Origin of the sequence: Knoellia sp. p5-6-4, assembly GCF_029222705.1 — a bacterium.
GTDB lineage: Bacteria > Actinomycetota > Actinomycetes > Actinomycetales > Dermatophilaceae > Pedococcus_A.
Window position 1 is genome coordinate 1 of sequence record NZ_JARGZF010000002.1, and the last position, 55,601, is coordinate 55,601.

Genomic DNA, 55,601 nt, shown 5'->3' on the forward strand with positions numbered 1-55,601 from the left:
CGACCGGGCCGCCGACCTCCGCGACGCTCCGGTGAAGGAACTGGTCCAAGGAATCGCCGCACTCGCCGACACCTCCCTGCACGATGACGTGACCGTAATGGCCGCGCGACTGCGGTGACGGCCCTCCTCGGACAACGACGCGCTCATCGGTGCGGGTTCAGGCGGTCAACGCAACACCTCGGCCAGTGCTTGTGATGGTGTCTTGAAGCCCAGAGTCTGTCGAGGGCGTTCGTTGAGTTCTTCGGCGATGGCGTCGAGGTCGGCCTGGGTGAGGGTGCGGAAGTCGAGTCGTCTAGGGAGGTATTGGCGGAGCAGGCCGTTGGTGTTCTCGTTGCTGCCGCGCTGCCAGGGTGACTTGGGATCGCAGAAGTAGACCTGCATGCCGGTGGCGGTGGTGAACCGTCGGTGTTCGGCCATCTCATGGCCCTGGTCCCAGGTCAGGGACCGTGCGAGCTGGGTGGGCAGCGTGGTGACCGCTGCTGCCAGCGCCTCGGCCACCACATCGGCTTTGTGATTGCCGCCCGGCAGCGCGACGAGGATCAGGAACCGGGTGGAGCGTTCGACCAGCGTGGCGACCGGGCTCATGTTCTTGCCGAAGACCAGGTCGCCTTCCCAATGTCCGGGTACCGCGCGGTCTTCGGCCTCGGGGGGCCGTTCTGAGATGTGCAGGATGCCCGGGCGCCCACCGCGGCCATCGGGCAGCCGGACCCCGCGGGGACGACGGATCACCCGGCCCGTGCGCAGGTACGCGGTGAGTTCTCGACGCAGCGCGCCGCGGGACTGGACGTAGAGCGTGCGGTAGATGCTCTCGTGCGACACCTGCATCTCCGTGTCGTTGGGGTAGCTGAGCTTGAGCCAGCCGGCGATCTGCTGCGGCGACCAGCGGCGCCGCAGCTTCTCCTCCACGATTGCACGCAGCGCCGGGTTGGTCGCGAGCTTGCACGCCTTCGGACGACTCGCCCGCGACCATGCCTGCCGGCCTGACCCGTGCGCCCGATACCGTCGCCGGCCGCCATTCGCGGCGACCTCGCGGCTCACCGTGGAGGGGGCCCGGCCCAGCTGGGCTGCGATCGCCCGCAGCGACAGGCCCGCGGCAACTCCGCGGGAGATCTCCTCACGCTCCTCCAAGCTCAACCGGCCCTCGGTCCGGCGGCGCGGAACGGGACGGATTCCGCCACACCGCAACAGGTAGGTCCGCACCGTGCTGGTCGGCAATCCCAGCTGCCGAGCCGCGGGCTTGGCCGCATGACCAGCACTAAGCCGGACCCACACCTCATCAATCGCCTGCGGCGACAACCTCTGGTACCCACGCGCCACGACACCTCCTCGAGTCAAGGAAGTGTTGCGCTGACCCCTTGAGAGCGCCGGCACGACCGAGCGGATCGCGGCATGAGCGGACGGCCGCGGTGAAGCCCACGGCGCCCCCAGCAGCTCTAGGAACTGAATAGGGCCTCGGCCTGCGCCATGCCCTCGTGGGTGGCGGCCCTCTTGTTCCTATAGACCTGCGAGCAGACCACTGAGTCGCTTCCGCGCTCGGTCACAAGAACACGCCAGCGGCCTCTGCCCACCACGAGCCGCCACAGCCCGCCTGCTACGCCCGCCACGACTTCGGTCACCGGGGAGAGTCCGTATGGGTCGCCGCCGAATGATGGACCAAGTAGGTCGACCTTCCCCACTGGCTCGCACCGCACCCAAACCTGCTCTCGCTTGAGGGGCTCACCGCCCTGCTCGGGGTGCTGCACCGTCATGGCGCGCATCCTCCCACGAGCCGTCTGGCCGGAGGCTGTGGTCCACGCCGTCGTCTTGTCATCGGCAGTTGCGGTCTTCCTCAACGCGGCATCACCAGACGTCGCTCGCTCAGCGGGTGACCTAGTAGTCCGGACGATGGCGGCCACTATGCGGGCTGCGCCCAAGACGTCTACCTGAGAACACACACCCGGTCAGGCTGCTGTCTCGCTGCCTGCCGCGGTGGAGACGCGCACGGTGGAGCCGCTCTCGGTCTTGTGCACGGTCACCTGGCAGGGGATGCGGGTGCGCAGCTCGGCCACGTGGCTGACGACTCCGACGGCGCGGCCTCCCTCCTGCAGGCCGTCGAGCACACCCATCACATGCTCCAGGCTCTCGTCGTCGAGGGTGCCGAACCCCTCGTCGACGAACAGCGTCTGCAGGTCGAAACCGCCGGACTCCTCGCGCACCGCGTCGGCCAGGCCGAGCGCCAGGGCGAGGGAGGCCATGAACGCCTCGCCACCGGACAGCGTCGAGGTGTCGCGGGTCTGGCCCGTCCACAGGTCCTGCACCCTGAGGCCGAGGCCGCTGCGGGCGCCGCGAGCCGCGAGGTCGTCGGAGTGCTGGAGACGGTAGCGGCCGTCGCCCATGACGGCCAGCCGCTCGTTGGCGAGCTCGGCGACCTTCTCGAGGCGGGCGGCCAGCACGAAGGCCGACAGGCGCATCCGCAGGGCGTTGTTGCCGCCCGTGCCGGCGAAGGTGTCGGCGAGGTCGCGCACCAGCGCATGGCGCTCCGCCAGGGGGCCGAGCTCCTCGCACTGACGCACGAGGTCTGCTGCGAGCCGGGTGACGGCGGCTAGGGTGCGACGTGCCAGGGTCTCGGCGTCCTTGGCCTGGAGCAGCTCGCTGTGCGCCTGGGCGGCCAGCCCGCGCAGGGACTCGACGTCGGGCGGCTCGACCTCAGCGGCTGCCTGCACCGCGGGGTCGGCGAGCACGGCCTGGGCTTCGGTGCGGGCGCGGACGTAGTCGTCGCACAGTCGCTGCAGCCGGGTGGTCTCGTCGGCCGGGAGGGCGGCTGCCCGCGCTTCACCCGGGTCGGTGAACCCGTCTGCGGCCAGGGACGTCTCTGCCGCGTCGGACGCCGCCTGCCGGGACTCGGTGGCGGCAGCGAGCACCCGCAGCGCGTCCACGTGGCGTTGCGCGGCAAGCGTCGTCCTCCGGTGGGCGGCGAGGGCGACGGCGGCCTCGGCCTCGCCGACCTCGTCGGCACCCGGTGTGTCGGCCGTGGACGCGGCGCACGGGCAGAGTCGGGTGTGCGTCTCGAGCAGCGAACGCAGCGTCTCGAGCTCCTCGGTCTGCGCCCGCTCGAGCTCGTCGAGCGTGGCCCGAGCGCCGACCGCCTCGGACCGCAGCGCCTCCACCCGGCTTGCCAGCGACGCGCGCTCGGCGCGCGCCGATGACAGGGCCTCCTCGAGTGCGGTGGCCCGCCTCGCCAGCAGACCCATCTGCTCCACCTCCGAGCGGGTCACGGCCACTGCCTCGCGGAGGGTCTCGACCGACGGCGGCGGCGAGCCGAGCAGCTCGAGGCGGGCTGCAGCCGCCGTGTCGGCGGCCACCAGCTCCCGCTCGAGGGCGGCGTGCTGCCGCTGCGCTGCGGTCCAGGCCGCCTCCGCCACCGCGACGTCGTCGGGCGTGACCTCGACCGTGCGGACGGCCGGGCTCGGGTGCTCACCGGAGCCACACACCGGGCAGGGGTCGCCGGAGGAGAGGTGCTCGGCCAGCTCGCCGGCCATGTTGGCCAGCCGGGCCTCGCGCAGGTCGAGCAGGTGCTCGCGTCGCTCCTGCTCGTGCGTCCGGGTCAGGCTGACCCGCTCCGCCAGCCCGACGCGAGCAGCCGATGCCTCCTCGTGCTCGAGGCGGACGCGCAGCACGTGCTCGGCGTCGCGCAACCGCGACGCCAGGCCTTCGAGCGCTGCGGCCGCCGCCCTGGCCTCGGCGAGCCGGAGCTCGGCCTCGACACACGCCTGCTCCAGCCCAGCCTCGGTGCCGGCGAGCGTGGTCGCCGACGTCTCGGCCGCGATGGCCTTGGCCTCGAGACCCGACCGGCGCCGAGCTCGCTCGGCCACCGCACGCTCGAGGCGCACGGCCTCGGCGAGGCCGTCCTCCTGGGCGACGAGCCGGTCGGTCCAGGCGGCCACCCCGTCGAGACCGCGGTCGTTCAGCCCGAAGGGGGCAAGGGACACAGCGCTCTGCTCGGCCGCGGCTGCTGCGGAACACAGGGTGGAGTCGGCCCGCTCCAAGGCCCGCAGCTCTCCTCCCACCGCCGCCGCCCGCGCGGCGGCGGCCAGGGCGTCGCGGGCCTGCTGGTGCAGGGGACCGCCGGCGTCGAGCTCGGCGAGCCTCGCCGAGGCGGTGCAGGCGCGCTCCTGCAGGGCGATGGCCTGCTCGGCCTCCTGCAGGCGGGTGGTCGCCGCGGTCGCCGAGGTCGTCGCGGCGTCGAGGGCAGCGAGAGCCTGCGCGGCGTGGGCTTCGAGCACGGCCTGCAGGCGCGGGCACTGCTCGCCCACCTGGTGCGGCTCGAGCTCTCGCCAGTCGGGGAGGTCGGCCAGGGCCTCGACCGGCGCGTCGGCCACGGCGTCGGCGAGGCGCGCCAGGTCGGTGGCCAGCCCTCGCTGGTGGCCGGCCAGCTCATCGGCGGTGCGACGGCGCTCGGAGGCCAGCCAGTCCTCGACCGCGGCGTAGGACGAGACGTCGAAGAGGCGCTCGAGCACCTCGCGTCGAGCCTCCGGCGTGGCCCGCAGGAAGGCGGCGAACTCGCCCTGCGGCAGCAGCACCACCTTGCTGAACTGCTCGAGGCCCATGCCGAGCACCTCGCGCAGCACCGCGGCCACGTCGTCGTGGCGGTTGTCCTTGCCGACCCACGTGCCGTCGACCTGCTCGTGCAGCACCACCCGTGCGGGCGACTTCGTCTCGCCGTCGCCGCGCCGCTTGGGCCGCATGAACTCCGGTGAGCGGGTCACCCGGAACCGGCGACGGGAGGCCGTGAACTCCACGGTGACCTCGGGCACGACGTCCCGTGGCGCATGGTCGCTGCGCAGCGACCGGCCCGACGGGCGGGCGCCGGGGACGTCGGCGTACAGGGCGAAGCAGATCGCGTCGAGGATGCTGGTCTTGCCGGCCCCCGTGGCGCCCCGGATGAGGAACAGGCCGGCGGAGGAGATCTCGTCGAAGTCGATGTCGACCGTGCCGGCGAAGGGGCCGAAGGCGGTGACCGACAGCCGGTGCAGCCTCATGCCACGCCCTCCCCTCGCGCCCCGGCAGGCACGGCGGCAGCGCCCTCGTCGTCGTGGTCGGCGCGGGCGAGCCGGGCCGCCTCCACCGCGCCGGCGATGACCTCCCGCTCGGCCGCGGTCGCCGCGTGCCCGGACCGCACGTGGGCGAGGAAGTCGCAGCAGACGTCCACCTCCGAGCGGGCCGCGACGCGGGCGGCATACGAGCTCACCGGCACCGGGGCGCCCTGCGGGTCGAACTGCAGCGACAGCGTGTGGGGGAAGCGGCGCCGCACCTGCTCCATGGCGCCGAGCGGGCGCACCGCGTCGGTGAGGGTCACCTGGCACCAGGCCTTCTCGGCGTGGGCGTGCTCGGGCCGCTCGAGCAGGTCGGCGAGGTCGCCGCGCAGCAGGGCGAGGGGCCGCAGCACCGGCGCCTGGAGCTGCTCGCAGCGCACCCCTGAGGAGTCGAGGTCGACGACCCACGAGCCTTTGGTGTGCGACGCCTCGCTGAAGGACATGGCCACGGGGGAGCCCGAGTAGCGCACCGTCTCGTCGATCTGCTGCCGGCCGTGAAGGTGGCCCAGGGCGACGTAGTCGGCGCCGTCGAAGACGCGGGGGTGCACCATGGCCACGCCGCCGACGGTGATGTCGCGCTCGGAGTCGCTGGTGGCCCCGCCGCCCACGAACGCGTGGGCCATCACCACCGACGGTCCCGGCCGCTGGGCGAGGTCGGCGCGCACCCGCTCCATGGCGGCGGCGAGCACGCCGGCGTGCGTGCGCTCACCGGCCCCGAGGGGTTCGGCGGCGATGGAGGGCTCGAGGTAGGGGAGCGGGTAGATCGCGACGCCGTCGACGAGCACGGGTCGGCCGATGGAGCCGACCGACGAGCGGATGTGCAGACCCGACCGCTCGAGCAGCCGCGCGGCGAAGCCGAGCCGGATCGCCGAGTCGTGGTTGCCGCTGGAGAGCACCACCTGGGCGCCCGTGTCGATGAGCCGGGTGACCGCCTCGGACAGCAGCTCGACCGTGTCGGGGGCCGGCAGCGCCCGGTCGTAGACGTCGCCGGAGACCAGCACGGCGTCGACCGACTCGGCCCGCACCGTCTCGACGAGGTGGTCGATGAACGCCGCCTGGGCGTCGAGCAGCCCCACCTGGTGGAACGAGCGCCCCAGGTGCCAGTCGGAGGTGTGGATCAGGCGCACGACAGCGAGGTTAGGAGAGGGCGCCGACAGGGCCGCTGATTTCGCCGGGCGTGCCCCGGATCCGCCCGAGAGAATGAGCACACCGCGACCGCAGCGCAACCGGTGGCCGCGGTGCCACCGGTGTGGTTGGGTCGATGCAGCGAAGGCACGTCCGTCAGCGAAGGCACGTCGTCACGTCAGGGAGGTTCCCCTTGGGCGAAGAGGTCACCGCGCAGAGCTACACGCGCGAGCAGCGTCAGCGCTACCGCGAGAAGGTGCGCCAGAACCTGGACGTCTTCGAGCGGATGCTGTCCCACAGCCACTTCGAGTTCGACCGGCCGATGACCGGCCTGGAGATCGAGCTCAACCTCGTCGACGAGCACTTCCAGCCGAGGTTCGCCAACGCCGAGGTGCTCGAGGCCATCGCCGACCCCAACTACCAGACCGAGCTCGCGCGCTACAACATCGAGCTCAACGTGCGGCCCCGGCCGCTGCCCGGCGACGAGGCCCTGCACCTCGAGGAGGAGCTGCGGGGGTCGCTGAACCGCGCGGACGAGGCGGCCGCCCGGCACGATGCGCACATCGTGGCGGTCGGCATCCTGCCGACGATCATGCCGGAGCACTTCCAGGGCGAGTGGATCAGTGCCAACAACCGCTACACCGCGCTCAACGACTCGATCTTCGTCGCCCGCGGCGAGGACATCTACCTCGACATCGAGGGGCCGACGGGGGAACGAGTCGCGACCTACTGCGACACCATCGCGCCGGAGTCGGCCTGCACCAGCGTGCAGCTGCACCTGCAGGTGGCGCCGGGTGACTTCGCGGCCCACTGGAACGCCGCCCAGGCCCTCGTCGCCCCGCAGATCGCGCTGGCCGCCAACTCGCCGTTCTTCTTCGGGCAGCGGCTGCACGCCGAGACCCGCATCGAGCTGTTCAGCCAGGCGACCGACACCAGGAGCGTGGAGCTGAAGAACCAGGGTGTGCGGCCACGCGTCTTCTTCGGCGAGCGCTGGATCACCTCGATCTTCGACTTGTTCGAGGAGAACGTGCGCTACTTCCCGGCCCTGCTGGCCGAGGTCTCGGACGAGGACCCGGTGGCCAAGCTCGAGGCGGGCGAGGCGCCCTCGCTGGCGGAGCTGAGGCTGCACAACGGCACGGTCTACCGGTGGAACCGCCCCATCTACGACATCGTCCACGAGCGCCCCCACCTGCGCGTCGAGAACCGTGTGCTGCCGGCCGGCCCGACCATCGTCGACGTCATGGCCAACGCCGCCTTCTACTACGGCGTCATCCGCAAGCTCGCCGCCGACGACCGCCCGGTGTGGACCAAGATGAGCTTCGGGGTCGCGGAGCAGAACTTCCACAACGCGGCCCGCGACGGCATCGAGGCCACGCTCTACTGGCCGGGCTACGGCCAGGTCAGCGTCGACGAGCTCGTGCTGCGCCACCTGCTGCCGCTGGCCCACGAGGGTCTGAAGGAGTGGGGGGTGTCGGACCAGGTGCGCGAGCGCTACCTCACGGTCATCGAGGGCCGGTGCAAGACCGGCAGCAACGGCGCCACCTGGCAGACGCAGGCCGTCGAGCGCCTTCAGGCGCAGGGGCTCGACCGACAGGCCGCTCTGGGCCGCATGCTCGAGCTCTACCACGGCCACATGCACAGCAACGAGCCCGTGCACACCTGGCCGCTGCCCTGACGGGCAGGGCGCGTATGCCGGGGGCCTCAGGCGGGCCGGTTCCACATGCGCACGGCGGGCAGCCCGCGCTCGAACTCCAGCACGCTGAGCGCGCCGGCGTCGAGCAGCAGCTGCGCGCCGAAGCGGGGCTCCTTCTGGAGGAAGACGGCGGTGAGCACCCGGAGCAGGTGCCCGTGGGCGACGAGGACGACGTCACCGGCGGTCATGGCACTCGTGGCGCGGCGCACGACCCGTGAGGCCCGCGCAGCCACCTCCTCCACGGACTCGCCGGGCGTCTCGCCGGGGGCGACGCCATGCTCGAAGACGGTCCAGTCGTAGCCCAGGTGCTCACGGACCTGGGGCGTGGTCAGGCCCTCGTAGGCGCCGTAGTCCCACTCGACGAGGTCGTGGTCGAGCTCGGGCCGCAGGCCGGCCAGCTCGGCCGTCCGGCGGGCCCGCTCCAGGGGAGAGGACAGCACGAGCGTGAAGTCGAAGTCCTCCAGGGCCCCGGCGAGACCGCTGGCGGCCTCCTCCCCGGCCGGGGTGAGCGGCAGGTCGGTGACGCCGGTGTGCTGGCCGGTGCGAGACCACTCCGTCTCGCCGTGTCGCACGAGCACGAGCCTCCCCTCCGGCTGCCTCAGGGTCGTCGTCTGCTCGGTCTGCACCTCTGCGGTCTCCACCCGCGTCACCCTACGGTCTGCCACAGTGGGCCCATGAGGCTGCCGTTCCGCTTGCTGAATGTCTTCGCCAACGAAGGCGACCCGTTCTCGGGCAACCCCCTCTGTGTGTTCGAGGACGCTGCCGACCTCGACGAGGAGCAGATGCAGGGCCTGGCCCGGCAGTTCAACCTCTCCGAGACCACGTTCGTCATGCCGCCCGACGGCCACCACCACCCGAAGGCGGACGCGCGGGTGCGGATCTTCACGCCCCACTACGAGATGGCCTTCGCCGGGCACCCGACCCTCGGCACGGCCCACGTGGTCCGCGACCTGCTCGACACCGGGAACCGGGTGCGCCTGTCCATGGCGGCCGGGGTGGTCCCGGTGCGGGCGAACGGCAACGAGTGGGTCCTCACCGCCAACGAGGGCAGGGTCGAGCGCGACCTCGAGCCGGCCGAGATCGCCCGGACGGTCGGGCTGGCCGAGGGTGACCTCGTGGGTCCCGTCCAGCAGGTCAGCACCGGTAGCGGCCAGATCATCGCCCAGGCCTCCTCGGTGGAGGTCGTGCGGCGCGCGGTGGGGGAGGCCGCCCTCATGCGCCGGTATGCCGGCATGGGCACCCGGGGCGGGGAGACGCTGGTCTACCTCTGGGCGCCGACGGGGCCCGACACCGTCGAGGCGCGGGCGCTGTTCACCCAGGGCCCGGCCGTGGTCGAGGACCCGGCCACCGGTTCGGCCTGCTCCAACCTCGGGGCCTGGCTGGTCGCGCAGGGTCGCACGGGCGTGTCCTGGCGGATCAGCCAGGGCGCCCAGGTCGGCCGTCCGTCCACGCTCGACCTGAGCGTCTCCGAGGAGGGCGTCGTGCAGGTGGGCGGGCTGGTCGTCGAGGTCGGCGAGGGAGTCGTGCACCTCTGACATGCCCACCTACGTCGTCCTGCTGCGGGCCGTCAACGTCGGCAAGCGCATCCTCAAGATGGAACACGCCCGGAAAGTCTTGGAGGACAACGCTTTCCTGGACGTCGCCTCGCACATCCAGACCGGCAACATGCTCGTGACGACCCCGATGCGCAGCCTCGCGAAGGTGGAGCAGGCGGTGGGGGAGTGCCTCTCCGCTGCCGCAGGGTTCGACGTCGTCGCCATGGCCCGGAGGCCCGCAGAGCTGAGCCTGCTGGTGGAGGCCGCCGACGGCATACCGCCCTCCTTCGAGGGGGAGGTGCGACGCTACGTCGCGTTCTGCCAGCAGGACGTCGCCGAGGAGGCGGCGGCCCGGCTCGCGGCCTGGGAGGTGCCGGGGGAGCGGGCACACGTCATCGGCCGGGACGTGCTCGTCGAGCTCGGCCGGGCGTTCCACGAGGCGCGCCTCGGCAACGCGGAGGTGGAACGGATCACCGGGGCCGCCGCCACGACCCGTAACCTGACCGTCGTGCGCACACTGGCGCAGAAATGGGGAACCTGACATGACCGACATGGCCGAGGAGACCGGCGGCACCGGCACGGGGCACCGGTCGGTGACGCTGACCCGGGTCGAGAAGGGCGTCTTCGACGTGACCAACGAGCGGGGCGGCTCCATGCGGATCGGCGGGGGCGGCGAACAGTTCAGCCCGGTCGAGCTGCTGCTGGCGGCCATCGCAGGGTGCACGGCCATCGACGTCGACTACATCACGACCAAGCGGGTCGACCCCGAGACGTTCACCGTGGAGGCGTCGGGGGAGAAGCAGCGCGACGACAGCGGCAACCACATGGGCGACCTGCGGGTCGAGTTCACGGTGACCTTCCCCGAGGGGGCGGACGGCGACCAGGCCCGCGACCGCCTGCCCGGGGCCATCGCCCGCTCCCACGACCGGCTGTGCACGGTGAGCCGCACCGTCGAGCGGGGGACGCCGATCACGACGCGCGAGGCCGGCGCCGGCTCCTAGCGCAGGTCCCTCACCCCACGCGGTCACGCGCCGCCACGAAGGCGGCGACGCAGGCGCGCACGTCCTCCTCGGAGTGCGCCGCCGACAGCTGCACGCGGATGCGCGCCTTCCCCTTGGGCACCACGGGGTAGGAGAAGGCGATCACGTAGACGCCGTGGGTGAGCATCTCGTCGGCGATCTGGGCGGCGCGCCGGGCGCCGTCCTCGCCCGGGAACATCACGGGCGTGATCGGGTGGTTGCCGGGGAGCAGGTCGAAGCCCTCGGCCGCCATCAGCTCGCGGAACAGGGCGGTGTTGCGCCGCAGCGTCTCGCGGCCCTCGCCGGAGGCGCGGGCCAGCTCGATGGCCTTCAGGGAGCCGGCCGCGACCACCGGCGCGACCGCGTTGGAGAACAGGTAGGGGCGCGAGCGCTGGCGCAGCAGGTCGACGATCTCCTGGTGCGCGCTGACGTAGCCGCCGGAGGCGCCGCCGAGGGCCTTGCCCAGGGTGCCGGTGATGATGTCGACCCGGTCCATGACACCGAAGTGCTCGGGCGTCCCGCGGCCGCCGTCGCCGATGAAGCCCACGGCGTGCGAGTCGTCGACCATGACGAGGGCGCCGAACTCCTCGGCGAGGTCACAGATCTGGTCCAGCGGTGCGAGGTAGCCGTCCATGGAGAAGACGCCGTCGGTGACGACCACCGTCCGGTGCGCCCCCGCGGCCTTGGCGGCCTCGAGCTGGGCCCTCAGGTCGGCCATGTCGGCGTTGCGGTATCGGTAGCGGGCGGCCTTCGAGAGCCGGATGCCGTCGATGAGCGAGGCGTGGTTGAGCTCGTCGGAGATGATCGCGTCGCCCTCGCCGAAGAGCACCTCGAAGACACCGCCGTTGGCGTCGAAGCACGAGGAGTAGAGGATCGTGTCCTCCATCTGCAGGAAGTCCGAGATGGCGTGCTCGAGCGTCTTGTGCAGCGTCTGCGTGCCGCAGATGAACCGGACGCTGGCCATGCCGAAGCCCCAGTCCTGCAGCGCCTGGGTGGCGGCCGCGACCACGTCGGGGTGGTCGGCGAGCCCGAGGTAGTTGTTGGCGCAGAAGTTGATCGCCTCCGCCTTGGCGGTGGTGATGTGGGCGTGCTGGGGGGAGGTCAGCTCCCTCTCGTTCTTGGTCAGGCCGGCTGCCTCGATCTCCTCGAGGGTGGCGCGGATCTCGTCCTTCACGGTGCCGTACATGCGTGTCCTCTCAGCTCCAGTCCATGACGACCTTGCCGCACTGACCGGAGCGCGCGGCGTCGAAGGCGTCCTGCCACTTCTCGGCAGGGAAACGGTGGGTGATCACCGAGGCGACGCGCTCGCGCAGGACCGGTGAGGTCTGCAGCATCGAGCTCATCGCGTACCAGGTGTCGTACATCTCGCGGCCGTAGATACCCTTGATGGTGATCATGTGCGTGATGACCCGGCCCCAGTCGATGGGGAAGGGGTCCTTGGGCAGGCCCAGCATCGCGACGCGTCCGCCGTGGTTCATGTTGGCGAGCATGTCCTCGACGGCCGAGGGCACGCCCGACATCTCGAGCCCGATGTCGAAGCCCTCCTTCATGCCCAGCTCGGTCATGGCCTCGCGCAGGTTGCTGCGGGCGGCGTTGACGACGAGGTCGGCGCCGGCCCTTCTGGCCAGCTCGAGGCGGTAGTCGCTGACGTCGGTCACGACCACGTGCCGGGCTCCGACGTGGCGGGCGATGGCCGCGGCCATGACACCGATCGGACCTGCCCCCGTGATGACGACGTCCTCCCCGGCCATGGGGAACGACAGCGCGGTGTGGGTGGCATTGCCGAAGGGGTCGAACACCGCGCCGAGGTCGGGGTCGAGGTCGTCGGGCTGCACCCACACGTTGCTCGCCGGGATGACGACGTAGTCGGCGAACGCGCCGTCGCGGTTGACCCCGACACCCTTGGTGTGGATGCAGACGTGCCGCCGTCCGGCCCGGCAGTTGCGGCACGTCCCACAGACGATGTGGCCCTCGCCCGACGCGCGCTGCCCGACCTGGACGCTCGTGACGTCCTCACCCACCTCTGCGACCTCGCCGTAGAATTCGTGCCCGATGACCATCGGCGGCTTGACCGTCGAGGCTGCCCAGTCGTCCCACTGCTCCAGGTGCAGGTCGGTGCCGCACAGGCCTGCCCGCAGCACGCGGATCTTCACGTCGGTGGGGCCGACCTCCGGCTCGGGGACGTCCAGCATCTCCAGCCCGGGGCCGGCGGTGGTCTTCACGAGTGCTCGCACGCGCCCAACATAGTGGCACCGCCTACAGTCACTCCCATGGCCAGGTACTTCGACGTGCACCCCGTCGACCCCCAGCCGCGGTCGATCCAGCAGGCGGTGCAGATCCTCCGCGACGGCGGGGTGGTCGCCTACCCGACGGACTCCTGCTTCGCCCTCGGCTGCGCCCTCGGCAACGCGGAGGGCAAGGAGCGGATGCTGCGGATCCGCCAGCTCGACGACCGGCACCACTTCACGCTGGTGTGCCGTGACTTCGCCCAGATGGCGCACCTCGTGCACCTCGACAACCGGGTGTTCCGGGCCGTCAAGGCGGCGACGCCGGGGCAGTACACCTTCATCCTGCCCGCGACCAAGGAGGTGCCCCGCCGGCTCCTGCACCCGAAGAAGAAGACCGTGGGGGTGCGCATCCCCGACCACCCGGTCGTGCACGCGCTGCTGGCCGAGCTGGGGGAGCCGATCCTGTCCACGACGCTCCTGCTCCCGGGGGACGAGGAGCCGATGAGCCAGGGCTGGGAGATCAAGGACCGGCTCGACCACCAGGTCGACGCGGTGATCGACTCGGGCGAGTGCGGCCTGGAGCCGACGACGGTGGTGGACTTCTCGGAGGGCTACCCCGAGGTGGTCCGTCGTGGGGCCGGCGACGTCACGCCCTTCGAGTAGGCGGTCAGGGGCTCTCTCGCCGGAGCGCCTCCAGCACCCGGGCGTCGATGCCCGCGTCGGTCAGGCGCATCTCGAGGTTGCGCTCGCCGGCCCACGCGGCCAGCGCGGCGGCGGTGTCGTCGTCTCGGTGGCCGAGCCGACCGAGCCGCTGCGCCACCTCGCCGGCCAGGACGCCTTCGAGCGGCCGCACGTCCTCGGGGGCGCCGAAGACGAGCTCGTGCTCGTCGAGGAGCCTCGCCAGCTCACGCGTGGCGTCCGGGTGGTCGTCCACCCGCAGGTCGGCGAGCACCCCGGAGGCGTCGTACCCCGCACCGGGCGCCACGGCATACAGGGCGGCGCCCTGGCGGCCGCGCGAGTCGCCGCCGGACGCGTCGCCGGCGAGGAGCGTCTCCACCAGCCGGCGGGGGAGGGGGAGGCCAGCGCGGGCCAGCCACGTCTCCTGCATACGCTCGACGACCTCCGGCCCGGTGAGGATGTTGCCCTGGATCGCGTAGCCGCCGGTGTCGTCGCGGCCACTGGCCCCGCCGGCCCAGTGGAGGCAATCGTCGCCGGTGTGGCTGGCCTGGGTGTGCGCCGCCACGACCCCGAGCTGCCGGTGGGCCGCGCCCTCGTCGGCAGCCGTCACCCGCGCCACGGCGTCTGGTGCGCTCGCTCCCGACGCCAGCAGTTCGAGCACGTCCTCCTTGTAGGACACCTTCGCCATCGCCTGGGTCGCGACCGCACCGACCCCGACCCGGGCGGCCGGCACGACCGACCCGACGGCGATGAACCGGCTCGCGACCGCCACGCCGAAGGCGTCACCGACCTGGCCGACGACCGAGAACGTCATGAATCCATCCTCTCGATGAGTGACACCGCGTCGTGGGGCGCGTGGCCCTTGGCGTCGTTGTCGAAGTACACGTAGACGTCGTGGCCCTCGTCGCGCCAGTGGAGGCACTGCTCGGCCCACCGGTCGAGGGACTCGGGGGTGTAGCCGCTGGCGTAGAGCTCGGTGGCGCCGTGCAGCCGCACGTAGCGGAAGTCGGAGGTGCCGTCGCGCATCGCTGGCCACCGGCCCGCGCTGTCGGCGACGACCATGCAGACGTCGTGCGAGGCCAGCAGCGCGTGCGCCTCCGGGGTGTCGAAGCTGGTGTGCCGTGGCTCGAGGGCGTGCCGGATCGGCACGTCCTCCTCGGCGGTGGTGAGCACCCGGTCGTCGGTGAGCTTCTCGTCGTGCCGCTTGGCCAGCTCGCAGGCCTGGCCGGTGGTCCGTGGCAGGAGGTCGAAGAAGGCGGCCAGCTTCCCGGGCTCGAAGGGGACACGCTCCGGGAGCTGCCACAGGACGGGTCCCAGCTTGGGCCCCAGGGCGAGAACCCCCGAGGCGAAGAAGTTCGCCAGTGACGCCTCGACGCCGACCAGCCGCTTCATGTGCGTGATGAACCGGCCTCCCTTGACCGCGAAGACGAAGTCGTCAGGGGTCTGGGCCCGCCACGCGGCATACGAGGTCGGCCTCTGGAGGGAGTAGAAGGAGCCGTTGATCTCGACCGACGACATCCGCTCTGCCGCGTAGCGCAGCTCGTCGGCCTGGCGCAGGCCCCTGGGGTAGAAGTCGCCGCGCCACCCCGCGTAGCGCCACCCGGAGATCCCGACGCGCACCCTGGCCATGCCGCGAGCCTAAGGGTGCGCGTTGGCCCCCGCAGGCTGCGCGGCGGGTGTTCAATCGGCCCATGGGTCACTCGTCCCCCGGGCTCGCGCTCGCACAGGAGGCCGCCTGCCGCCGGCTCGGCAGCCTGTCGCAGGCGGAGCAGGAGACCTTCCTGCTGCGCCTCGAGCGGTGGTGGGCCGACCTCGTGGCCGGGCTCGAGGGTGCCTACGCGGGGGATGACACCAACGCGCTCGCGGTGCGCCTCGTGGAGCTCGCCGCGGATGCCTTCGCCGAGCGAGACCCCGACCTGCGACGGCTCGACCAGCGCAGGGTGCTGCGGCCCGACTGGCTGCAGGAGCCGTCCATGTTCGGCTACGCCTGCTACGCCGAACGGTTCGCGGGCAGCCTCCCCGGCGTCGTCGATCGCGTGGGCTACCTGCGCGAGCTGGGCGTGAGCTACCTGCACCTCATGCCCCTGCTGCGCCCACGCGACGGCGACAACGACGGCGGGTATGCCGTGCAGGACTACCGGGCCGTGCGTGCCGACCTCGGGTCGGTGGAGGACCTGCGTGAGCTGACCCGCGTGCTGCGGGGACAGGGCATCTCGCTCGTGCTGGACCTGGTGCTCAACCACGTGGCGCGCGAGCACGAGTGGGCCGTCCGTGCGAGGGCGGGGGAGGGGCGCTACCGCGACTACTTCCACGTCTTTCCCGACCGGGAGGTGCCCGACGCCTACGAGCGGACGCTGCCCGAGGTGTTCCCGGACTTCGCCCCCGGCAACTTCACCTGGGACGACGAGCTTCAGGGGTGGGTGTGGACGACCTTCAACGAGTGGCAGTGGGACGTCAACTGGTCTAACCCCGAGGTGCTCGTGGAGTACGCCGACATCGTGCTCTTCCTCGCCAACCTCGGCGTGGAGGTGCTGCGGCTCGATGCCATCGCCTTCACGTGGAAGCGGATGGGCACGAGCTGCCAGAACCAGCCCGAGGTGCAGGCGCTCACCCAGGTGCTGCGGGCCGTCGCGCGAATCGCTTGTCCCGCAACGGTCTTCAAGGCAGAGGCGATCGTCGGGCCCCGTGACTTGGTGCAGTACCTCGGGTTGGGGGAACACACGGGGCGGGTCAGTGACCTGGCCTACCACAACAGCCTCATGGTGCAGGTCTGGTCGATGCTGGCGGCCGGGAACACCGTGCTGGCCAGGCACGCGCTGGAGGCCCTGCCCGCGACGCCACCCAGCGGCACCTGGGTCTGCTACGTGCGCTGCCACGACGACATCGGCTGGGCGATCGACGACGACGATGCCCGCGCGGTCGGGCTCGACGGCTTCGCCCACCGACGCTTCCTGTCGGACTGGTACTCCGGCGACTTCCCCGGGTCATGGGCGAGGGGGCTGGTCTTCCAGCACAACGCGTCCACGGGGGACAAGCGCATCAGCGGGACGGCCGCGTCGTTGACCGGTCTCGCCGACGCCGTCACCGCCGGCGGCGAGAACACCGCGCTGGCGCGGATGTTCCTGGCGCACGCCGTCGTGGCGGGGTGGGGCGGCATACCGGTCGTGTGGAGTGGTGACGAGCTCGGGATGCCGAACGACCCGGCGTGGAACCACGAGCGCGGCCACGAGGACGACAACCGCTGGGCCCATCGGCCCCGGCTGGACCGGGTGCGTGCCGGGCAGCGCGGCGACCTCGGCACGGTTGCGGGCAAGGTCTTCCAGGGGTTGGACCACCTCGCCACGGTGCGGACCCGTCTGCCCCAGCTGCACGCGGGCGCCGACAGCACCGTGCTCCTCGACACCGACGACGGCGTCCTCGCCACGGTGCGGCAGCACCCGAGCGGGCCCATGGTGTGCGTCTACAACGTCACCGACACGTGGCGCCCCTTCCCGTTCTCCCGGTTCGCCGACGCCGGCATCGACGCACCACACAACGCGCTCGGTGACCACGACGTCTACGGCGGCGCCGACGGCCAGGTGCTCCTCAGCCCGTATGCCGCGTGGTGGGTCGTGGATGGACAGCGCTGAGGAGCTCTTCGCCGACCACGCCGACGGGCTCGCCGTCTACCACGCTGTAGCGAAAGCCATTGCTGCCTTGGGTGTTTCGAACATCCGCGTGTCCAGGAGCCAGATCGCGTTCCGCAGGCGTCGCGGCTTCGCCTACGTCTGGCGGCCGGGGCAGTACGTGACCTCCTCGGTGCCTGCGGTGCTGTCGATCGCGCTGCCCCGGCGGCTGGAGTCCGGCAGGTTCAAGGAGGTCGCGCACCCGGCGCCCACGGTGTGGATGCACCACCTCGAGCTGGGCGACCCGGGCGAGGTCGACGACGAGGTCGCCGGGTGGCTGGCGCAGGCGTGGGCAGCGGCAGGCTGACCTGTGGCGCGGAAGGCTCAGCCCCGCCGCTCGAGCAGGACCATGACCTCGTGGTGCGAGGTCTGGGGGAACATGTCGAACAGCCGGGCCGCCCTGACCCCGAGCCGGGGCATGGCGTCGAGGTCGGCGGCCAGCGACCGCGCGTTGCAGCTGGAGTAGACGACGTGCTGGACGTCGGACCTGTCCAGCCACGCAGCCAGGTCCTTCCCGATGCCGCGCCGTGGCGGGTTGACCACCACGGTCTCGGGCGCGTCCGTGGGTGCCAGCCCCACGGCATACGTCGTGGCGTCGCCGACGTGGAAGCTCGACCTGCCGGCGCCCGGGGTGACCGCGAGCTCGGACAGCGTCCGCCGCGCGCTGGCGACGGCCTCGGCCGACACCTCGATGCCCGTGACCTCCTGGGGTGGGTGGTCCGCGGCCACGGAGTGGAGGGCGAACCCGCCGACGCCGCAGTAGAGGTCCCACAGCGTCGTGGGCCGGACCCGGGAGAGCCACTGCTGGGCCTGGCGGTACAGCCCCGCTGCCACGGTGGTGTTGGTCTGGAAGAAGCTCCGGGGGCGCAGGTGCAGCGGGATGCCGTTGACGCGCATCAGGAGCGCCTGCTCGGTGGTGAGGACGTGCTCCACGTCGCCCTCGAGCAGGGCGGTGTGGTTGGGCAGGATGTTGGCGCTCACCACGCGCAGCCCGGGGAGCGCCGTCAGGAGGTCCGGCAAGCCGCGCTCGAGGCGCGCGAGCTGGCCGGTGGAGCGCAGCACGAACCGCACCATGAGCTCGTCGTCGGGGGAGTGCGTGACCAGCACGTGCTTGAGCTCGCCGGTGCGCCGTGGGACGTCGTAGGGAGTGAGCTCGAGTGCCCCGACGAGGTCGGGCAGCGCCAGGACGGCCCCGTGCAGGCCGGGTTCGTACAGGCCACAGTGCCGTAGGTCCACACCCGCGCCGGCGGCGTCGAGGATGCCGAGGGTCGGCGCGCCGCGGGTGCCGCCGACGACGAGCTTGGCCTTGTTGCGGAACGCGGACTCGGGGCCGGTGAACGGCTCGAGCCACACGTCAGCGGGTGCGTGGTCGGCGAGCAGGGCGCGAACGGCGGCGTCCTTGTCCGCCAGCTGCGCGGCATACGGCACTCCCATCAGGGCGCACGAGCGGCACCGCCCCGCATCGAAGTAGTCGCAATGCACCGGACAAGGCTAGAAGGGCGCCGGCGGCGCGTTGTCGGTGGTCCGGTCCAGGTGACACCGACGGGGGAAGTGGTCACGGCCAATGAGTTGACATAATGTCGATTATCGGCGTTGTGTACCACCCACGGCAGCCCACCGAAGAGGGGCTGACGCCCTCTTGCCTCACGGCTAGAGCGTCAGCCCCTCTTCGCTCTGCGTCAGGGGGCCGGGAACACCGAGCTCGACAGTGCCTCGCACGCCTCGTCGAGGCTGTTGGCGCGCACCATCGTCACGCTCGGCGACGCGACCTCGAGGTCCTCGGGCCAACCCGGGCCTCCGACGACGAGCTTCAGCGGCCGCTCCACCGACGACAGCGCGGCCCACAGCGGGTCGTTCGCCGGTCGGCCGATGGAGGCCCACAGGAACACGACGGGCGGTGAGGCGCGGCCCACGAGGTCGATCAGCGCCTCCACCGGCACGCGTGGGCCGAGGAACACGCAGCCGATGCCCTGCAGGGACAGCTCGGCCTCGATCGCCACGAGCGGCAGGTAGTGCTGCTCCTCGTCGGCGCTGGCCAGGACGACCTCTCGTCGACCGCCGACACGGGCCCGGTTGGCCCTGGTCAGCGACCGCAGCTCGGTGACCAGCAGCTCGCTCGCGAGGTGCTCGGAGTCGACTCCCAGGGAGCCGTCGCTCCAGCGCTCGCCGATCCGGCGCAGGGCCGGCGCGAGCACCGAGGTCCAGGCGGAGACCAGGTCGCTCTCGCGGGTCACCCGCTGGTAGATGCGGGCGAGCCCGTCGGCGTCGAGGGCGGCTGCCGATGACACGATCGCCTCCACGGCTGAGTTGGAGGCGCCCTGGCCGGCAGCCGGGAAGCCTGTGCCCGGGCCGAGTGCCGACGCCAGGCCGGCGGCGTCCACCGAGGTCGCCACGCGGGCTGCCGTCCCTGCGGGCACGCCGCGACCGGTCAGCTGCGCCATGAGCCGCACGCGTTGGATGTCCACCTCGTCGTAGCGGCGGTGCCCGCCCTCCGTGCGCTGGGACGGCCCGATGCCGTAGCGCCGGTCCCAGGTGCGCAGTGTCGACGGCGCGAGGTCGAGGCGCTCGGCGACTCCCCCGACGCTCCATGTGAGCGCCACTCTCGGTGCGTGCAGCTCGGGGCCCGTGCCGTCCGGGGAGTCCTTCGTGCCTCCAGCTCCCTCGTGAGCGGCGACCAGGTCCTCCGTGTGATCTCCCGAGCGGTCTTTGGTGTCCATGACATCCTCCTCCAGCTCGACCTTGGAACGTACACCTGCTTGCCGGAAAGAATAAACCTGTTCAACTCATCTTGCGCGATGAACAACATTCTGAATAGGTTGTGAACCAGTTCGGTGCCGGTGGGGCATCGACCCAGGGTTTGAGAGAGGTTCGCCATGGCTTACATCAAGCGTCTCCCGATGCCTGTGATCGAGAGCTACGAGTGGCAGTTCGAGGGAGCGTGCAACGACGCCGACCCGGAGACCTTCTTCTCTCCGCAGTCGGAGCGCGGAGCGCGCCGCCGGCAGCGGGAGGCCACCGCCAAGTCCTTCTGCGCGCGCTGCCCCGTCGTGGACGCGTGCCTGAAGCACGCGCTCGAGGTGCGCGAGAGCCACGGGGTCTGGGGCGGCCTCAACGCCGACGAGCGCCGGGCGCTGCTCAGCGAGGGCCCCGACACTGGCAGCATCGCCAGCTGATCCGGCCGGTGGTCAGGTGCGTGCCCTTGTAACCGACGAGGCTGCGACCTCGTAGCGGCTGGCCGCTGCACCGCCAGCCCTGAAGAACCGGCGGTGCAGGGAGCCTGACACCTCTGCCGCATCGCCGTCGTGGAGCCTCAGGGCGGCCCGCCTCGCGCGCAAGCCCCAGCACGCCACGTCGATGGTGTCGACCGACGGCCCCCTCGCCGCACCGCGCCCCGCCGCGGTGCGGCACACCGGGGACCGCCGCACCACCAGCCGGAGGAGCACCACAGCGTCCCCGCTCGGCAGGGACCGTTCCTCCGGCGCGCCGCTGACGCGGCCGACCAGGTGGACCTCGTTGACCCGGGCCGCCGCGTCACCTCCCGGGGCCGCCTCGTGGGCCTGTTCCTGTGCTTGCCGCGTTCGCTGCGCCTGTGCCACGTGGGCTCCTTCCCGCTGGTGCCGTGCCTGTGCCCGATCGTGGCGCGCGCTCGGGGGCCGTGGGCAGGTCCGCGAGCTGTCTGTGGACAGCGGGGGCGGAGCCGCCCGTCCTGTGGATGCCGGTGACGGGGCCGGGCCGGCGATGCTGGACAATGTCAGGCATGCGGCCCGCTCCCCCGAGCCCCACGTCCTCGCACCCCTCTCCCCTGCTGCGGCCCATCGCGGGCCGCGACGTCGACGACGTGCTGGCGCTCAACCAGGCCAATGTCGAGCTGCTCGCGCCCATGGACGAGGCGCGGCTCGACCAGCTGCGGGCCTGGTCGCTGCGAGCCGACGTGGTGCAGGTCGGCGGCGAGTTCGCCGGCTTCGTCATCACCATGGGCCCGGGAACCGCCTACGACTCCGCGAACTACCGGTGGTTCGCGCAGCGCTACGGAACCGGGTTCCACTACCTCGACCGCATCGTCCTCAGCGAGCGGTTCCGTCGCTGCGGCCTCGGCTCGGCCGTCTACGACGTCGTGGAGACCGACGCCGCCCGGGTCGGCCTGCTCACGCTCGAGGTCAACGCCGACCCGCCGAACCCGGCCTCGCTCGCCTTCCACGCCGGGCGCGGTTACTTCGAGGTCGGGCGCCTGGGGGCGCCCGGCAAGACGGTGGCAATGATGGCCAAGCACCTGACCCTGTGATGGCCGTTCGGGGGATTCGCCTCCGAGCTGCAGGATTTACCGTCTCTTTACCAGAGTCACCGGCGTGTCGTGCGCCGGTGGGGTGGACGACGGAAGCGGCGGGCGGAACGTGGTCAGAAGGGCAGGGGCGGTCTGCGCCGTGCTGTTGACCTGTGCCGTCCTCGGCGGCACGACGGCCACCGCTTCGTCCGCAAAGGGCCGCCCCTCCCCCGCGCCCGCCAGTCGCGCCCTCAGCGACGCCGGTGTCGACTCCTCGCTGGATCCCGCGCAGCTGCGGTCCCAGATCGCTGAGGCGAGCCGGCTGCGCGACGAGCTGACGGCCTCCAACGCGAAGATCGCGGCGGCCACCACCCGCCTCGAGCGACTCTCCCTGGAGGCCAACCAGCTGCTCCAGGAGTACGCCAGGGCCCGGACGGCCGAGCGGGAGGCCCGCGCCGAGGCCGACCGCAACCTCAAGCTGTTCGAGGAGATGAACGCCCAGGCCACCGACGACCGGCGGGCCGTGGGCGCGTGGGCTTTCCACGTCTACACCGGCGGCGGCTCGATTGCCGACCTGACGGCCATGTTCGAGGCGCTGAGCATGCCCGCTTCGGAGGCCAGCGACCCCGTGGCGCACCTGGCCTACCTCAGCGACCAGAAGGTGCACGCGCTCGAGCGCATCCAGAGCCTGGCAGCCGAGCAGCGTGGTGTGGCCCTCAAGGCGGTCGAGGCCCGCTCCGCCGCCACCGTGGCGGCCCTTGCTGCGGCCGACGCCCGCAAGAGGCTGGACGCGGTCATCGCGAGGCAGAGGCGCGAGCTGGAGTCCACGCGTGCGCTGCACGCGGAGCAGGTCCGGCGGGTGGGTCCGATCTCAGGGCTGTTGCTCGGCTCGGAGAACAGCCATGCGCTGGAGGTGACGCGCGAGCTGCGCAGGGCCCTGAAGCTGCCGGACGTGTTCGTCGACGGCTCGGCCAACGCCTGTGACGGGGACGAGCGGGACTACCCGAACGGCCACATCCCGGCCAGCGCGCTGTGCCCCCTCCAGGGAGCGCCGGGTCACAGCCTGCGCCCGGGTGCGGCGGCTGCGTTCAACGCCCTGAGCAGGGCGTACGAGAAGGACGCCGGGGTGCCGCTGTGCGTCACCGACTCCTACCGGTCGCTGGCGGAGCAGGTCTCCGTGAAGGCCAGCCGGGGCAAGTGGGCCGCAACTCCCGGCACCAGCGAGCACGGCCTCGGCATGGCGCTCGACCTGTGCGGTGGCATCCAGAGCTTCGGGAGCCCGGCGCACCTCTGGATGCGCCAGAACGCCCCCCTCTACGGCTGGTACCACCCCGCCTGGGCCGGGCCGGGCGGCTCGCTGCCAGAGCCGTGGCACTGGGAGTACGCGGGCTGAGCGGCCCGCGAGGCGAACACGCCGGAGACTGAGCACGCAGACGCATTCCTCCGCGGCCGCCGTGTGCCACTCTGCCCCCATGACGTCCTCCGAGGTCGCGGCGCCGGCCGACCCCTACGCGTACACGGCGCAGTACCGCAGGTCCTGGTACTGGTACGACTGGGCCAACTCCGCCTTCGTCACAACCACCGGCACGGTGCTGTTCGGCCCCTACATCACGGCCGTCGCGAAGGAGGCCGCGTGCCCCGGAGGGGACGGGAGCTGCACCGCGACCCTGGACGTGCTCGGGGTCCCCATCGCCCCCGGCTCGGTGGCCCCGTACACCGTCACGGTGGCCACGATCCTCGCCGCCGTGGTGCTGATGTTCGTCGGCGCCATCGCCGACCGGTCCCCCCGGCCCGCCCGGCTCCTCGGCGTGTTCGCCTGGACCGGTGCCGCGGCGGCCTGCGCGATGTTCCTCGTCGCCGGCGACAACTGGCAGCTCGGTGTCGTACTCATGGTCCTCGCCACCGTCGCCTTCGCCTCGTCCCAGGCGGTCTACGACTCCCTGCTGTGCCGGATAGCCAGTCCTGACGACCGTGACGCCGTCTCCTCGCGCGGGTGGGGCCTGGGCTACCTCGGGGGCGGCCTGCTGCTCGCGCTCAACCTCGGGTTCATCACCATGGGCGACTCGCTCGGCATCGACGCAGGCACGGCGGCCCGCATCAGCATGCTCTCGGCCGGCCTCTGGTGGGCGGTGTTCACCGTCATCCCGGTCGCCGGCATGTGGCGGCTGCGCGGCGTCGAACGGCCCGAGGTGGCCCGCGAAGCGGGGGCGGTCAGCGGCAGCCTGCGCCAGCTGCGCGACACCTTCAGCGACCTGCGACAGTACCCCCAGACCGTGCTGTTCCTGGCGGCCTACCTCTTCTTCAACGACGGCATCCAGACAGTCATCGGCTCCTCCAGCCTCTACGGCAGCGAGGAGCTGGGCTTCGAGACCGACCAGCTGATGATGCTCATCCTGCTGGTGCAGTTCGTGGCCTTCGGCGGTGCGCTGCTCTTCGGGCGCCTGGCCGGCCGCTTCGGCGCCTGGCGCACGATCCTGGCCTCACTGGTGCTGTGGTCGGGAGTGGTCGCGATCGCCTTCTTCGTCCCCCGGGGCGCCTTCTCGGCCTTCCTCGCCCTCGGGGTGCTGATCGGGGTGGTCCTGGGCGGCAGCCAGGCGCTGTCCCGCTCCCTCTACAGCCAGATGGTGCCGAAGAACCGGGAGGCGGAGTTCTTCAGCTTCTACCAGGCCATGGAGCGCGGCACGAGCTGGTTCGGCACCCTCATCTTCGGCCTGGTGCACCAGTTCACCCACTCCTACCGCTGGGCGATCATCGCCCTGCTGGTGTTCTTCGCGGTCGGGGGTTTCCTGCTCTCGCGGGTCAACGTCCGCCAGGGGATCCTCGACGCCGGCAACGAGCTGCCCCGCGTCGTGTGAGCGCATGCGCGAGGGCCGCGTCCCGGGTCGGACGCGGCCCTCGCGTGCCGGCGGTGTGCAGTGCTCAGGCTGAGCGCTTGCCGTTGCCCTTCTCGCCGCGCGAGGCGCGCAGCAGGGCGAGCCGCTCCTCGAGGAGCTCCTCGAGCTCGGGGATGGAGCGCCGCTCCAGCAGCATGTCCCAGTGCGTGCGCTGGTGCTTGACCTGCTTGGCCTCGGGCTCGGGGCCCTCGCCGACGAGGCGTGCCTCCGCGCCGCAGCGGCACTCCCACGTGGGAGGAATCTCCGCCTCGACCGAGAAGGGCAACTCGATCTTGTGCCCGTTGGGGCACTCGTAGGTGGTGATCTGGCGCTCGCTGGGCACGACGTGCTCGTCGGTCTCCAGGCTCAACGCGCCCAGACGGGTGCCTCGAAGTGATCGTTCTGCCATGGGGGTTCTCCCAACGTGGTGGATCCCGGGCGCGCCGACGCTCGTCGCGCGGGGTACACCTGTGCCAACGCGGCGGTGGGGCGTGTTGTTCCTGTCCCCCGAGCGCGCCGGGGACGTCGGGGGTTGTGTGATGTCTCACACCCTCGGCGTGTCGCAGCGCTAGAGGACCTCACCCTCGATGACGTCGCCCTCCCCCGGACCGCCGCGCCCTCCGGGGCCGCGCGGGGGGCCGAAGAACCCGCCCAGCAGGCGCCGTGCCACGACCCTCTCGAGCACACCCCGGGCCAGCGGTCGGGTCAGTGGGAGGATGAAGAAGAACCCCACGACGTCGGTGACGAACCCCGGCGTGAGGAGCAGCGTGCCGCCGACCAGCACCAGGGCCGCGTCGGCCAGCTCGCGACTGGGCATGCGCCCGGTGTTCAGGGCCGTCGTGAGGGCCGACCAGGCACGCGCGCCCTCCCGGCGCACCAGCCAGGCGCCCAGCAGCGACTCCAGCACGAGCAGCAGCAGGGTCTGCCAGCCACCGATGACCCGGCCCACGGCCACGATGACGGCGATCTCCAGCACCGGCACCACGAGGAGCAGGACGAAGACCACCGCGAGCCAGCGGGGGCGGCGGCGGGCGCGGGGCGCGCGTCCTACAGGCGGTGCCACTTCGGCTCCCGGCAGCCGAGCGACCGCAGCTGGCGGGCCCGGTGCTCCAAGCCCCAGACGGTGATCCGCTGCAGCGACTCGCGCATGATGTCCCTGCTCATCTTCGAGTCGCCGATCTCGCGCTCGACGAAGGTGATGGGCACCTCCACGACCCGCAGGCCCCTGCGCACCGCCCGGTTGGTGAGGTCGACCTGGAAGCAGTAGCCCTGGGAGGCGACGTCGGTCAGGCCGATCGCGCGCAGGGCCGAGGTGCGGTAGGCCCGGAAGCCGGCGGTTGCGTCGTTGACCCCCATGCCCAGCAGCACCCTCGTGTAGAGGTTGCCGCCGACGCTGAGCGCCTTGCGGTGCAGGGGCCAGTTGCGCACCGAGCCACCGGGAACCCAGCGCGAGCCGATGACGAGGTCGGCGTCGCCGAGGGCGGAGAGGAGCTCCGGCAGCTGCTCGGGCTGGTGGGAGCCGTCGGCGTCCATCTCGACGATCGCGTCGTAGTCGCGCCCGAGACCCCAGGCGAACCCGGCGAGGTAGGCGGCGCCGAGGCCCTCCTTGCCGGCGCGGTGCAGCACGTGCACGCGCGCGTCGTCGTCCGCGAGCTCGTCGGCGACCTTGCCGGTGCCGTCCGGGGAGTTGTCGTCGAGGACGAGGACGTCGGCGTCCGGCACCGACTCGCGCACCCGGCGCACCACGGTGGGCAGGTTGTCGCGCTCGTTGTAGGTCGGGATGCAGACGAGGACCCGGGTCACCGGTCCTCGGTGCGCGGTGGCCGCGGCGGCATGCTCAGACAACGACAGCTTCCTCTTCCTCTCGGTGCTCGGCCTGAACCCTAGCGGCACGCCCACCCCGGGCTCGGGAGGTGGCGGCCGCGGCGGTCACGAGGAGTGCCGCGAGCGCTGCGGCGGTGTACTCGGGCAGGTCGCCGATGCGGTCGGAGACGGTCAGTGAGGAGCGCACGACCGGCTCGCCGTGGGCGGCGACCCCCGTGAACAGGCGCGTCTTGTCCTCGTAGGAGCCGTCGGGGCGGATGAAGGCGCTGACCCCGACGGTGGAGACGTGCACCACCGAGCGTCCGTGCTCGATGGCGCGCAGCCGCGAGATGGCGAACTGCTGCTCGGACTCGGCGGTGTAGCCGAACGTGGCGTTGTTGGTCTGCACCACGAGCAGGCTGTCCCCACGGCCGGGCGCGAGCGTCGCCTCGCGCATCAGGTCGTCGTAGGCGACCTCGAAGCAGATGGTCGGGATGGCCGAGTACGAGCCGCCGGAGGCGACCGGAACCTCGAAGGCAGCGGGGTCCTCCCCGCCGGTGAAGTCGGCCGTGACCAGGTCGACCTTGTCGCTGAAGGTGCGAAAGAACGAGCGGTACGGGATGTACTCGGCGAACGGCACGGGGTGCTGCTTGACGTAGCGCTCCGGATCGCCGCCGCCGGGCCGGTACAGCAGGCTGACGTTGGACAGGTTCGGCGCCGGCTCGCGCAGCACCGCCCCGACGAGGACGGGCACACCAGCGGCCTCGACCGCCGACCGGATGGCGGCCTCGGCGTCGGCGTTGCGCAGGGGGTCGATGTCCGAGGCGTTCTCGGGCCAGACGACCAGGCTGGGCGCCTCGCCCTCTCCCGCGGCCAGGCCGCGCAGCGTCTGCTGCACGTGGTTGTCGAGCACCTGGCGGCGCTCCGCGTTGAAGTCCAGACCTGCCCGGGGCACGTTGCCCTGCACGAACATCACCGGCACGCCCCGGCCGCCCGTGGGCGCAGTGGCGGCGAGGGCAGCCATGGCCGGAACCACGGCGAGGAGCACCAGCGCCAAGGAGACGGCCCGGGCCGTCAGCGAGCCCGGCACGGCGGTGCGGCGGCCGGCCGGGCGCCGGATGCGCCCCAGGACGACCGCGACGGTGGCGTGGAGCAGCGCCCCGAGGGCGGCCACGGCTGCCGTGACGCCCGGGGCCCCCACGTATGCCGCCAAGGGCGCCAGTGGGCTGTCTGCCTGGCTGAACGCGAGGCGGGCCCACGGGAAGCCGCCGAACGGCGTGTGGGAGCGGGCGGTCTCCTGCAGCACCCAGAAGAGGGGGACGGCGGCATACGCCAGTGGTTGCAGGCGGGTGCCGAGCAGCGGGCGCTGGACGGCCGCGGTCACCCCGGCCATGACGGCGATGTAGAGCGCCTGCAGCACACAGAGGGCCACCCACGGCAGGGCGCCGACGTAGACCCCCGACCACGACAGAGTGGGCAGGAAGAAGGCCAGCCCGCCCGCCAGGCCCGAGCCGAAGGCCACCCGCCAGGAAGCCCCCAGCACGGCGGCCGACAGCAGCGCGACGGCCACCGGCGCGAGCCAGAAGTGGTCGTAGGTGGGAAAGGCCAGCACCAGGACCAGCCCGGAGGCGACGGCCAGCACGAGCCGGTGGCCGGCTCGCAGCGTCTGGCCGCGTACGGCGTGGTCGGTGGGCACGCCACCACGGTAGGACACAGCACGGCCCGCGCTGCCGTTGGGACCAGCCAGGCGTCGATCGGGTACCGACGGCGGGCTGTTGTCTACTGAGCGCGCGGGCCGTGCGGGCGTCCACCACCACTGCTCGGCCCGACAGTGACCGGGTCGGTGCCAGACGGCTGGCTCAGCGGTGGCTGCGCGCGCTAGCCACCGAATGCCGTCGATCTTCCCCTGCCTCTGTCGTCCCGCACCGTGGCGCTCGGTGGACGACCGCCGGCCAACTTACCGTCGCGTCGCTCGCTGTCAAGCCCCCGTTCACCTGCGCTTTCGTGTGTCGTCGCAGGTCAGCGCGACGAGCGAATATTCCTGCCGCACAGTGATTTTCGAGAGCCTTCGGCGTGTCACGCACGACACGCCGAGGAGCTCTCCTCCGTTCGGGGGATGGACGCGCGGTGGCGCGGTGCTCAGGCCTGGCGCGGGGGCACCACGACGACGCCGCGGGCAGTCGTGGCGACCACGGGCGGCTCGAGGATGTCGGCAGAGGACTCCGAGCGCTCGGGTGCGCCCCGGCCGACCACGCGCACCTCGAAGTCCATCTCGCGGCTGCGGGAACCGACCCGGACCAGGCGCGCCTCGATCTCGATGACGTCGCCGGCCCGGACGGGCGCCTTGAACTGGACGTCGGAGTACGACGCGAACAGTCCCTCGTCACCGTCGGTGCGGATGCACATCTCCGTGGCCACGTCACCGAAGGCGGCCAGGGAGTAGGCGCCGTCGACGAGGTTGCCGGCGTAGTGGGCGTGGCTGTAGGGGACGTAGCGGCGGTGCACGACGCTGAGTCCGACCTTGGCTCGGGTCATGGGACAGGCCTCCTGTGGGTCAGGGACGGGGCGTGGTCAGGGCGTGGACGAGGTAGCTGGCGACCTCGCCCGGGGTGGTGCCTCGGCCGAAGATGCGGTCGACGCCGAGCCGCTGCGCAGAGCCCTCCTCGAAGCGGGGCCCGCCGACCACGAGCAGAGGCACCCTGCCCGCCGGGTACGCCTCGCGGAAGGCCGCCGACATCGTGGTGGTGTTGTGGATGTGCGCGTCCTTCTGCGTCACGACCTGGCTCACCATCACGGCGTCGGCCTTCTCGGCCCGCGCCCGGGCCACGAGGTCCGGGACGAGCACCTGGGCGCCGAGGTTCACGACCTTGATCTCGCGGTAGTACTCCAGGCCCTTCTCGCCCGCGAACCCCTTGATGTTGAGGATCGCGTCGATCCCCACCGTGTGGGCGTCGGTGCCGATGCACGCGCCGACGACGACGAGCTTGCGGCGCAGCCGGGTCTTGATCGCCCGGTTGACCTCCTTGGGGCTGAGCAGCGGGAACTCCCGTTCGGTCACCTCCACCTGGCGGAGGTCGACGAGGTGGTGCACCCGGCCGTAGACGACGAAGAAGGTGAATTCGGGCCCCATCGGCTTGGCGTGCACGAGCAGTGCGGGGTCGAGCCCCATCTTGGCGGCGAGCTGCAGGGCCGCGCCCTCCGCGCGCTTGTCGTGCGGGACCGGCAGCGTGAAGGACATCTGCACCATGCCGTCGCCCGTGGTGTCGCCGTACGGCCGGATGATGTCGGGCTGCCGGCTGTCCTGTGCCGCCGTCGTCTCGGTGGTCATCGGGTCTCCCCCGTCTCCAGCAGGGTGATGGCTGGGTTGTCGTAGTCGCGGGCCCGCCTCACCACGCCGTCGCGGCCCTTGCCGGCGTTGGCCGGGCGCTTCATCAGGCCGAAGGTGCCGTCGGCGATTGCCGCGAGGAGGGGCGGGTCACCCGCGTCGTCGCTGTCGTGGACGATCGCGTCGAGCAGGTCGACGGCCTCGCCGAGCACCTGGCGGGCCCGGCTCTGGATGAACCCGTCGCGCGGCGGGTGGAAGTCCTCGGTGAGGCCCCCGGCGGCGTTCATGACGTACCGGACGTTCTGCAGCGCGAGGTCGCGGTCGGACAGGAACGGCGTGACGACGGCCTCGGTCATCATGCCGACGAGCAGGATGCCCTGGCCCGTCATGGCCCCGACGAGGTTGAAGAACCCGTCGAGCAGGTAGCCGCGGAAGATGTCGCCGGTCATGTGCTTGGTCGGCGGCATCCACTTCAGCGGCGCGTCGGGGAAGAGCTGCCGGGCGAGCAGGGCGTGGGCGAGCTCCATCCGGAAGCTGTCGGGCAGGTCGGGGTTGACCTCGAACGCGTGACCGAGCCCGAGCTGCCAGTCCTGCAGCCCGGCCTCCTTGGCGAAGTACTCGTTGAGCAGCTGGCTGACCGTGACCGTGTGTGCCGCCTCGACCGCGTCGGCGGTCGTGAGGTAGTTGTCCTCGCCGGTGTTGATGATGATCCCGGCGCGGGCGTGGATCTGGCGGCTGAACCGCTGGTCCACGAACGTGCGGACCGGGTTGATGTCGCGGAAGAGGATCCCGTACATCGAGTCGTTGAGCATCATGTCGAGGCGCTCGAGGCCCGCCAGCGTGGCGATCTCGGGCATGCACAGGCCCGACGCGTAGTTGGTCAGCCGGATGTAGCGCCCGAGCTCCTTGGACGTCTCGTCCAGCGCCGCCCGCATGAGGCGGAAGTTCTCCTGGGTGGCGTAGGTGCCGGCATACCCCTCGCGCGTGGCGCCCTCGGGCACGTAGTCGAGCAGCGACTGGCCGGTGGAGCGGATGACCGCGATGACGTCGGCGCCCTCGCGCGCGGCCGCCTGGGCCTGCGGGATGTCCTCGTAGATGTCGCCGGTGGCGACGATGAGGTAGATCCACGGGCGCTGCTGCGGGTCGCCGTGCCGCTTCACGAGGCGCTCGCGGGCGGCCCGCTGGCGGTCGATCGTGCGTAGGCCGCGGCTCACCTCACGGCGCGCTGCGGCCTGCGCCCTGGTCGCCGCCTTCCCCTCGGGCAGGTGGAAGGAGACCGAGCCGCTGGCGGCCTTCTGGGCCAGGGTCAGCAGGTCCTCGGCCTCGCCCCGGCGCAGGGCGTCGAAGACGGGCGTCGTGACGCCGTGCTCGAGGCCCACCTGGTCGCGCACCTGGTCGACGAGGTGGTTGACCCACGGGACGCGCTCGTGGTCGGCGCCCGCCAGGCCGGCGAGCCGCAGGGTGGCCCTCTCGACGGAGACGGTGGTGTGGCTCTGCGCCAGCCTCACCACCGGGCGGCCGGCCTTGCGGGCCAGGGTGCGGGCCTTGCGGACGACGGTGGGGTCGAGTTCGAGCACGGGTTTCACGCGGGAAGGCACCTTCCAGAGACTAGCAGCGGACGGCGGCGATCTTACGGTCAGAGGGGCTGCTCGCCGGAAGATCGACGGCGTTGGCGAGCTCAGCCGAGCGCGCCGGCGTCGAAGACGGTGGCCCCGCGCACCACGGTGCGCAGGGCGGTCGGCAGCTCGGCGCCCGGGCTGAGGTCCGGCAGGCCCGGGGTGCCCGACCGGGGGTCGGTGCTCCAGGTCTGGATGCGGTCGTCGGGCGCCTGCACCACGAGGTCACCGACCTTCCACACGGCGAAGGTCGCGGGCAGGCCCAGGTCGAGGTGGCCGCGGTCGTCGAACCCCGCCGCCCGCCACCCGCCGCGGGTGTGCGCCAGGAACGCCGAGCGCGCCGACACCCGCTGCTCGACCGTGTGGTGGAACGCGGCTGCCCGCACTGCCTCCCACGGGGCGAACGGCGTCACGGGCGAGTCCGACCCCAGCGCCAGGGTCATCCCGGCCGCCAGCATCGACGCGAAGGGGTTCATCGCGGCGGCGCGCTCGCGGCCCAGCCGCGCGGCATACATGCCCTCTCCCCCGCCCCAGTGCGCGTCGAAGGCGGGTTGCACGCTGGCGGTGACCCCGAGGGAGACCAGCCGGGCGATGCCTTCGGCGTCGATCATCTCGAGGTGCTCCAGCCGGTGGCGGGCTCGGCGGACCCGGTCGGCGCCGACCAGCTCGGCGGCGGCCTCGATGCCCGCGACGACGGTGTCGACGCCGGCGTCACCGATGACGTGGAAGCCGCCCTGCAGGCCGGCCAGGGAGCAGGCCGCGACATGGTCGCGGACCTGCTCGACGCTGAGGTAGCCGTTGCCCCGGTGGCCGTCGGCGTCGGCGTAGGGCTCGCGCAGGCAGGCGGTGCGCGACCCGATCGAGCCGTCGACGTTGAGGTCGCCGGCGAGGCCGTGCGCCCCGACCAGGGATGCCACCTCACGCGCCTCCTGCTCCGTGGCGACCAGCTGGGCCCAGTAGCCCAGCGTCTGTGGCCCGTCACCCCGCTCCCCCGCGGCCAGCACGTCGGCGAAGTCGTCTGCCGACGACAGGATGCGCCCACCGTTCTCGTGCACGAGGCCGATGCCCGCCGCGGCTGCCGCCTGCAGGGCAAGGTCGATGTCGGCGCGGCGCTGGGCGGGGCTGATGGCGGCGTTGAACGCCTCCCGCGCGACGTGGTGCGCCTCTCGCGACACCACGCCGTCACCCTGCCAGCCGGGCTGCTGCGGCGCCCCGCTCGCGGCTGCGAGCGCGGAGGAGATCACGGCGGAGTGGCCGTCGACGCGCGGCATGTAGACGACCCCCCCGTAGGTGGCCCGGTCGAGCTCGGCGGCCGTCGCCGGCCGCCCCTCGGGCCAGTGCCGCTCGTCCCAGTTCGGGGCGTAGACCGGGCGTCCCTGCTGGGCCCGGGCCGCGTCCGCCACCCGCGAAAGGGCCACCGCCAGCGAGGGGGCGCCCGCGACGTCGACCCCCCGCAGGGCTGCGCCCGTGTGCGACAGGTGTGCGTGGGCGTCGACGAAGGCAGGGGTGACCAGCGCGCCGTCGAGCTCGACGACGGCGTCCACGGAGTCCTCGTGGACCGTGGCCGCGTCGTCACCGCCGATCCAGGCGATGGTGCTGCCGTCGACGACCATCGCGTTGGCGAACGGGTCGACCGGGCTGTAGACGAATCCGCCGCGGTACAGGGTGGTCACCGCAGCACCCTAGAGGGTGCGCCCGGCGGGCTCGGCGTCTGGACATCCGGGGGCCCTCTACGCACCTAGGACGAGGGGGCTGCACGCAGGAGTGTCCGAAAAGACGAGTCACGCCATGCGCCCGCGCAGACGATACTGGCGAGGTGATCGGCGCGGAGTTCACGGGGGTTCTCCACGCTGCCCAGCAGGGCAGGGTGGCGGCCTTCGTGCGCCTGTGGTCCGACGTCAACCCCGCCCTCACCCGCTACCTGCGCGTCGTCGCCGTCGCGGACGCGGACGACATCGCCTGCGAGAGCTGGGTCGCGGTGCTCCGCCGGCTGCCGACGTTCGAGGGGGACGAGACCGCGTGGCGCACCCTGGTCTTCTCCTGCGCCAGGATGCACGCCGAGGACGAGAACCAGCGCCGCGTGTGGGACGCGATGGTCGAGGAACCCGAGGTGACGGCCGTGGTGGCCGCCCCCCTGCCGCCGGGCGAGGAGCCCTTCGAGGAGGACGAGGCCGAAGGCGGCCCCGCCCACGGCCTGCGGATGGCCCTCGAGGCGGTCCGGGACCTGCCGCCCGAGCAGGGCGAGGTGCTGATGCTGCGGCAGGTCGGCCTCCTCCCCGCCGAGGAGGTCGCCGAGCTGGTCGGCTCCGACGTCGGCGCCGTCCACGCCCTGGAGCAGGAGGCGCTCGACCAGCTCGGCCTCGATGCCGAGCTGCTGACGTGGTCCATGGGGGGCGAGCCGCGGCCCGTGGAGGTCGCGGACGAGGCCACCCTCGTCGCGGTCTTCCGCGCCCTGGTGCCCGAGCAGTCACCTTCGTCGCCGGCATCCTCCCGGGGCGTGTCGTCCGGGGGTGCCAGGGTCATCTCGCTGAGGCGACCCACGTGGCGGACCCGCGCAGGCGCCGCCGCCGCGGCATCCGCTGCGGTGCTCGGGATGGGCGCCTTCAGTGCGGCCGCCTACCAGGGCGTGCTGCCCGACCCGGTCCAGAACGTGATGCACGTCGTCATCGGCGCCCCCGAGCCCGCGCCCGAGTCCCCCGCGGCCACGTCTGCCGCGCCGCCCGGCCGCACCCGCACCACGACGGCGCCAGTCCCCCCGGCGCAGGCTGGCACCCGCTCGCAGAGCACGTCGACCCGCGCCGGGCAGCCGCCCATGACGGCCGCGCTCGACCTGTGCCGCACCTGGGAGGCCGAGCGCGAGAGCGGTGTCACCGAGGACCGCTCGACCAGCTTCCGCAGCCTGGCGCAGGCAGCCGGCAGCGGCTCGCGGGTCGGCGCCTACTGCGCCAAGAGCGGCGTGCCGCTGGCCCCGCTCACGACCGGGCCCAGCGCGCCGATCCCCGCGACGCCGGAGCCGACCGTCACGTCCCCGACCACGGAGCCGACCGTCACGTCCCCGACCACGGAGCCGACCGTCACGTCCCCGACCACGGAGCCGACCGTCACGTCGCCGACCACGGAGCCGAACGTCACGCCCCCGACCCCGTCCCCGACCACGGAGCCGACCACGACCCCGCCGGAGCCCACCCCCCCGACCACGGGCACTGGCAGCGGGTCGACGGGTGCGGGCACCGACACCGGGACCGGCACCGGCACGGTGGGACGGGGCACGAGCACCGGCAAGGGCCGCGCAGGTGGCGCAGCCGGCACGCCGACCGACGACCCCGCGACGGACACCTCCGGCACCGTGGCCGGCAAAGGGCGCCTGAAGGGCTGACCCAGCAGGTCGCCTAGGGCGCGTGCTCCTCGAGGCGGCTCTCGAACAGGGTCCGCACCGCGGCATCGCTGCGCACGAGGTCGAGGGCGTATGCCGCGTGCCCGGGCACGTACCCGTTGCCGACGAGCATGCGCACGTCTGCCGCGACGCCCTCGGCGCCGAGGGCGGCCGCCGCGAAGTTGGTCGCCATCGAGAAGAAGATGATCGTGCCGCCCTGCGCGGTGGAGAGGATGGCCGGCTGCTCGCAGCCGGGCACGTCGACGCACACCACGGTGATGTCGGCGGGGCCGCCCGCACCCGCGACCGCCTCGGACAGCCCGAGCGGGCTGCGGGCGTCGGCGACGACGACGGCGTCCGCGAGCCCGGTGCCGTCGAGCAGGGCGGCCTCGCGATCGTTGGGGACGACTGCGATCCGTCGCCCCGCCCCGCTGGCGCCCGCGGCGGCGAGCGAGAGCGAGCCGGACTTGCCGGCCCCGCCCAGCACGCAGACCGAGGGCGCTGCCGCACCGGCGCGGGCGGCATACTCCCCCACCACCCGGGCCACCAGGGCAGGGGCGCCGCACACGTCCATGACCATCAGCGCCAACTCGGGCGAGAGGTCGTCGGGCAGCACGGCCGCGATGGAGCGGCCGAACAGGATGGCGTGCCCGTCTGCGGGGACCCGCTCGGAACGCCCGTCCCACCGGGCCAGGCCGTCGGTGACCACCAGCGGGGTCAGGGACAGCGACACCAGTGTGGCCACGTGGTCGCCGACGTGCAGGCCCAGCGGACTCTCCGGTCCGACCTCCTCCACGGTGCCGATGAGCATCCCGCCGGAACCGGTCACCGGGTTCTGCATCTTGCCTCGCTCGGCGACGATGTCGAGCACCTCCCGGCGCAGCGCCTCGCCGTCGAGGACCCCGTCGCCGGTCGTGTGCTTCTCGGCGAGCTGTCGGTAGGAGGCGGCGTCGAGGTTCAGGGTCTCGACCCGCACCCGCACCTCGTCGGGCCACAGCTCGGGGCGCGGGTCGAGGCGCCGGGCGGCCTGGGGCAGGGACGCCCCAGCCGGCTCGAGCACACGGTGCAGGCCCACGGGCGAGGACTCGGACTGCGGCAGAGGCACAGGATCTCCCTCGATAGACGACACGAACCGGAAATCCTCCGGCTCGATGCGGTAAACAACGGACGCATTGCGTATCCTGCCACCTATGAGCACGCAGATCGAGCAGCCCTACATCTACCGCCGCCACGAGTTGGCCGAGCCGGACTGGACGCGGTTCCCCGGATGGCGCGAGGTCACCGCGCAGGACTGGGCCAGCGCCCAGTGGCAGCGCGCCCACTGCGTCAAGAACGTCAAGCAGCTCCGCGAGCTCATGGGCGACCTGCTCACCGAGTCGTTCTACGCCGACCTCGAGCGCGACCAGGCCGAGCGGGCGACGATGTCGATGCTGGTGCCGCCGCAGATGATGAACACCATGGTCAGCGAGGTGACCTGGTCCGACGGCACCATGCCCTCGGCGGGGGTCGAGTTCACCCGGGCCTTCTACGCCGACCCAGTGCGCCGCTACATGCTGCCCGTCTTCTCCGACCGGCGCACCGACTGGCCGTCGCACCCGCACGCCACCCGGGACAGCCTGCACGAGCACGACATGTGGGTGGCCGAGGGCCTGACCCACCGCTACCCCACCAAGGTCCTGGCCGAGATGCTGCCGACCTGCCCGCAGTACTGCGGCCACTGCACCCGGATGGACCTCGTCGGCAACTCCACCCCACAGGTCGCCAAGCTCAAGCTCGCCGGCAAGCCGGTGGACCGGTATGCCGCGATGCTGGCCTACCTCTCCTCCACCCCCTCGGTGCGCGACGTCGTGGTCTCCGGCGGCGACGTGGCCAACATGCCGTGGAAGAACCTTGAGGGCTTCCTCGACAAGCTGCTCGAGATCGACAACATCCGCGACATCCGCCTGGCCACCAAGGCCCTCATGGGGCTGCCCCAGCACTGGCTGCAGGACGACGTCGTCGAGGGTGTCGGCCGGGTGGCACGCAAGGCGCGCGAGCGCGGGGTCTCGCTGGCGATCCACACCCACGTCAACGCGGCGCAGTCCGTCACCCCGTCCGTGGCCCAGGCCGCCAAGGCGATGCTCGAGGCAGGGGTGCGGGACGTGCGCAACCAGGGTGTGCTCATGCGCGGGGTCAACGACACCACCGAGCAGCTGCTCGACCTCTGCTTCGCCCTCCAGGACGAGGCGATGGTGACGCCGTACTACTTCTACATGTGCGACATGATCCCGTTCAGCGAGCACTGGCGGCTCTCGCTCGCCGAGGCGCAGCACCTGCAGCACGCGATGATGGGCTACCTGCCCGGCTTCGCCACGCCGCGGATCGTGTGCGACGTGCCCTTCGTCGGCAAGCGGTGGGTCCACCAGGTCGAGTCCTACGACACCGAGCGCGGGATGTCGTTCTGGCGCAAGAACTACCGCACGTCCATCGAGGCCGCCGACACCGACGCCCTCTCGCGCGACTACGTCTACTACGACCCGATCTACACGCTCCCCGAGAGCGGCCAGCGGTGGTGGCGGGAGCAGGGCGACCACGCGGCCGCCCACGAGCTCGCCGTGGAGCGGGCCCAGGCCAGCAGGGAGGCAGCCGAGCGCGACGCCGCGCTGGTCTGACGGAGCGCCCCGCGAACGCGCCACACCCTTGCAGGTGTGGCGCGTTCGTCATGAGACACCGGTATGCCGCGGTGGGCCGGGTTCGCTAGGTTGCTCCCGTGACTGCCATCGCTCTCCCCCGCAAGCGCGTGCTCGCCGACGTCATCCCCGGCGGCCTCGCCCGTGACGCCCTCCTCGTCGCCAGCGGTGCGGCCTTCGTCGGCCTGCTGGCACAGTTCAGCATCCCGCTGCCGGGCACGCCCGTGCCCCTGACCCTGGGCACCTTCGCCGTCCTGTTGACCGGTGCCGCGCTCGGTCCCGTGCGCGGCCTGCTCAGCATCGGTATCTACATGGCCGCCGGCATGGCCGGGGTGCCCTGGTTCGCCGGTCAGACCAGCGGCTGGGGCTTCCCGTCGTTCGGCTACATCGTCGGCTTCGTGGTCGCCGGCGCCCTCGTCGGCTGGCTCGCCTCCCGTGGCGGCGACCGCACGCCGCTGCGGACGGCCGGCACCATGGTGCTCGGCAACGTCGTCATCTACGCGTTCGGCCTGCCCTACCTCATGGCGGCCACCGGGATGGACCTGCCGGCCGGCCTCGCTGCCGGTGTGACGCCCTTCCTCGTCGGTGACGGCATCAAGATCCTCCTCGCCGCCGGACTGCTGCCCGGCGCGTGGAAGGTCGTCCAGCACGTCGAGTCCCGCTGAACCCCGGCTGACCCAACGGCACACCGTCCATGGCCCGTCGCAAGGAGGCGTCGGCAGGAACCCCTGCCACCACGGCGCTGACCCGCGCCGGCGTCGACTTCAGCGTCCACCCCTACGAGCACGACCCCGCTGCACCCTCCTACGGGCTCGAGGCCGCCACGGCCCTCGGTGTCCCGGCCGAGCAGGTCTTCAAGACCCTGCTCGTCGAGGGCGAGCGGGGTCTTGCCGTCGGCGTCGTGCCGGTCAGCTCATCGCTCGACCTCAAGGCTGTCGCCGTCGCGCTGGGCGTGAAGAAGGTGGCGATGGCCAGGCCCGAGGACGCCGAGCGGGCCACCGGCTACGTCGTGGGCGGCATCTCGCCCGTCGGGCAGAGGCGCTCGCTGCAGACGGTCGTCGACGAGTCGGCGCTGGGGCTCGAGCGCGTCTACGTCAGCGGCGGACGCCGCGGACTGGACCTCTCACTCTCCCCCGCCGACCTGCTGCGGGTGACCGGCGCGGTCACGGCCGTGATCTCCCGCTAGCTACTCCCAGGGCGTCGAGAGCACCACCGTCGTGCGGGTCGCCACGTTGGCGGTGGCCCGCACCCGGGCGAGCAACTCCTCGAGGTCGGCCGGCGTACGCACACGCGCCTTGAGGATGTAGTTCTCGTCGCCGGCCACCGAGTGGCACGCCTCGAGCTCCTGCAGGTCGCGCAGGCGGTCCGGGATGTCGTCCGGGGCCGACGGGTCGAGCGGCGTGATCGAGATGAACGCGGTCAGCGGGAGGTCGAGCGCGGTGTGGTCGACGACGGCCTCGTAGCCCTTGATCACGCCCCGCTCCTCGAGGCGCCGGACCCGCTGGTGGACCGCGGACGTCGACATCCCCATCGCCTTGCCGAGGTCGGTGTAGCTCATCCGCCCGTCCTGGCGGAGGAGCTCGACGATGCGGCGGTCCTGGTCTTCCACGCTGCCACCCTACTGAGGCGCGCCGCCCCGGGGTGGGAGCATGGGCCCATGACCGACGGCCGCCTGATGCTCTTGGATTCCGCCAGCCTGTACTTCCGCGCCTTCTTCGGCGTGCCGGACCAGCGCAGGGACAAGGCTGGGCCCCCGACCAACGCCGTGCGCGGGTTCCTCGACATGGTCGCGTCCCTCGTCACCACCTACCAGCCGACGCACCTCGTCGCGTGCTGGGACAACGACTGGCGGCCGAAGTTCCGCGTCGACGCCATCCCCACGTACAAGGCGCACCGGCTCGCGGACGGCTCTCTCGAGGAGGAGCAGGTCCCGGAGGACCTCTCGCCGCAGGTGCCGGTGATCCGCGACGCGCTGCAGGCCGTCGGCATCGCGCGGGTCGGTGCGGACGGCTACGAGGCCGACGACGTGATCGGCACCCTCGTCCACCGCCACCGCGGGGGCATGCCCGTCGACGTCGTCACCGGCGACCGCGACCTCTTCCAGCTCGTCGACGACGCCCACGGCGTGCGGGTCGTCTACACGGCGCGCGGCGGGGTGCGCGACCCCGACCTCGTCGACGAGGCGTTCCTGGCGGCGAAGTATGCCGTGGCCTCCGGGAGCGCCTACGCCGACATGGCCGCCCTCCGCGGCGACACCAGCGACGGCCTGCCGGGAGTCGCCGGCATCGGCGAGAAGACGGCGGCCATGCTGATCGAGCGCTACGGCGACCTCGCCGCCCTCCGCGCGGCCGTGGAGGGCGGCGACCCCGCGATCAAGGGCGCCCAGCGGGCCCGGCTCGAGGCAGCGCTGCCGTACCTTGAGGTGGCCCCCCTCGTCGTCAGGGTCGCCCACGACGCGCCCGTGCCCGAGCACGACGGCGCCCTGCCGACCCAGGTCGGCGACCCGGACCTCCTGGGACGGCTCGCCGAGGACTACGGCCTGACCAGCTCGTTCACGCGCGTGCTGACCGCGCTCGACATCATCTGAGGCCTGCGCCAGCCCGAGGGCGCGCCCTCAGTCGAGGCGGTCGGCAGCCACCACGCCGCGCATGACCGCGTCGGTCGCCTTGCGGGCGGTGGCGCGCAGCGCAGGCTCCGGCGCGGCGTCACCGATCTGGTCGAGCAGGTCGACAACCTGCTTGCACCGCCGCACGAAGTCACCTGCAGCCATGTCCTGTCCGCGCAGCACGGCCTCGAGGCGCTGGCCACTGGCCCAGCGGTGCATCATCCACGCCATCCCTGCGTCGGGGTCGCCGGTCAGCGGGAGCCCGAGGTCCCTCTCCCGGTCCTCGAGGTCGCCCCACAGCCGCACCATCGCCCCGACGGCCTCGGCGACGGCGTCGGTGGGGAGCACCGGGTTCGGGTCGACCTCGTCGCGGCGCGGCTCGTGCACCAGCGTGGAGACCACGGCGGCCAGCTCAGCCGGGTCGAGCCGCTTCCACAGGCCGAGCCGCAGGCACTCCGCCGCCAGCAGGTCCTTCTCCGTGTACAGCCGGCGCAGGTGCTCGCCCTGCGGGGTGACGCTGTCCCCCTGGGGGGACAGGTAGCCCATCTCCGAGAGCAGCGTGCAGATGCGGTCGAACGTCTTGGCCACCGAGTTGGTGCGGCCCTCGACCTTGCGCTGCAGACCGACGGTCTCCCGCTTGAGCCGCCACCAGCGCTCCGCCCAGCGGGCGTGCTCCTCCCGGTCGGGGCACTGGTGGCACGGGTGCGCCTTCATCCGGCGTCGCAGCTCGGCGACGCGGCCCTCGTCCCCCTCCGCGGCCTCGCGGGCCTGCTTGCGGGGCGGCGGCTCGTGGGGCACAGCGATCCGCAGCGTCGTCGCCAGGTCGCGCCGCGCCTTGGGGCTCTTCGCGTTGAAGTGCGAGGGCACCTTCACCCGGGTGAGCGCCTCGACCGGCACCGGCACGTCGACGAGGGTGAGCTTGCGGATCTGCTTGTCCTCGGTGAGCACCGTGGGCGACGCCGGCTCGCCCCGGTAGGACCGGCTGGGCTGCACCACCACGGCGTACCCGGCACGGCGGCCCGCGGGGATGCGGATGACGTCGCCGATCCGCAGGGCCTCCAGGCTCAGGGCTGCCTCGGCGCGCTTGCTCGCGGCGCGGGCCTTGGCCCCCTCCTTCTCGACCTGCCTGATCTGGTTGCGCAGCGCGGCATACTCGCTGAAGTCGCCGAGGTGGCACCCCATGGCCTCGGCGTAACCCTCCAGCCCCTCCTCGTTGCGCCGCACGGCTCGCGCGAGGCCCACCACGGCGCGGTCGGCCTGGAACTGCGCGAACGACGTCTCGAGGATCTCGCGGGCCACCTCCCGGCCGACCTGCGCGACGAGGTTGACCGCCATGTTGTAGGTGGGCCGGAAGCTGGAGCGCAGTGGGTAGGTGCGCGTCGAGGCAAGGCCGGCGAGGGCCAGCACGTCCATCCCGCGGTTCCACAGCACGACGGCGTGGCCCTCGACGTCGATGCCCCGCCTGCCGGCGCGTCCGGTGAGCTGGGTGTACTCGGCCGGCGTCACGTCGGCGTGCGTCTCGCCGTTGAACTTCACGAGCTTCTCGAGCACCACGGTGCGCGCGGGCATGTTGATGCCGAGCGCCAGGGTCTCGGTGGCGAAGACGGCCTTGATCCGCCCGGCGGTGAACAGCTCCTCGACGACCTCGCGGAAGGTCGGCAGCATGCCGGCGTGGTGCGCCGCGAAGCCCCGCGTCAGCCCCTCGACGAAGTCCCAGTAGCCCAGCACGGCCAGGTCCTCGTCGAGCAGGCCCTGCACGCGCTCCTCGACCAGGCGCCGGATCCGCTCCCCCTCCTTCTCGGGAATCAGGCGCATCCCGTCGAGCAGCAGCTGGCGCACTGCGGCGTCGCAGCCGACCCGGCTGAAGATGAAGGTGATGGCGGGCAGCAGGCCCTCGCGGTCGAGCCGGGCCACGACCTCGGCACGGGTGGCCCCGCCACCGGGCCGCCCGCCGCCACGGGGTCCTCCCCCGGCGGGCACGGCTCCCCTGGCCATCCCGCGGCCGCCGGGACCACCGCCGGGACCCCGGGGCGCCCGCCCCCGCGACCCGCCGGACCGCCCGCGGCCTCCGCCTGCGCCACCGAACCCCCGGTCGTCGAACCGTCCCCGCTGCTCGACGTGGCGCACGGCCGCCAGCAGGTCCGGGTTGACGCGGGTCGCGTCCAGGGAGGCGGTGGGCGCCGACGTCTCGTCGACGAAGAGGTCGTGCATGGTCTGCCCGATCATGACGTGCTGCCACAGCGGCACCGGCCGGTGCTCGGACACGATCACCTCGTGGTTGCCGCGCACCTCCGCCAGCCAGTCGCCGAACTCCTCGGCGTTGCTGACGGTGGCCGACAGCGAGACCACCTGGACGTCCTCGGGCAGGTGGATGATGACCTCCTCCCAGACGGCGCCGCGGAAGCGGTCGGCGAGGTAGTGCACCTCGTCCATGACCACGAAGCCGAGGCCGCGCAGGGTCGCGGACCCGGCATACATCATGTTGCGCAGCACCTCGGTGGTCATGACGACCACGGGAGCCTCGCCGTTGACCGAGGAGTCGCCCGTCAGCAGGCCGACCTTGGCGGCTCCGTGGACGCGCACGAGGTCGTTGTACTTCTGGTTCGACAGCGCCTTGATGGGCGTCGTGTAGAACGCCTTGCGCCCGGTGGCCAGCGCCAGGTGCACCGCGAACTCGCCGACGATCGTCTTGCCGGCGCCGGTGGGGGCGGCGACGAGCACGCCCCTGCCCTCCTCCACCGCCTCGCAGGCCTTCAGCTGGAAGTCGTCGAGGGGGAAGTCGAGGCCGGAGAGGAAGGCACCGAGGTGGCTGCGCTCCCGCTGGCCCCGCCTCGCTGCGGCGGCGTAGCGCTCGGCAGGGGTGGACATGCCGTCAGGCTATGCCAGCGCCGGTCCCCTCACCCACGCGCCACGGCCGGCACCATGACCGTGAGCGCCGCGGGCACGACCTCCAGGGTCAACGGCAGCGGGGCGAACCGCTCCCCGTCCGCGTAGGCCATGATCCCCTCGGCCTCGAGGGTGACCTCGCGGCCACGCAGCACCTCCACGGCCGGGTGCCGGACGTGCGTGCCCTTGAAGACGGTCGGGAACACCTTGAGGAACTCGAGGGTGCTGATGTCGTGGAGCACCATGACGTCGAGGAGTCCGTCGTCGAAGGAGGCGTCCGGGCAGACCCGCATGCCGCCCCCGTAGGAGGGCCCGTTCCCGACGGTCACCAGCATCGCGGCGGTCTCGTGGCGCACCCCGTCGACGGTCACGGCATACGGTATCGCCCGGAAGCCGGGCAGCTCGCGGGCAATGGCCAGGTTGTAGCGCATCCGGCCCTTGGGCCACGGCCACGTGTTGGCGCGCTCGTTGACCAGCGAGTCGAAGCCGGCGCCGAGCACGCCGGCGTACCACCGCACGTCGCCGCGCGAGTCGACGTGGCGCACCACGTCGATCTGGCGCGGTATGCCGGTGCCGACGACGTCGGTCGCGGTGATGGGGTCGTGCACGGGCAGCCCCAGCCCCCGCGCGACGTCGTTGCCGGTGCCGGCCGCGATGATGGCCAGCGGCGTCTTGGTGTCGGCGCACAGGTTGACGCCGAGGTGGACCATGCCGTCGCCCCCCACGACAGCCAGCACGTCGATGCCCTGGGCGATGGCGCCGATGGCCCGGTCGCGGGCCGCCGCCGCCGTCTCGTCGGAGAGGTCGAGCACCTCGTGGCCCCGGGCCCGCAGGCGGTGGGCCACCTCGAGGCCGAGGGTTCCCCCACGGTTCTTGCCCGAGGTGGGGTTGACCACCAGGCCGATGCGCTTGCCCACGGACGCGAACGCTACAGCGTCGAGGCCTGGTCGTCGGGAAGCTCGGCCCACTCGGGCTTGGCCTTCTCGCGCCGGCGGTCGATGAGGAAGGCGACGCCGATGGCCGCGAAGTAGAGCACCGTCAGCGGGGCGGCCAGCAGGAACATCGTGAACGGGTCGGGCGTCGGCGTGGCCACTGCCGCGAAGACGAAGATGACGAACACGGCGGGGCGCCAGGTGCGCAGCATCCCGCGCGCGGAGATGACGTGCGCGACGTTAAGGGCGACGAGGAAGACCGGCAGCAGGAAGGCGAGGCCGAACACCACGATGAACCGGGTGACGAAGCCGAAGTAGTCGGACGTCTGCTGGATGTTGGAGGCGCCCTCGGGGGTGAAGCCGTAGAGCAGGGTCAGGGCCTTGGGCATCGTCACGTAGGCCATCCAGCAGCCCGCGAGGAACAGCGGGACGATGGCCGCGACGAAGGCCAGCGAGACCCGCTTCTCCTTCCTCGTCAGGCCCGGGACGATGAAGGCCCACAGCTGGTAGAGCCACACCGGGCTCGACAGCAGCAGGCCGACGAAGATGGAGATGCTGACCTGCTGCGAGAACGCCGCGGTGGCGTTGCTGAAGTTCAGGCTCACCAGCTCGTTGCCGCTGGCCTCCTTGTAGGCGTAGAACGGCGAGGCGAGCTGCTGGTAGACCTCGTCGTAGTAGATCCAGCCCACCACGGCTCCGGCCACGAGGGCGAGCGCGGAGATGAACAGCCGCCGGCGCAGCTCGCGCAGATGGTCTCCCAGTGACATCCGCCCCTCGGGGTTGCGGGGACGGCGGAACGCTGCCATGTGGGTGCTGTCGGTGCCTGCGGGGTGGGCGGTCAGGAGATGGGGCCGGACGTGCCCGTGCCGGTGGAGCCGGTGGACCCTGGGGTGGTGGTCCCGGGGCTGGTGTGGCCCGGGGTGGTGCCCGCACTGCCGGGCTGGTTGTCCGTGCGCGGGGCGTCCTCGCGGACGGTCTCCCCGCGCACGGTGTCGGAGCTGGCGGCGGACTTGCCGTCGTTCTTCATCTCCGACACCTCGGACTTGAAGATACGCATCGAGCGGCCCAGGCTGCGGGCGGCATCGGGTAGCTTCTTCCAGCCAAAGAGCAGGACGACGACGACCGCGATGATGATGAGCTCGGTGGGACCGAGGTTGGGCATGTCAGGCGCCTTTCGATGGCGGTGGGGCTAACGGCTGTCAGTCTACGTCGCGGGCCCAGAGCGGGAGCCGCTCCGCCCGGCGGGCCGTGCGCTGGGCGCGAAGCTCGGCCCGGGTCGTGGCCCTGTGGTGGCGCAGGTCGCGGGGGTCCTGGAACACGGCCAGCGGAACGGGCGGCGTGGGCTCCCCCAGCCGCTCGACCTGCGCCTCGAGGGCGGCGAGGGTCGAGCTGGCCCGCTCGGTCTCGGCGGCGAGCTCCTTGACCTGGCCCCACAGGCCCCACAGGCGCGCGACGAGGTACACCCCGGCGATCACCACCAGGAGCGTCCAGATCAGCACCCACCACCACACGGGCGACGACCCTACCCGCCGTCGCCTGCGGTGGGCACCTCGGTGCCCTCCCGGTATGCCGCGAGCGCGGCTTCCGCTCCGTGGCGCACCTCCTCGGCGACCCCGGGCGGGGAGAGGACGACACCGCGACCGCCGAGGCGCCACAGCAGCCGGCGCAGCCAGGCGGTGTCGCTCGTGCGCAGGCCGACCGTCTGCGAGCCGTCGTCGTGCGCCTCCACGGACTCGACCGGGTAGTAGTCGCTCACCCAGGTGGCCCCGGGCAGCAGGCGCAGGCTGACGAGCAGGTCGTCGGGCCGGGCGCTGAACGTGCCGGCGTCGAGGTCGCGCAGCTGGGCCTGCTCCGGGGGCGTGCCGTCCGCATCGAGCACCTCGAGGCGCTCGATGCGGTCCATGCGGAACAGCCGGGTGTCCTGGGCGCGGTGACACCAGCCCTCGAGGTACCAGTGGGCGTCGAGGTTGACGACGCGCATGGGGTCGACGTCGCGCTCGGTGGCCTCGTCGCGGCTGGGCACGAGGTAGCGCAGGTGCACGCGGCGGCGCTGCTCGAGCGCGCGCCGGGCGTCGGCGAGCAGCTCGGCGGCAACGCCCTCGTCGATGGCCACGTCGACCCGCGCGGCGGCCTCCGCGCTGGCCCCGGTGGCCTGCTCGAGCTTGGCCAGGGCTCGCTCGATCGCGTCACGCTCGCCGATGCCGGGCACCGCGGCGAGCGCGCGCAGCCCCACCATCAGCGTGAGCGCCTCGTCGACGCCGAGCCGCAGCGGCCGGGCGATGGTGTCGGCGTTGGAGACGAAGACCCGCCCGCCCTCCCACTGGGCGTCGATGAGCTCGTCGGGCATCTGTCCGTAGCCACACATGAAGAGCAGCTGCAGGTCGTCCTCGAGCTGGCGCTCGGTGACGCCGAGCCCCGCGGCCGCCTCGGCGAGGTCGATGCCCTGCCGGTTGACCAGCCACGGCACCATCGTCAGCAGCCGGGAGAGCCTGTCGGTGGCAGACTCTGCGGTGCGCCTCGTGCCCGGTCCCCCGCTCACGCGTCCTCCCCCACGAGCGCGCTGGTGTGCGCTGCGCCGGCCGGCAGGTGGGCCCGGGCCGCGCCGGTGAGGCGTCGCACCACCGCCTCGCGGACCTCGGCAGGCTCGATGACGACCACGTCGGGTCCGTAACCGGTGACCTCGTCGGCGAACGCCTCGGCGTCGGTGAGCTCGACCTCCAGCTCCCACCAGCCGTCCCCGGCGTCGGTGGCGGCGGTGGCGCGCCGCCGCAGCGACAGGCCGCGGCCGTCGCGCACCCGCAGACGCGCCTGCTGCGGGCGCTGCTCGCCCACGGTGGTGCGGATCATGTCCCGCGGCCGGTGCTCCGCCGGCACCTCGAAGGCGTTCGCCGGGCCCTTGACCCGCACGGTGCCGCTGATGCGCGAGAGCCGGAAGACGCGCGGGGCGTCGCGGTCGAGGTCGTGCCCGGTGAGGTACCAGCGCCCGTGCCAGGAGGCCAGGCCCCAGGGCTGCACGTGCCGCTGGCGCGTCTGCCCCTCGCCACCGGTGCGGTAGTCGAACTCGACCTGTCGCCGCCTCACCACGGCGTTCTTGACGTCGTCGAAGGCGGGCTCGGTCGTGCGCAGCCGCGGCTCGATGCCGATGAGCGACTCGCTGTCGCGCTCGATGCCGGAGGCCTTGAGCTTGCGCAGGGCCTGGGCGGCCGGCCCGGCCAGCGACGCGTGCGCCCACGTGCGGCTCGCCAGGCCGAGGACGGCCAGCTCGTCCGGCTCGAAGGAGATCTCCGGCAGCGCGTACTCGCGCTGGTCGATCCGGTAGCCGGTCTCGTCCTCCCAGATCGTGCTCGTCTCCTCGGTGACGAGCGGGATGCCGAGCTCGCGCAGCTCGTCCTTGTCGCGCTCGAACATCCGGTCGAAGGCCTCGTCGGAGGCGGCGGCGCCGTACTGCGGCACCATCGTGCGGATCGTGGACTTCGTCAGGGGCCTGCGGGTGTAGAGCAAGCAGAGGACGAGGTTGAGGAGCCGCTCCGTCTTGGCGGCAGGTCCTCCGGGGGCACTCACCCGCCCGACGCTACCCGACGGCGGGGCGGGCAGCGTGGATAGTCTGCCCGTCGTGATGCAGTGGCGCGCCGGGACGGTCGAACGCGAGCTCCAGCGGTGGTCCGGGGCGGCGGTGTATGCCGTGCGCCTCGAGGGGGCGGCGGGCGCCTCCGGCCCGGTCAAGGCGTTGGCCTACACGGCCATGGTCGGCGACCCTCACCCGGGTGACCGGGTGCTGCTCAACGCGTCTGCGCTGCTGCGAGGCCTGGGCACCGGCGGGCTCGCCTTCGTCGTCGCGGTGCCCGACCGCCTGCCCGCCGATCCCCGCCCCGGTCCCGGTCACATCGTCAAGGCGCGCTACACGCCCCAGCAGCAGATGTTCCTCGCCGTCGACGAGCAGGAGAGCCCCCACCACGGGGTCCTCGAGCACGCCGACGACCTCGGGGGCGTGCCGGTGGTGGTCGCCGACCTGCACTCCGCCCTGCCGGCCGTCGTGGCCGGCGTGCGCGCCGACGAGCCGGGCGCCCGCGTCGTCTACGTCATGACCGACGGCGGCGCCCTGCCGGCGGCGTTCTCCCGCACGGTCTCCACCCTGCGTGCCGCGCACTGGCTGGCCGGCACCATCACGGTCGGCCAGGCCTTCGGCGGCGACCACGAGGCGGTCACGGTGCACAGCGGCCTGCTCGCCGCCGTCCACGTCCTGCGCGCCGACGTCGTCGTCGTCGCCCAGGGCCCGGGCAACGTGGGCACCGGAACCACCTGGGGCTACTCCGGCGTGGCCGCCGGCGAGGCCCTCAACGCCGCCCACGTGCTCGGCGGTCGCCCGGTCGCCTCCCTGCGCGTCTCGGAAGGCGACGCGCGCCCGCGCCACCGCGGCGTCTCGCACCACAGCCGTACGGCATACGGACGCGTGGCACTCGTGCCCGCGACGGTGCCGGTGCCGGCCCTCGACGGGGAGATCGGCGACCTCGTGCGGGACCAGGTGCGCGAGCTCTGTGAGGACAGCGGCGGCCGGCTCAGTGCGGTGGAGGTCGCTGTGGACGGCCTCGACGCGGCGCTGCGGGCTGCACCGACGCGCCTGTCGACCATGGGGCGGGGCCTGGACGAGGACCGCGCCGCGTTCGTTGCCGCGGCCGCGGCCGGCCGGTACGCCGTGCAGGCGGCTCCCTCGCAGACGCACTGAGCCGCCCCGCGCGTGGCGGGGCGGCCCAGGGTGGAGCAGGGAGGGGTCGGCTCAGGCCACGTCGACCAGGTCGACCACGAAGACCAGCGTCTCGCCGGGCTTGATCACGTTGCCCGCGCCGCGGTCGCCGTAGGCCAGGTCAGCGGGGATGGTCAGTCGGCGGCGGCCGCCGACGCGCATGCCGACGATGCCCTCGTCCCACCCGCGGATGACCTGGCCGACGCCGAGCCGGAACTCCAGCGGGGCGCCGCGGTTCCAGGAGGCGTCGAACTCCTCGCCGGTCGAGTGGGCGACGCCGACGTAGTGCGCCTTGATGGTGTCGCCGGCACCGGCCTCGGCGCCGTCACCCTCCTTGAGGTCCTCGACGACGAGCTGGCTGGGGGCCTCGTCGCCCGGGAAGTCGATCTCCGGCTTGGTGGTGTTGGGGTCGAAGCCCATGGGGTTCCTCTCGGTGGTGGGGTTGCTCAGGGGGATGGCGGCGGCCGGTCAGTAGGCCGCGAGGATGTCGACCACGAAAACCAGCGTGTCGGTGCCGCTGATCTTGGGGGGCGAGCCGGCGGCGCCGTAGCCGTCCTTGGGCGGCACGACCAGAAGCACGCGGCTGCCGACCGGCTTTCCGACGAGCTGGGTGTCCCAGGCCGTGATGACCTGCTTCTGCCCGATGACCGTCTCGAAGTAGCCGTCGGGGCTGTTGGCGCTGCTGTCGAAGTTCTTGCCGTCCTTCCACAGCGCGCCCGTGTAGCTGACGCGGATGGTCTGGCCGGCCTCGACCTTCTTGCCCTCGCCCTCGATGAGCACCTGGGAGACGGTGTCCTTCGGCGGCTCCTGGCCCTTCGGGATCGTGATGGTGGCCGGCTTGCCCTCCTCGACCTTGGCGGTCGGCAGGTCCTTGGGCGGGTTCACAGCCTTGCCCTTGGCGCTCTTGAGCGGGGTCGTGGCCGAGACGACGTCGAACAGGAAGACCACCGTGTCGTCCTTGGCGACCTTGATGTCGGCGTTGCCCTGCTCGCCGAAGGCGTCCTTGGGCGGCATCGCGACCAGCAGGCGGGAGCCGACCTTCTGGTTGGTCACGCCCTTCTTGATGCCGGGGAGCAGGTTCTCGTCGCCGAGGTTGAGGCCCAGGTTCTGCTTGCCGAAGTTCGTGTCGAGCTGGCTGCCGTCCTTGCCGTTGAGCAGGACGTACTTCAGGCTCACGATCTCGGAGCCGTTGACGACGGGGCCGTCGCCCTCCTTCAGGACCCGCGTCTGGGTCTCGGTCACCGACAGCGGCTTGGGCTTTACCTCGACCTTGGGTGCCTCGCTCGCGCTGCCGCCCGAGACCGTGGTCTGGTCGAGAGCGGTGGGCTTGGCCTCGCCCTTGCCGTCACCACAGGCGCTGAGGCCGCCGACGGCAACGACCGCCGCGAGGGCGGCGGTGGACAGGGTGCGGGTACGTCGTTTCAGCACGAGGGATCTTTCGGTGGACGATGGAGCACGGGAACGTCCACCATAACTGCTGCGGCGCGACGGGGGTTCCGACGGTCTAGCCGCCCATGCCCTCGATGAGGCGGTCCACCCGGGCGTCCACAGCGGCGAACGGGTCCTTGCAGAGCACCGTGCGCTGCGCCTGGTCGTTGAGCTTCAGGTGCACCCAGTCGACCGTGAAGTCGCGCCGGTGCTCCTGCGCCGCCCGGATGAAGTCGCCGCGCAGCTTCGCGCGAGTGGTCTGCGGTGGCCGGGTCTTGGCCTCGAAGACCTCGGGGTCGGTGCAGACCCGCGCAGCCCGGCCATGCTTCTGCAGCAGGTAGAACAGGCCCCGCCGGCGGTTGATGTCGTGGTAGGCGAGGTCGAGCTGGGCGATGCGGGGGTGTTCCAGCGGCAGGCCGTGCTTCTCGGCGTAGCTGGTGATGAGGCGGTGCTTGATGACCCAGTCGATCTCGGTGTCGACCATCGACAGGTTGCCGGTCTCGACGGCGGTGAGCGTGCGCTCCCACAGGTCGAGGACCTGCTTGTGGATCGGGTCCTCGAGACCCTCCCGGTCGGCGAACGCCTGGGCCCGTTCGAGGTACTCCCCCTGGATCTGCAGGGCGGACAGCTCGCGTCCGTTGTGCAGGCGCACCGTCTTGCGGCCGGTCATGTCGTGGCTCATCTCGCGAATGGCCCGGATCGGGTTCTCCAAGGTGAGGTCGCGCATGACCACGCCGGCCTCGATCATGCGCAGGACCAGGTCGCACGAGCCGACCTTGAGCATGGTCGTCGTCTCGCTCATGTTGGAGTCGCCCACGATGACGTGCAGCCGCCGGTAGCGCTCGGCGTCGGCGTGCGGCTCGTCACGGGTGTTGATGATGGGGCGCGAGCGGGTGGTCGCCGAGGAGACGCCCTCCCAGATGTGGTCCGCCCGCTGGCTGACGCAGTAGGTGGCGCCCTTGGACGTCGTGACGACCTTGCCGGCGCCGCACGTGATCTGCCGGCTGACGAGGAACGGGATGAGCACGTCCGAGAGCTGCTGGAACTCACCGGCGCGCCCCACCAGGTAGTTCTCGTGGCAGCCGTAGGAGTTGCCGGCCGAGTCGGTGTTGTTCTTGAAGACGTAGATCTCGCCCTGCACCCCCTCCTCGACCAGTCGCTCCTGGGCGTCGGCGACCAGCCCCTCGAGGATGCGTTCCCCGGCCTTGTCGTGGATCACGAGCTGGCGGACGTGGTCGCACTCCGGGGTCGCGTACTCCGGGTGCGACCCGACGTCGAGGTAGAGCCGTGAGCCGTTGGAGAGGAAGACGTTGGACGAGCGGCCCCACGAGACGACCTTCCGGAACAGGTACCGCGCAACCTCGTCGGGCGTGAGCCGGCGCTGCCCGTCGAAGGTGCAGGTGATGCCGTACTCGTTCTCGATACCGAAGATCCGGCGCTCCATGAAGCCACTCTAGGCCGGTGAGCCCCGCGGAGGTGTGGTACGAGGCAGGTCCCGGCATCTGAGAGCATGTCGCCCATGCGTGATGTCGCTGTCTCCCCCGAGCAGCAGGCGGCGCCCCCCTCCTCCCCCGGCGGGGTCGGCGACGTGACCCGGCACACCCAGTCGATCCTCGAGCGGGCCCAGGCCTACGCCGATGCGATGCGGCAGGAGTCCGACCGGGTGCTGGCGGACGCCCGGTCCGTGGCCGAGGCGCTCCGCAGCGACGCCCAGCGCCTGCACGACGAGGCTGCCCGCCTCCACGCCGACGCCGAGCACGCTCACGTGAGGGCCGCCGCGACCCTGGCCGAGGCCCGAGCCGACGCCGAGAGCCTGCTCGGCGACGCCGCCGAGCAGGCCGCCCTCCTGACCGAGCGCGCCACCCGCACGAGCGAGGACGCCGTCGCGACGGCCCGGGACGAGGCCGACCGCCTCCGCAGTGCTGCCGAGGCCCAGGCAGCCGAGCTGGCGGAGGCAGCCCGCGCCGACCACGACGCGGCCCTTGCCACCGCCCGGGAGCTGGCCGCCGCGCGAGACGCCGAGCACGGCCGCCGTCTCGAGGCCCTCGAGGCCGAGGAGGCCCGCCGCCTCGACGCTGCGGACGCCGAGGCGGAACGGGTGGTCCGCGAGGCGGCAGCAGCGGCGACGTCCCTGCGAGAGGGGGCCGAGCAGGAGCGCGCCCGGTCGCTGGCCCTGGCGGAGCAGGTCTCGCAGGAGGCGGCGGCGGGGGCCGAGGTGACCCGGGACCACGCGGCCAAGCACGCCGCATCGGTGGTGGACGCGGCGCAGGCGGAGGCCCAGCGGCTCCTCGCCGAGGCCGCCGGCCAGCTCGACTGGGCTTCGGCGACCGTGGCGCGCATCGTCGCCGAGGCGGAGTCCGAAGCGGCGCGCAAGCGCACGGAGCTGCACCGTGAGCTCACGGCACGGGCCCGCGCCCGGCGCCAGGCGATCCAGAGTGCCCTCGCCCGGGCGGCGCACCGGGCCCGCACCGGGCTCGAGGTCGCCAGGGCCGAGTCGGATCGCCTGCGCGCCCAGGCGGAGGCGGTGCTGGTCTCCGCCGAGACCGCTGCCGAGCGCACGGTGCGACAGGCCCAGGAGGAGGCCGACCGCGTCCTCGCCGGCGCCCGCGAGCAGGAGCAGGCGGCTGCCCAGCGGGCCGGCCGCCGGCTGGAGGAGGCCGAGCGGGGCGCCCGACTGGTGCGCCAGCGCACCGCGGACGAGGTCGAGCGCCTGCAGCGTGAGGCCCACGCCACCAGCCAGGCGGCCCGCGCGGAGCTGATGCGCGTCACCGACGAGGCCCGCGCCGACGCCGACCGCGTCCGGGTCGAAGCACGGGCGATGCTCGAGCGGGCCCGGGCCGAGGTCGCCGTCCTCGCTGCGCGCCGCGAGGACATCACCCAGCAGCTCGGGCACCTGTCGGGGGTCATCGAGGCCCTCGCGGTGCCCTCCGACAACCCGACCGCAACCACGATTCATCCCACCGCCACTTCCCAGGAGAGCACGGACCCACGATGAGCCAGACCCCCACCTTCCGCACCGTCCTGCGCGGCTACGACCCCGCCGAGGTCGACAAGCGCCACAACGAGCTCTCGAGCGCGCTCGTGGGGGCCCGCCAGGAGGCCGCCGACCGCACCATCGAGGCCAGCCAGCTGCAGCAGGCCAATGGCAGGCTGCGGGAGGAGCTCGCGGCCCAGGCCGAACGCCTCAGCGCCCTCGAGGACGAGCACCGCAGAGCCGCCGCTCCGACCTACGCCGACCTCGGCGAACGGATCGGCACGATCCTCGCGCTGGCCGACGAGGAGGCCGAGGAGATGCGCCGGGCGGCCACGGCCGAGGCCGAGACGCTGCGGGGCACCGCCACCATCGAGGCCAACGAGACGCGCACGGCGGCTGACCGCTACGCCGAGGAGGTGCGCACCAAGGCCGACGCCGAGGCGAAGCTGGTCGTCGAGAAGGCGCGTCGGGAGGCCGACGCCATCCTCGACGACGCCGACCGCGAAGCCTCCGCGCGACGCGAGGAGGGCGAGGCCTTCTACGAGAGCCAGCGCGCCCGGGCAGCCGCAGCCGCCGCGGACTTCGAGTCCACCCTGGGCCAGCGCCGGGAGACGGCCGCCCAGGAGTTCGCCGCGCAGATGGCCCAGCAGGAGCAGGCGCTCAGCGACGCCCAGCAGCGCGCCCAGAGCCTCTCCGCGGAGTCCGAGCAGGCGCTCAGGCAGGCGCGCGCCGAGGCCAAGGCCCTGGTGACCGCGGCCCGCGAGGAGGCCGAGGGGTACGTCGTCGCCGCACGGGAGCAGGCCGAGCGCATCCGCCGTGACTCCGAGCGCGAGCTCGCCGCGGCCACCGCGCGCCGCGACAGCATCACCGCCCAGCTGAGCAACGTCCGGCAGATGCTCTCGACCCTCGGCGGGGCGTCGATGGCCGAGTCCCTCGTGGGCGAGGTCCCGGCCGAGCCCTCTGCCCCCGGCGACGAGCCGCAGGCCGAGGTCCCGGCTCCCGGCGACGAGGCACAGGCCGAGGTCCCGGCGTCCGCCGACGAGGCGCAGGGCGCCGACGAGCCGAAGAAGGGCGAGGAGCAGCAGCAGAAGGGGAAGGCCACCGCGCAGAAGCAGGGTGTGGGCGCCCGGCGCTGAGCCCTGCGCCGAGAGCGAAACCCCTCGACAGTCGCTCCCGGGCGCTGGTTCGGTGTCCGGCATGGACATCCTGGTGCTCGGTGGGACGGCCTGGCTCGGCCGGGAGGTCGCCACGGCCGCGATGGAACGAGGCCATGCGGTGACGGCCCTGGCTCGCGGAGAGTCAGGGCCGTCACCGCAGGGGTCGGCCTTCGTTCGGGCGGACCGCACCCGACCCGGTGCCTACGAGGAGGTCGCCGACCGGGACTGGGACGCGGTGGTCGACCTGGCCCGCCAGCCGGGGCAGGTGCGCGCAGCCCTGTCCGCGCTGTCCCCCCGGACCGGCACCTGGGTCCTGGTCTCCTCGTGCTCGGTCTACGCCGCGCACGACACCCCCGGGGCCGACGAGTCGGCTGCCCTGCTTCCCGCCCTCGACGCCGCGGAGGCCACCGCCGAGACCTACGGCGAGGGCAAGGTCGCCTGCGAGCAGGCCGTGCTGCAGGCGCGTGGCGTGGACGGCGCGCTGGTCGCCCGGTCCGGACTCATCGGCGGCCCGGGCGACCACACCGACCGCACCGGCTACTGGCCGCTGCGCTTCGCCCACCCCGCCACCGACGACGGCGCGGTGCTGGTGCCCGACTCGCCGGCGCTCAGGACCCAGCTCATCGACGTGCGCGACCTGGCGGCCTGGCTCGTCGAGTCCGCGGAGCACCGCACTGCGGGCGTGATGAACGTGGCGGGACCGGTTCTTCCCCTCGAGCAGCACCTGGCCACCGCTCGGTCGGTGACGGGCCACGACGGCCCGGCGGTGGCGGCGGACCCCGGGTGGCTCGCGGCCCGGGGCGTCCAGGAGTGGGCCGGCCAGCGCTCGCTGCCCCTGTGGGTCAACACGCCCGGTTGGGAGGCCTTCATGGACCGGGACACCAGTCGCGCCCGAGCTGCCGGGCTCGTCACGCGTCCTCTCGAGGACACGATGCGCGACACCCTGGCCTGGGAGCTCCAGGCGGGTCCGGGTCGCGTCCGCAAGGCAGGCCTCTCCCCCGCCGACGAGCGGGAGCTACTCGCTGCCGTGCGGGCGAGCGGCCCCGGCTAGGGCGCGACGGGCGGTGGCCCCGAAGGCTCAGGAGTCCTGTGCGTCCGGGCGCTGCGTCTGGGGGTTGGTCGAGGCGTCGCGCGGGGTCTCCCCCGTGAGGATGTCGTGGTGACCCGGTGTGGCGTCGTCGACGGTGGGGGCGTCCTGGACCTTGCTGTCGTGGTTGAGCAGGTTGCTCAGCAGCCCACCTCCGATCCGCCGGAACGTGCGGCGCGGCCGCTCCCGGTCGAGCACCGCCACCTCGAGCTGCGAGGGCGACAGGGTGCGGTCGGGTCCGCCGGCCGGGTCCTTGCCGAGCAGCTCCACCGCGAGGGTGAGCGCCGCCCCGAGGCTCATCCCCGGCCTCCAGCGCTCCTTGAGCGCACCCTCGATGACGTCACCGGCCCCGCCCATCGCCACGAAGCCGTGCTCGTCGGCGACGGACCCGTCGTAGGTCAGTCGGTAGATCTGGTCGTCGTCGGGGCCGTGGCCGACCTCGGCCACGACGATCTCGACCTCGTAGGGCTTGGACTCCTGGGTGAACACCGTGCCGAGCGTCTGCGCGTAGGCGTTGGCGAGCCCGCGCGCCGTGACGTCGATCCGGTCGTAGGAGTAGCCGCGCAGGTCGGCGTACCGCACACCGGCGACCCGCAGGTTCTCGAACTCGTTGTACTTGCCGACCGCCGCGAAGGCGATGCGGTCGTAGATCTCGGAGACCTTGTGCAGGGCCCGGGAGGGGTTCTCGGCGACGAACAGGATGCCCCGGTCGTAACCGAGCACGACCACCGATCGGCCGCGGGCGATGCCCTTGCGCGCGTAGTCGGCCCGGTCCTTCATCAGCTGCTCGGGCGAGACGTAGAACGGCATGCTCGTCATCGCGCACCTCCCGGGTTGCCGTCGCGTCGGGCCAGGA

Annotated in this window: 54 protein-coding genes (1 of these 54 running past the window's edge); 20 read left to right on the forward strand and 34 right to left on the reverse strand. The window is 72.5% G+C overall.

Annotation, left to right across the window (positions count from 1 at the left end; genetic code table 11):
- Window positions 1-165 precede the first annotated feature (165 nt).
- The 4 genes from P2F65_RS11435 to P2F65_RS11450 form a co-directional block, all read right to left on the reverse strand.
- Window positions 166-1,317: an IS30 family transposase gene (locus tag P2F65_RS11435; protein WP_275807472.1), complete on the reverse strand. Its 1,152-nt coding sequence runs from the start codon at window positions 1,315-1,317 to the stop codon at window positions 166-168.
- A 116-nt stretch (window positions 1,318-1,433) separates the two neighbouring features.
- The gene (locus P2F65_RS11440) at window positions 1,434-1,748 is read right to left on the reverse strand and encodes a hypothetical protein (RefSeq protein ID WP_275807476.1); all 315 of its coding nucleotides are present in this window, start codon (window positions 1,746-1,748) and stop codon (window positions 1,434-1,436) included.
- Between the two features lie 192 nt (window positions 1,749-1,940).
- Window positions 1,941-5,018, reverse strand: coding sequence for an SMC family ATPase (locus tag P2F65_RS11445; protein ID WP_275807479.1), 3,078 nt, complete (start codon window positions 5,016-5,018; stop codon window positions 1,941-1,943).
- Complete coding sequence (locus P2F65_RS11450) at window positions 5,015-6,199, reverse strand: exonuclease SbcCD subunit D (RefSeq protein ID WP_275807482.1); 1,185 nt, start codon at window positions 6,197-6,199, stop codon at window positions 5,015-5,017. Before P2F65_RS11450 ends, P2F65_RS11445 begins: the two co-directional genes overlap by 4 nt.
- A 191-nt stretch (window positions 6,200-6,390) precedes the next feature.
- On the opposite strand from P2F65_RS11450, the gene P2F65_RS11455 reads away from it, so the two are divergent.
- Complete coding sequence (locus P2F65_RS11455) at window positions 6,391-7,872, forward strand: glutamate-cysteine ligase family protein (protein WP_275807485.1); 1,482 nt, start codon at window positions 6,391-6,393, stop codon at window positions 7,870-7,872.
- 26 nt (window positions 7,873-7,898) lie between these two features.
- Here P2F65_RS11455 and P2F65_RS11460 read toward each other — a convergent pair whose 3' ends face one another.
- Window positions 7,899-8,531, reverse strand: coding sequence for a histidine phosphatase family protein (locus P2F65_RS11460; RefSeq protein WP_275807488.1), 633 nt, complete (start codon window positions 8,529-8,531; stop codon window positions 7,899-7,901).
- Window positions 8,532-8,564: 33 nt separating this feature from the next.
- On the opposite strand from P2F65_RS11460, the gene P2F65_RS11465 reads away from it, so the two are divergent.
- Genes P2F65_RS11465 through P2F65_RS11475 form a run of 3 tightly spaced genes read left to right on the forward strand, consistent with a single transcriptional unit; the run spans window position 8,565 to window position 10,426 of the window.
- A complete protein-coding gene (locus tag P2F65_RS11465; protein WP_275807491.1) occupies window positions 8,565-9,425 on the forward strand; it encodes a PhzF family phenazine biosynthesis protein in 861 nt (286 codons plus the stop codon).
- A gap of 1 nt (window position 9,426) precedes the next feature.
- On the forward strand, window positions 9,427-9,966 hold the full coding sequence (locus P2F65_RS11470) for a DUF1697 domain-containing protein (RefSeq protein WP_275807494.1): 540 nt from the start codon (window positions 9,427-9,429) through the stop codon (window positions 9,964-9,966).
- A 1-nt stretch (window position 9,967) separates the two neighbouring features.
- Window positions 9,968-10,426, forward strand: coding sequence for an OsmC family protein (locus tag P2F65_RS11475; RefSeq protein ID WP_275807497.1), 459 nt, complete (start codon window positions 9,968-9,970; stop codon window positions 10,424-10,426).
- A gap of 10 nt (window positions 10,427-10,436) precedes the next feature.
- Here the strand turns inward: P2F65_RS11475 and P2F65_RS11480 are convergent, their stop codons facing one another.
- Together P2F65_RS11480 and tdh are read right to left on the reverse strand one after the other, a co-directional pair.
- Window positions 10,437-11,630 carry a glycine C-acetyltransferase gene (locus P2F65_RS11480; protein WP_275807500.1) on the reverse strand — a complete coding sequence of 398 codons (1,194 nt, stop codon included), beginning with the start codon at window positions 11,628-11,630 and terminating at the stop codon, window positions 10,437-10,439.
- A 10-nt stretch (window positions 11,631-11,640) separates the two neighbouring features.
- Window positions 11,641-12,678, reverse strand: a complete 1,038-nt coding sequence (gene tdh / locus P2F65_RS11485; RefSeq protein ID WP_275807503.1) for an L-threonine 3-dehydrogenase — start codon at window positions 12,676-12,678, stop codon at window positions 11,641-11,643.
- A 36-nt stretch (window positions 12,679-12,714) separates the two neighbouring features.
- On the opposite strand from tdh, the gene P2F65_RS11490 reads away from it, so the two are divergent.
- Window positions 12,715-13,335: an L-threonylcarbamoyladenylate synthase gene (locus P2F65_RS11490; protein ID WP_275807506.1), complete on the forward strand. Its 621-nt coding sequence runs from the start codon at window positions 12,715-12,717 to the stop codon at window positions 13,333-13,335.
- Between the two features lie 4 nt (window positions 13,336-13,339).
- On the opposite strand, the gene P2F65_RS11495 is transcribed toward P2F65_RS11490, so the two are convergent.
- Entirely contained in the window at window positions 13,340-14,164 is an 825-nt protein-coding gene (locus P2F65_RS11495) for a DUF1028 domain-containing protein (RefSeq protein ID WP_275807509.1), read from the reverse strand.
- A complete protein-coding gene (locus tag P2F65_RS11500; RefSeq protein WP_275807512.1) occupies window positions 14,161-14,979 on the reverse strand; it encodes a DUF72 domain-containing protein in 819 nt (272 codons plus the stop codon). The genes P2F65_RS11495 and P2F65_RS11500 overlap by 4 nt, the downstream gene beginning before the upstream one ends.
- 62 nt (window positions 14,980-15,041) lie before the next feature.
- Between P2F65_RS11500 and P2F65_RS11505 the strand changes: the two genes are divergently transcribed.
- Both P2F65_RS11505 and P2F65_RS11510 read left to right on the forward strand, forming a co-directional pair.
- Entirely contained in the window at window positions 15,042-16,979 is a 1,938-nt protein-coding gene (locus P2F65_RS11505) for an alpha-amylase family protein (protein WP_275807514.1), read from the forward strand.
- A complete protein-coding gene (locus tag P2F65_RS11510; protein ID WP_275807518.1) occupies window positions 16,966-17,322 on the forward strand; it encodes a DUF5655 domain-containing protein in 357 nt (118 codons plus the stop codon). The genes P2F65_RS11505 and P2F65_RS11510 overlap by 14 nt, the downstream gene beginning before the upstream one ends.
- Before the next feature lie 17 nt (window positions 17,323-17,339).
- On the opposite strand, the gene P2F65_RS11515 is transcribed toward P2F65_RS11510, so the two are convergent.
- Both P2F65_RS11515 and P2F65_RS11520 read right to left on the reverse strand, forming a co-directional pair.
- On the reverse strand, window positions 17,340-18,497 hold the full coding sequence (locus tag P2F65_RS11515) for a methyltransferase domain-containing protein (protein WP_275807521.1): 1,158 nt from the start codon (window positions 18,495-18,497) through the stop codon (window positions 17,340-17,342).
- Window positions 18,498-18,694: 197 nt separating this feature from the next.
- Window positions 18,695-19,732, reverse strand: coding sequence for a MerR family transcriptional regulator (locus P2F65_RS11520; protein WP_275807524.1), 1,038 nt, complete (start codon window positions 19,730-19,732; stop codon window positions 18,695-18,697).
- A gap of 180 nt (window positions 19,733-19,912) precedes the next feature.
- On the opposite strand from P2F65_RS11520, the gene P2F65_RS11525 reads away from it, so the two are divergent.
- Window positions 19,913-20,188, forward strand: coding sequence for a WhiB family transcriptional regulator (locus P2F65_RS11525; RefSeq protein ID WP_345803694.1), 276 nt, complete (start codon window positions 19,913-19,915; stop codon window positions 20,186-20,188).
- Between the two features lie 12 nt (window positions 20,189-20,200).
- Here P2F65_RS11525 and P2F65_RS11530 read toward each other — a convergent pair whose 3' ends face one another.
- Window positions 20,201-20,611 (reverse strand): single-stranded DNA-binding protein, encoded by a 411-nt coding sequence (locus P2F65_RS11530; RefSeq protein WP_275807530.1) that lies wholly within the window; start codon window positions 20,609-20,611, stop codon window positions 20,201-20,203.
- Window positions 20,612-20,772: 161 nt separating this feature from the next.
- On the opposite strand from P2F65_RS11530, the gene P2F65_RS11535 reads away from it, so the two are divergent.
- From P2F65_RS11535 to P2F65_RS11545, 3 genes are all read left to right on the forward strand, one after another.
- Complete coding sequence (locus P2F65_RS11535) at window positions 20,773-21,297, forward strand: GNAT family N-acetyltransferase (RefSeq protein ID WP_275807534.1); 525 nt, start codon at window positions 20,773-20,775, stop codon at window positions 21,295-21,297.
- Window positions 21,298-21,436: 139 nt separating this feature from the next.
- Complete coding sequence (locus P2F65_RS11540) at window positions 21,437-22,669, forward strand: M15 family metallopeptidase (protein WP_275807537.1); 1,233 nt, start codon at window positions 21,437-21,439, stop codon at window positions 22,667-22,669.
- A 79-nt stretch (window positions 22,670-22,748) separates the two neighbouring features.
- The gene (locus P2F65_RS11545; protein ID WP_275807539.1) at window positions 22,749-24,131 is read left to right on the forward strand and encodes an MFS transporter; all 1,383 of its coding nucleotides are present in this window, start codon (window positions 22,749-22,751) and stop codon (window positions 24,129-24,131) included.
- Window positions 24,132-24,195: 64 nt separating this feature from the next.
- Here P2F65_RS11545 and P2F65_RS11550 read toward each other — a convergent pair whose 3' ends face one another.
- The 8 genes from P2F65_RS11550 to P2F65_RS11585 form a co-directional block, all read right to left on the reverse strand.
- Window positions 24,196-24,558, reverse strand: coding sequence for an RNA polymerase-binding protein RbpA (locus P2F65_RS11550; RefSeq protein WP_275807542.1), 363 nt, complete (start codon window positions 24,556-24,558; stop codon window positions 24,196-24,198).
- A 159-nt stretch (window positions 24,559-24,717) separates the two neighbouring features.
- Window positions 24,718-25,212, reverse strand: coding sequence for an FxsA family protein (locus P2F65_RS11555; protein ID WP_275807545.1), 495 nt, complete (start codon window positions 25,210-25,212; stop codon window positions 24,718-24,720).
- Window positions 25,197-25,994, reverse strand: a complete 798-nt coding sequence (locus P2F65_RS11560) for a polyprenol monophosphomannose synthase (protein WP_275807547.1) — start codon at window positions 25,992-25,994, stop codon at window positions 25,197-25,199. Before P2F65_RS11560 ends, P2F65_RS11555 begins: the two co-directional genes overlap by 16 nt.
- Window positions 25,987-27,648, reverse strand: a complete 1,662-nt coding sequence (gene lnt, locus P2F65_RS11565) for an apolipoprotein N-acyltransferase (protein WP_275807550.1) — start codon at window positions 27,646-27,648, stop codon at window positions 25,987-25,989. The genes P2F65_RS11560 and lnt overlap by 8 nt, the downstream gene beginning before the upstream one ends.
- A gap of 443 nt (window positions 27,649-28,091) precedes the next feature.
- A complete protein-coding gene (locus P2F65_RS11570; RefSeq protein WP_275807552.1) occupies window positions 28,092-28,487 on the reverse strand; it encodes a hotdog domain-containing protein in 396 nt (131 codons plus the stop codon).
- A gap of 19 nt (window positions 28,488-28,506) precedes the next feature.
- Entirely contained in the window at window positions 28,507-29,280 is a 774-nt protein-coding gene (locus P2F65_RS11575) for an OAM dimerization domain-containing protein (RefSeq protein WP_275807555.1), read from the reverse strand.
- Complete coding sequence (locus tag P2F65_RS11580; protein ID WP_275807558.1) at window positions 29,277-30,875, reverse strand: lysine 5,6-aminomutase subunit alpha; 1,599 nt, start codon at window positions 30,873-30,875, stop codon at window positions 29,277-29,279. Before P2F65_RS11580 ends, P2F65_RS11575 begins: the two co-directional genes overlap by 4 nt.
- Window positions 30,876-30,955: 80 nt before the next feature.
- The gene (locus tag P2F65_RS11585; RefSeq protein ID WP_345803695.1) at window positions 30,956-32,566 is read right to left on the reverse strand and encodes an amidohydrolase family protein; all 1,611 of its coding nucleotides are present in this window, start codon (window positions 32,564-32,566) and stop codon (window positions 30,956-30,958) included.
- Between the two features lie 143 nt (window positions 32,567-32,709).
- Here P2F65_RS11585 and P2F65_RS11590 point away from each other — a divergent pair, with 143 nt between their 5' ends.
- Window positions 32,710-34,269, forward strand: a complete 1,560-nt coding sequence (locus tag P2F65_RS11590) for a hypothetical protein (RefSeq protein ID WP_275807561.1) — start codon at window positions 32,710-32,712, stop codon at window positions 34,267-34,269.
- 13 nt (window positions 34,270-34,282) lie between these two features.
- Here the strand turns inward: P2F65_RS11590 and P2F65_RS11595 are convergent, their stop codons facing one another.
- Window positions 34,283-35,371: an L-erythro-3,5-diaminohexanoate dehydrogenase gene (locus P2F65_RS11595; RefSeq protein WP_275807564.1), complete on the reverse strand. Its 1,089-nt coding sequence runs from the start codon at window positions 35,369-35,371 to the stop codon at window positions 34,283-34,285.
- 85 nt (window positions 35,372-35,456) lie between these two features.
- Between P2F65_RS11595 and P2F65_RS11600 the strand changes: the two genes are divergently transcribed.
- The 3 genes from P2F65_RS11600 (at window position 35,457) to ybaK (ending at window position 38,121) form a co-directional block, all read left to right on the forward strand.
- Window positions 35,457-36,917 (forward strand): lysine 2,3-aminomutase, encoded by a 1,461-nt coding sequence (locus tag P2F65_RS11600; RefSeq protein ID WP_275807566.1) that lies wholly within the window; start codon window positions 35,457-35,459, stop codon window positions 36,915-36,917.
- Between the two features lie 98 nt (window positions 36,918-37,015).
- The gene (locus P2F65_RS11605) at window positions 37,016-37,600 is read left to right on the forward strand and encodes a biotin transporter BioY (protein ID WP_275807569.1); all 585 of its coding nucleotides are present in this window, start codon (window positions 37,016-37,018) and stop codon (window positions 37,598-37,600) included.
- A gap of 29 nt (window positions 37,601-37,629) precedes the next feature.
- Window positions 37,630-38,121 carry a Cys-tRNA(Pro) deacylase gene (gene ybaK, locus P2F65_RS11610; RefSeq protein ID WP_275807572.1) on the forward strand — a complete coding sequence of 164 codons (492 nt, stop codon included), beginning with the start codon at window positions 37,630-37,632 and terminating at the stop codon, window positions 38,119-38,121.
- Here the strand turns inward: ybaK and P2F65_RS11615 are convergent, their stop codons facing one another.
- On the reverse strand, window positions 38,122-38,544 hold the full coding sequence (locus tag P2F65_RS11615; protein WP_275807575.1) for an Lrp/AsnC family transcriptional regulator: 423 nt from the start codon (window positions 38,542-38,544) through the stop codon (window positions 38,122-38,124). It lies immediately after the preceding gene.
- Between the two features lie 48 nt (window positions 38,545-38,592).
- On the opposite strand from P2F65_RS11615, the gene P2F65_RS11620 reads away from it, so the two are divergent.
- Window positions 38,593-39,522 (forward strand): 5'-3' exonuclease, encoded by a 930-nt coding sequence (locus P2F65_RS11620; RefSeq protein ID WP_275807577.1) that lies wholly within the window; start codon window positions 38,593-38,595, stop codon window positions 39,520-39,522.
- A gap of 27 nt (window positions 39,523-39,549) precedes the next feature.
- Here P2F65_RS11620 and P2F65_RS11625 read toward each other — a convergent pair whose 3' ends face one another.
- From P2F65_RS11625 to P2F65_RS11655, 7 genes are read right to left on the reverse strand one after another with little or no spacing between them, the layout of a single operon-like run.
- Window positions 39,550-42,408, reverse strand: a complete 2,859-nt coding sequence (locus tag P2F65_RS11625) for a DEAD/DEAH box helicase (protein ID WP_275807581.1) — start codon at window positions 42,406-42,408, stop codon at window positions 39,550-39,552.
- A 29-nt stretch (window positions 42,409-42,437) separates the two neighbouring features.
- The gene (locus tag P2F65_RS11630) at window positions 42,438-43,343 is read right to left on the reverse strand and encodes a YegS/Rv2252/BmrU family lipid kinase (RefSeq protein WP_275807585.1); all 906 of its coding nucleotides are present in this window, start codon (window positions 43,341-43,343) and stop codon (window positions 42,438-42,440) included.
- An 11-nt stretch (window positions 43,344-43,354) separates the two neighbouring features.
- Window positions 43,355-44,164 (reverse strand): twin-arginine translocase subunit TatC, encoded by an 810-nt coding sequence (gene tatC, locus P2F65_RS11635; RefSeq protein WP_275807589.1) that lies wholly within the window; start codon window positions 44,162-44,164, stop codon window positions 43,355-43,357.
- A gap of 32 nt (window positions 44,165-44,196) precedes the next feature.
- The gene (gene tatA / locus P2F65_RS11640; RefSeq protein ID WP_275807592.1) at window positions 44,197-44,520 is read right to left on the reverse strand and encodes a Sec-independent protein translocase subunit TatA; all 324 of its coding nucleotides are present in this window, start codon (window positions 44,518-44,520) and stop codon (window positions 44,197-44,199) included.
- Window positions 44,521-44,557: 37 nt separating this feature from the next.
- Window positions 44,558-44,869 carry a hypothetical protein gene (locus tag P2F65_RS11645; protein ID WP_275807594.1) on the reverse strand — a complete coding sequence of 104 codons (312 nt, stop codon included), beginning with the start codon at window positions 44,867-44,869 and terminating at the stop codon, window positions 44,558-44,560.
- An 11-nt stretch (window positions 44,870-44,880) separates the two neighbouring features.
- Window positions 44,881-45,897: a WYL domain-containing protein gene (locus tag P2F65_RS11650; protein WP_275807597.1), complete on the reverse strand. Its 1,017-nt coding sequence runs from the start codon at window positions 45,895-45,897 to the stop codon at window positions 44,881-44,883.
- On the reverse strand, window positions 45,894-46,919 hold the full coding sequence (locus P2F65_RS11655) for a WYL domain-containing protein (protein ID WP_275807600.1): 1,026 nt from the start codon (window positions 46,917-46,919) through the stop codon (window positions 45,894-45,896). Before P2F65_RS11655 ends, P2F65_RS11650 begins: the two co-directional genes overlap by 4 nt.
- A gap of 52 nt (window positions 46,920-46,971) precedes the next feature.
- On the opposite strand from P2F65_RS11655, the gene P2F65_RS11660 reads away from it, so the two are divergent.
- Entirely contained in the window at window positions 46,972-48,081 is a 1,110-nt protein-coding gene (locus P2F65_RS11660) for a DUF3866 family protein (protein WP_275807603.1), read from the forward strand.
- Between the two features lie 51 nt (window positions 48,082-48,132).
- On the opposite strand, the gene P2F65_RS11665 is transcribed toward P2F65_RS11660, so the two are convergent.
- The 3 genes from P2F65_RS11665 to pafA form a co-directional block, all read right to left on the reverse strand.
- Window positions 48,133-48,519 carry an FKBP-type peptidyl-prolyl cis-trans isomerase gene (locus P2F65_RS11665; RefSeq protein ID WP_275807606.1) on the reverse strand — a complete coding sequence of 129 codons (387 nt, stop codon included), beginning with the start codon at window positions 48,517-48,519 and terminating at the stop codon, window positions 48,133-48,135.
- A 48-nt stretch (window positions 48,520-48,567) separates the two neighbouring features.
- Entirely contained in the window at window positions 48,568-49,527 is a 960-nt protein-coding gene (locus tag P2F65_RS11670) for an FKBP-type peptidyl-prolyl cis-trans isomerase (protein WP_275807609.1), read from the reverse strand.
- A gap of 76 nt (window positions 49,528-49,603) precedes the next feature.
- The gene (pafA, locus tag P2F65_RS11675; protein ID WP_275807612.1) at window positions 49,604-50,971 is read right to left on the reverse strand and encodes a Pup--protein ligase; all 1,368 of its coding nucleotides are present in this window, start codon (window positions 50,969-50,971) and stop codon (window positions 49,604-49,606) included.
- Between the two features lie 75 nt (window positions 50,972-51,046).
- Here pafA and P2F65_RS11680 point away from each other — a divergent pair, with 75 nt between their 5' ends.
- The 3 genes from P2F65_RS11680 to P2F65_RS11690 all read left to right on the forward strand — a co-directional run bounded on the left by P2F65_RS11680 (window position 51,047) and on the right by P2F65_RS11690 (window position 54,709).
- Window positions 51,047-52,522: a hypothetical protein gene (locus P2F65_RS11680; protein WP_275807615.1), complete on the forward strand. Its 1,476-nt coding sequence runs from the start codon at window positions 51,047-51,049 to the stop codon at window positions 52,520-52,522.
- A complete protein-coding gene (locus P2F65_RS11685) occupies window positions 52,519-53,637 on the forward strand; it encodes a hypothetical protein (RefSeq protein WP_275807618.1) in 1,119 nt (372 codons plus the stop codon). Before P2F65_RS11680 ends, P2F65_RS11685 begins: the two co-directional genes overlap by 4 nt.
- Before the next feature lie 61 nt (window positions 53,638-53,698).
- The gene (locus P2F65_RS11690) at window positions 53,699-54,709 is read left to right on the forward strand and encodes an NAD-dependent epimerase/dehydratase family protein (RefSeq protein WP_275807621.1); all 1,011 of its coding nucleotides are present in this window, start codon (window positions 53,699-53,701) and stop codon (window positions 54,707-54,709) included.
- A 27-nt stretch (window positions 54,710-54,736) separates the two neighbouring features.
- On the opposite strand, the gene prcA is transcribed toward P2F65_RS11690, so the two are convergent.
- Window positions 54,737-55,564: a proteasome subunit alpha gene (gene prcA, locus P2F65_RS11695; RefSeq protein WP_275807624.1), complete on the reverse strand. Its 828-nt coding sequence runs from the start codon at window positions 55,562-55,564 to the stop codon at window positions 54,737-54,739.
- Window positions 55,561-55,601, reverse strand: partial view of a proteasome subunit beta gene (gene prcB, locus P2F65_RS11700; protein ID WP_275807627.1) — the 3' end only. 784 nt of this gene lie beyond the right edge of the window; the window shows 41 of its 825 coding nt (coding positions 785-825); its start codon lies off the right edge, out of view — the gene reads right to left on this strand; it ends in the stop codon at window positions 55,561-55,563. Before prcB ends, prcA begins: the two co-directional genes overlap by 4 nt.

What these genes read in the sequence shown, in the direction of transcription:
- P2F65_RS11445 (WP_275807479.1), bottom strand. Translation starts at nt 5,018, where the DNA reads ATGAGGCTGCACCGGCTGTCGGTCACCGCCTTCGGCCCCTTCGCCGGC.
- P2F65_RS11570 (WP_275807552.1), bottom strand. Translation starts at nt 28,487, where the DNA reads ATGACCCGAGCCAAGGTCGGACTCAGCGTCGTGCACCGCCGCTACGTC.
- P2F65_RS11685 (WP_275807618.1), top strand. Translation starts at nt 52,519, where the DNA reads ATGAGCCAGACCCCCACCTTCCGCACCGTCCTGCGCGGCTACGACCCC.
- P2F65_RS11525 (WP_345803694.1), top strand. Translation starts at nt 19,913, where the DNA reads ATGCCTGTGATCGAGAGCTACGAGTGGCAGTTCGAGGGAGCGTGCAAC.
- prcA (WP_275807624.1), bottom strand. Translation starts at nt 55,564, where the DNA reads ATGACGAGCATGCCGTTCTACGTCTCGCCCGAGCAGCTGATGAAGGAC.
- P2F65_RS11575 (WP_275807555.1), bottom strand. Translation starts at nt 29,280, where the DNA reads ATGACCACCGAGACGACGGCGGCACAGGACAGCCGGCAGCCCGACATC.
- P2F65_RS11535 (WP_275807534.1), top strand. Translation starts at nt 20,773, where the DNA reads ATGCGGCCCGCTCCCCCGAGCCCCACGTCCTCGCACCCCTCTCCCCTG.
- ybaK (WP_275807572.1), top strand. Translation starts at nt 37,630, where the DNA reads ATGGCCCGTCGCAAGGAGGCGTCGGCAGGAACCCCTGCCACCACGGCG.
- pafA (WP_275807612.1), bottom strand. Translation starts at nt 50,971, where the DNA reads ATGGAGCGCCGGATCTTCGGTATCGAGAACGAGTACGGCATCACCTGC.
- P2F65_RS11470 (WP_275807494.1), top strand. Translation starts at nt 9,427, where the DNA reads ATGCCCACCTACGTCGTCCTGCTGCGGGCCGTCAACGTCGGCAAGCGC.
- P2F65_RS11625 (WP_275807581.1), bottom strand. Translation starts at nt 42,408, where the DNA reads ATGTCCACCCCTGCCGAGCGCTACGCCGCCGCAGCGAGGCGGGGCCAG.
- P2F65_RS11520 (WP_275807524.1), bottom strand. Translation starts at nt 19,732, where the DNA reads ATGGACACCAAAGACCGCTCGGGAGATCACACGGAGGACCTGGTCGCC.
- P2F65_RS11490 (WP_275807506.1), top strand. Translation starts at nt 12,715, where the DNA reads ATGGCCAGGTACTTCGACGTGCACCCCGTCGACCCCCAGCCGCGGTCG.
- tatC (WP_275807589.1), bottom strand. Translation starts at nt 44,164, where the DNA reads ATGGCAGCGTTCCGCCGTCCCCGCAACCCCGAGGGGCGGATGTCACTG.
- P2F65_RS11510 (WP_275807518.1), top strand. Translation starts at nt 16,966, where the DNA reads ATGGACAGCGCTGAGGAGCTCTTCGCCGACCACGCCGACGGGCTCGCC.
- P2F65_RS11680 (WP_275807615.1), top strand. Translation starts at nt 51,047, where the DNA reads ATGCGTGATGTCGCTGTCTCCCCCGAGCAGCAGGCGGCGCCCCCCTCC.
- P2F65_RS11545 (WP_275807539.1), top strand. Translation starts at nt 22,749, where the DNA reads ATGACGTCCTCCGAGGTCGCGGCGCCGGCCGACCCCTACGCGTACACG.
- P2F65_RS11550 (WP_275807542.1), bottom strand. Translation starts at nt 24,558, where the DNA reads ATGGCAGAACGATCACTTCGAGGCACCCGTCTGGGCGCGTTGAGCCTG.
- P2F65_RS11690 (WP_275807621.1), top strand. Translation starts at nt 53,699, where the DNA reads ATGGACATCCTGGTGCTCGGTGGGACGGCCTGGCTCGGCCGGGAGGTC.
- P2F65_RS11480 (WP_275807500.1), bottom strand. Translation starts at nt 11,630, where the DNA reads ATGTACGGCACCGTGAAGGACGAGATCCGCGCCACCCTCGAGGAGATC.
- tatA (WP_275807592.1), bottom strand. Translation starts at nt 44,520, where the DNA reads ATGCCCAACCTCGGTCCCACCGAGCTCATCATCATCGCGGTCGTCGTC.
- P2F65_RS11665 (WP_275807606.1), bottom strand. Translation starts at nt 48,519, where the DNA reads ATGGGCTTCGACCCCAACACCACCAAGCCGGAGATCGACTTCCCGGGC.
- P2F65_RS11500 (WP_275807512.1), bottom strand. Translation starts at nt 14,979, where the DNA reads ATGGCCAGGGTGCGCGTCGGGATCTCCGGGTGGCGCTACGCGGGGTGG.
- P2F65_RS11620 (WP_275807577.1), top strand. Translation starts at nt 38,593, where the DNA reads ATGACCGACGGCCGCCTGATGCTCTTGGATTCCGCCAGCCTGTACTTC.
- P2F65_RS11600 (WP_275807566.1), top strand. Translation starts at nt 35,457, where the DNA reads ATGAGCACGCAGATCGAGCAGCCCTACATCTACCGCCGCCACGAGTTG.
- P2F65_RS11465 (WP_275807491.1), top strand. Translation starts at nt 8,565, where the DNA reads ATGAGGCTGCCGTTCCGCTTGCTGAATGTCTTCGCCAACGAAGGCGAC.
- P2F65_RS11440 (WP_275807476.1), bottom strand. Translation starts at nt 1,748, where the DNA reads ATGACGGTGCAGCACCCCGAGCAGGGCGGTGAGCCCCTCAAGCGAGAG.
- P2F65_RS11475 (WP_275807497.1), top strand. Translation starts at nt 9,968, where the DNA reads ATGACCGACATGGCCGAGGAGACCGGCGGCACCGGCACGGGGCACCGG.
- P2F65_RS11505 (WP_275807514.1), top strand. Translation starts at nt 15,042, where the DNA reads ATGGGTCACTCGTCCCCCGGGCTCGCGCTCGCACAGGAGGCCGCCTGC.
- P2F65_RS11495 (WP_275807509.1), bottom strand. Translation starts at nt 14,164, where the DNA reads ATGACGTTCTCGGTCGTCGGCCAGGTCGGTGACGCCTTCGGCGTGGCG.